Source organism: Flavobacterium sp. DW-iso2, from assembly GCF_058725285.1.
The window spans coordinates 1-57,671 of the sequence record NZ_JBZXDY010000021.1 but is presented as its reverse complement, the minus strand read 5'-3'; the positions used below and the strand labels follow the sequence as shown (position 1 = coordinate 57,671).

Below are 57,671 nucleotides of genomic sequence, written 5' to 3'. Positions count from 1 at the left end.
GAAAACGCGCTGTATATCGCCATTTTATTACATGATATTGGACACGGGCCCTTTTCTCATGCAATGGAAAGAAGCATTGTAGAAGATGTACATCATGAGGAAATCTCACTATTATTTATGCATCAATTAAACGCAGCATTTGATGGACAATTAGATTTGGCCATTCAGGTCTTTAAAGGCGAATACCATCGCTTGTTTATGCTACAGCTGATTTCCAGTCAACTCGATATGGATCGTATGGATTATCTAAAACGCGATAGCTTTTATTCGGGTGTTGCAGAAGGAAATGTAAACTCAGAGCGATTGATTCAAATGATGAATGTCGTAGATGATGTTTTGGTTATCGAAGAAAAAGGAATTTACTCTGTTGAGAAATTTTTGATGTCCAGACGACTAATGTATTGGCAAGCATATTTGCATAAAACCAGTTTAGTGGCCGAATTAATTTTGACCCGAATCCTGAAACGTGCTAAAGAATTAACATTGAAAGGAGTGGTTTTACCTTGTAGTGAACCTTTGCAGTATTTTCTACAACATAAAGTTACTATGGATACATTTGATGCAGAGACCTTAGATTTATTTGCTCAACTTGATGATTTTGATATTATCAGTGCTTTAAAAGGATGGCAACGTCATGACGATTTTATTTTGTCTTCTTTGAGTAAAATGATTATTAATAGAGATTTATTGAAAATAAAATTAACCAGTGAAAAAGTGCCCTCGGAAGACTTACAGCCTTTAAAAGAGCGATTTGCTTTGGAAAACAATATCAGTTTACTGGAAACTAATTATTTTATTTTTAAAGGAAAAATAAAAAACCAAGCATATAGCAAGGAGGCGGAACCGATTCGAATATTGAAAAAAGATAAGACTGTCGAGGATGTTATTGAATCATCTGATCAGCTGAATTTAAAATCATTATCTAAATCTGTGACCAAATATTATATCTGTTTCCCAAAACAACTTGTGGAAATGAACATTTAAAATCTATTTTTTTATATTTTTGTGCCAATGAAATTTACAGCAGAACAAATAGCGGGAATATTAGATGGAGAAGTTGTTGGGAACCCCAATGCTGAAGTACATGAGTTATCCAAGATTGAAGAAGGAAAGGAAGGTTCACTTACTTTTTTATCAAATCCCAAATACAATAACTATATTTACAATACTGAGGCTACAATCACGATTGTAAATAGAAGCTTTACTCCTGAGTCAGAATTGAAGACCACAATGATAAAAGTAGACGATGCTTATTTAGCTTTTTCTAAATTATTAGAGTTTTATGATCAAGCAAAAGGAAGCAAGAGTGGAATAGAACAGCCCTCCGTCATAGCAGAAAACAGCAAATATGGGACTAACTTATATTTAGGTAGTTTCAGTTATGTAGGATCAAATGTCGTTTTAGGTGATAATGTCAAAATTTATCCCAATTGTTTTATTGGTGATAATGTTGTCATTGGAAATAATGTCACTATTTTTGCCGGCACTCAAATTTATGAGCAAACGGTAATTGGAAATAATTGTGCCATACATTCTGGCTCAGTAATAGGAGCGGACGGTTTTGGCTTTGCGCCAAATCCTGATGGGACTTTTAAAAAGATTCCGCAGATAGGTAATGTTGTTATAGAGGACAACGTAGATATCGGTGCTTGTACCACGATTGACAGGGCTACAATGGGTTCTACAATTATACGAAAAGGAGTAAAACTGGATAATCAAATTCAGATTGCTCATAATGTAGAAATAGGGGAGAACACTGTAATTGCAGCTCAAACTGGTGTTGCTGGTTCGACTAAAATTGGTAAAAACGCAATGATTGGCGGTCAGGTCGGTATATCAGGACATTTGATTATAGGGAATAATGTTCGGATACAAGCACAATCTGGTGTAGCAAGAAACATCAAGAATGATGAAATTTTGCAGGGAAGTCCAACATTTGGGTACAATGATTATAGTAAATCGTATGTACACTTTAAGAATTTACCCAGAATTGTCGCAGAATTAGAAGAATTAAAAAAACAAATATTAAACCAAAAAAACGGGAATAATGGTTAAACAGAAGACTATAAAGACAGAAATCTCGCTAACAGGAGTTGGATTGCACACAGGTAAAGAAGTTACAATGACTTTCAAACCTGCTCCGATAAATAATGGTTTCACTTTTGTCAGAGTAGATTTAGAAGGACACCCTGTTGTTGAGGCTGATGCAAATTATGTCGTTAATACACAGCGAGGAACAAATTTAGAAAAACTAGGAGTAAAAATACAAACCCCAGAACATGTGTTAGCGGCTCTAGTGGGTTGTGATTTAGACAATGTTATTGTAGAATTAAATGCTTCAGAGCTACCTATAATGGATGGTTCGTCTAAATATTTTGTTGAAGCACTTGAAAAAGCAGGAGTTGAAGAACAAAATACAAAACGTAATGTTTATGTGGTAAAGGAAGTTATTTCATTTATCGATGAGGAAAGTGGAAGCGAAATTTTAATCATGCCAAGTGATCATTATTGTGTTACTACCATGGTAGATTTTGGAACTAAAATTTTAGGTACTCAAAATGCGACTATGAAAGATGTTTCTGAATTTAAAAAAGAGATATCAGAATCGAGAACATTTAGTTTTTTGCATGAATTGGAATCGTTATTAGAAAATGGTTTGATTAAAGGCGGCGATTTAAATAACGCTATTGTCTATGTAGATAAAGAAATATCTGCGGCCACAATGGAAAATTTGAAAACTGCTTTTGGAAAAGAGACAATCAATGTGAAATCAAACGGGATATTAGATAATCTTACATTGCATTATCCTAATGAAGCGGCAAGACATAAACTACTTGACGTAGTGGGTGATTTAGCTCTAATTGGAACAAAAATACAAGGTAAAGTTATCGCCAACAAGCCAGGACATTTTGTAAATACTCAATTTGCTAAAAAAATGGCTAAAATCATAAAAATCGAACAGAGAAATTACGTTCCTGTTTATGATTTAAACCTAGAGCCACTGATGGATATTCATAAAATTATGGCTGTTCTTCCTCACAGACCTCCATTTTTATTGATTGACAGAATCATAGAAATGTCTGAAAGTCACGTAGTAGGAATGAAAAATGTTACGATGAATGAAAATTTCTTTGTTGGACATTTCCCAGAAGCCCCAGTAATGCCAGGAGTATTAATTGTGGAAGCAATGGCTCAAACCGGAGGGATTTTAGTGCTAAGTACGGTTCCAGATCCTGAAAATTATTTGACTTATTTCATGAAAATTGATAATGTTAAGTTTAAACAAAAGGTTTTACCTGGTGATACCCTTATTTTTAAGTGTGATTTGATTACACCAATACGTAGAGGAATTTGTCATATGCAAGCGAATGCTTATGCTAATGGGAAGTTAGTTGCAGAAGCTGAGTTAATGGCTCAAATCTCTAAAAAACAGTAAATTAGAAATAGAATAAAACCCTGAAATATACTATTTCAAGGTTTTTGTTTTATATATATAAATTATAAAAAAAAATAGATGAATCAACCCTTAGCATATGTTCATCCTGGCGCGAAAATCGCCAAAAATGTTGTCATCGAGCCTTTTACAACCATCCACAATAATGTAGTTATTGGAGATGGTACTTGGATAGGATCTAATGTCACCATTATGGAAGGCGCAAGAATTGGAAAGAATTGTAATATCTTTCCAGGAGCGGTTATTTCTGCCGTACCACAAGATTTAAAATTTGGAGGCGAAGATTCTTTAGCCATAATTGGCGACAATTGTACAATTAGAGAATGTGTAACTATCAATAGAGGTACCATTGCGTCTGGTCAGACTACTTTAGGTAATAACTGTTTGATAATGGCTACGGCACATATTGCGCACGATTGTCATATTGGTGATAATGCTATAATAGTGAACGGTGTTGCATTAGCAGGGCATGTTACTGTTGGGAAATTTGCCGTAATCGGAGGTTTGGCTGCAATCCATCAATTCATTCATATTGGCGATCATGCAATGATATCAGGCGGTTCATTAGTTCGTAAAGATGTCCCTCCTTTTACAAAAGCAGCAAAAGAACCTTTGTCTTACGTAGGAATCAATTCAGTTGGTCTTAGAAGAAGAGGTTTTACAACGGAGAAAATCAAAGAAATTCAAGATATTTATAGAATTTTATATCAAAAAAACTATAATACAACACAAGCTATAGGAATTATTGAAGCAGAAATGGAAGCAACTCCAGAACGTGACGAAATACTGGATTTTATCAGAAACTCATCGCGTGGAGTCATGAAAGGATATACAGGGAATTACTAAAAAAAAGACATCTTGTCTCTTGGCATTAAGGCTTTAGCCTAAAAATAAATAATTTAATATAAATTGCTAATAGCCAAAAGCTAATAGCCAAAAGCAAAAAAAATGGCATCTACATCAGACATCAAAAACGGATTATGCATTAAGTACAATAATGACATATACAAAATCATAGAATTTCTTCACGTTAAACCAGGAAAAGGACCTGCTTTTGTTAGAACAAAACTTAGAAGTTTAAGTAATGGTAAAGTATTAGACAATACGTTTTCTGCGGGTCATAAAATTGAAGAAGTACGAGTAGAAAACCATAAATTTCAATATTTATATCCAGAAGGAGATGATTTTCATTTTATGAATACAGAGACTTTCGAACAAATATCTTTGAACAAAAACATTTTAGATTCACCAGATTTATTAAAAGAAGGTGAAAGTGTAATGGTAAGTATCAATACCGAAACTGACTTACCTCTTTCTGTAGATATGCCATCATCTGTAATTCTGGAAGTTACTTATGCAGAGCCAGGAATTAAAGGAAATACGGCTACGAACGCTACTAAATCAGCAACAGTTGAAACGGGGGCGACCATAAATGTACCTTTATTTATAAATGAAGGAGATAAAATTAAAATCGATACAGCATCAGGTTCTTATATGGAACGCGTAAAAGAGTAAATAATTTGATAATTAGACAATGTGATAAATATTTATCACATTGTCTAATTAATACATTTTCTAATTAAATTTATGAAATTTCCAAAAGTTTACGCTCTACAAGAAATTGCCACTATTATCAACTGTGAATATGTTGGGGATGCTAATTTCCCAATATCTGGAATGAATGAAATTCATGTTGTAGAAAATGGTGATATCGTTTTTGTAGATCATCCAAAATATTATGATAAAGCTTTAAATTCAGCGGCAACTATTGTCTTGATTAATAAAAAAGTAGATTGTCCAGAAGGAAAAGCATTATTGATATCAGAAGATCCCTTTAATGATTTCAATAAGTTAACAAAATACTTTAAGCCTTTTGAGTCTTCAAGTGCTTCTATTTCTGCTTCAGCCAAGATCGGACAAGGAACTTTAATTCAACCGAATGTTTTTATAGGTAATCATGTTGTGATAGGAGAGAATTGTTTGATTCATGCTAATGTTGCCATTTATGATAATACCGTAATTGGAAATAATGTAATCATCCATGCAGGAACAGTTCTTGGCGCCGACGCCTTTTATTACAAAAAACGAGAAGACGGATTTGACCAATTGCTTTCGGGCGGTAGGGTTGTAATAAAGGACCATGTGGGTATTGGAGCGCTTTGTACAATAGACAAAGGAGTTACAGGAGATACCATCATTGGTGAAGGAACAAAAATTGACAATCAGGTTCATGTAGGTCATGATACTGTAATTGGAAAAAAGTGTTTAATTGCCTCCCAAACTGGGATAGCAGGTTGTGTTATTATTGAAGATGAAGTTACTATTTGGGGACAAGTAGGAACTACTAGTGGAATCACAATAGGCACGAAAGCAGTGATTCTAGGCCAGACAGGAGTAACGAAATCTGTTGAAGGCGGGAAATCCTATTTTGGAACACCAATAGAAGAGTCTAGAGAAAAATTAAAACAACTGGCTAATATTAAAAAAATACCAGAAATTTTAAATAAATTAAAATAATATGACAGCAAAAGAACTCGTTCAAGATTTTTACAAATCAGATGCTCTGCTTGACAGCGCTACTATGAAAGAATATTTGCACTCTGAAGCTTTGGTCGATTGGAATAGTAGTAAGGGTCTTGTGCAATTAGACTACGATGCTTTACTAAATATTTCTGAAGAATTAGGCAAAGCCTACGTTCGCTCAAAGATCAGGATCAGTCACATCATTGCCGAAAATGATCTAATTAGTGTACGCTATTCTCATTTTGTAAAAACAATTGAAAACCCTAGAGAGGAGATGTTATTGGCACATTTTATAGTAATTTGGGAAATAAAAGATAATAAATTATATAGAGGTTATCAAATGAGTCAATTATCATAATATATTTTGATAAGAAATGGCCTCAAAATAATTTCAAAACCTTACTTTTGCAAGACAATTTTTAAAAATCACATAAAATATATATCATGAGTGTTTTAGTTAATAAAGATTCCAAAATAATTGTTCAAGGATTTACAGGAAGTGAAGGAACTTTCCATGCTTCTCAAATGATTGAGTACGGAACAAACGTTGTAGGTGGTGTAACTCCAGGAAAAGGTGGCACAACTCATTTAGATCGTCCCGTTTTTAATACTGTAAAAGATGCGGTTGAACAAGCAGGTGCTGATACTACAATCATTTTTGTACCACCCGCTTTTGCTGCTGATGCAATTATGGAAGCTGCTGATGCAGGAATAAAAGTGATTATCGCCATTACAGAAGGAATTCCTGTAGCTGATATGATCAAAGCAAATGCTTATGTTAAAGAAAGAAACGCAAGGTTAATAGGACCTAACTGTCCAGGAGTAATTACTCCAGGTGAAGCTAAAGTTGGTATTATGCCAGGTTTTGTTTTCAAAAAAGGAACTGTAGGTATCGTTTCTAAATCAGGAACATTAACGTATGAAGCAGCTGACCAAGTTGTAAAACAAGGATTAGGAATCACTACTGCAATTGGTATTGGAGGAGATCCTATCATTGGAACAACTACAAAAGAAGCAGTTGAGTTGTTGATGAATGACCCAGAAACAGAATGTATCGTTATGATAGGTGAAATAGGTGGACAACTAGAAGCAGATGCTGCTCACTGGATAAAAGCTGATGGTAACCGTAAACCAGTAGTAGGATTTATTGCAGGAGTTACCGCTCCAGCAGGTCGTACAATGGGGCATGCAGGTGCTATTGTAGGTGGAACTGATGATACAGCAGAAGCTAAAAAACAAATCATGAGAGAATGTGGAATTCACGTAGTGGATTCTCCAGCTGAAATTGGTAAAAAGGTAAAAGAAGTTTTAGGATAGTTCGCTATTTTAAACTAAAATAGAATAAGCCTCACATTTGTGGGGCTTTTTTATTATAAAATAGAATTAAAGAAATATCTTTGCACTTTATTAAAAGAGGTCATTCCTTGTCCTTTAATTTAATAAAAAAAACATATGGTTGTAGTAATCCTCACTTATTGTGGGGTGTTTTTTTGTGAAAGCCAAATAAAATAAATAATAAAATATGTATAAGGAATTAAAAAAATTTAAAGTTAGCGACAAATTTTCATTTGCTGCAGATGACAGTTTAGAACAAGTTTGTAATGCTTCAGAAGGTAGCGGCGTGTTTTTAGTGTATGCAGTAGCAGAAGAAAAAGAGTTGATCATGGTAGGTTCTACTGGAACGGTACAAAATGATGGAACTTTGAAAATAAAAAATGGTGGTTTAAAAGAAAAGATTGTTGAAGGACATCAATTCGCAAAAACAGGAAGAAAATATTCTTGGCCAGCACAAATGAAAAAAGAAGATATCAGTTTGTTAGAAATAGTTTGGTACGAAACATTCAATGATGAGACTAAAGGAATTCCAACTGCTGTAGAAGGACAAGTTTTACAAAATTTCTTAGATGAAAATGGTAGATTACCAAGATGGAATGTCGCTTTCTAGGACATTTCAATCCATATATTTATAAATGAGCTTTACTTCGGTAAGGCTTTTTTTATGCTAAAAAATAAAATATCTATCGTTTTTACTAAAAGATGTAGTACTTTTGCAGCCGTTATCACGAATCTCATTATGAGATAGCAACCTGCAAAACGAGCAAGGTGCTAAAACGATAAGCCAAATCCTTTGGAAAAAATGTTGTTTCATTCCCATTTTTTAGCTTTTGTTTTTCGTCATATTTAATTCATTTTTAAATTAATTTTATGACTATTTTTTCAAAAAAAACAGGAAATCCGTACGCTTTGATTCCGCTTTTTGTTTTTATTTTTACTTTTTTGGGTGCCGGAATTGTATTGCATGATTTTTATGCATTCCCATCTCCAGTTGCTGTTATGGTGGGTATTATAGCCGCCTTTTTATTATTCAAGTCTTCCACAGAGGAAAAAGTAGCAACCTTAATCGCAGGTTGTGGAGAAAGTAAAATCATGACCATGTGTTTGATTTATCTGCTTGCAGGTGCATTTGCAGTGGTAAGTAAAGCAATGGGGGGAGTTGATGCTGTTGTTAATTTAGGAATCAGTACTATTGACGTGGCTTACTTCCCGTTAGGGATCTTTTTGATTGCAGGTTTTTTATCAACTGCGACTGGAACTTCTGTGGGGGCAATTGTTGCCTTAGGACCTATAGCAGTGACATTAGCAGATAAAAGCGGAGCCTCTTTGCCACTTATTTCTGGAGCCTTATTGGGTGGGTCTATGTATGGGGACAACCTTTCGATGATTTCAGACACTACTATTGCAGCAACGCAATCCTTGGGTTGCGAATTAAAAGACAAGTTCAAAATCAATTTGTTCATTGCATTTCCTGCCGCAGTGATTACTATTATTTTATTCTTTTACCTCGGTTTAAATTCAGATATTGTTACTGTTGCGCTTCCAAAAGCTAGTTTTGAATGGATTCCTATCGTACCTTATATATTAGTAATTATTTTAGCTTTGATTGGCGTAAATGTTTTTTCTACCTTAATTATCGGTACGCTTATAGCGGGAGTCATTGGTTATATTGGCGGTTCTTTTACCTTTATGGAGTTTATCCAAAAGATATATGAAGGTTTTACCGGTATGACTGACATCTTTTTATTATCGATGCTTACAGGTGGTTTAGCGGCTATGGTAGAAAAAGCGGGCGGAATTAATTATTTACTGTACCAAATTAAAAGACGCATTAAAAGTAAAAAATCAGCGCAAGCAGGAATAGGAGCATTAGTTGGTTTTGCTAATTTGGCTATAGCCAATAATACGGTGTCTATTGTAATTACGGGTCCTATTGCAAAGGAGATTAATGACGAATATGATTTGAATCCTAAAAAGACAGCTGCTATTTTAGATATCTTTTCTTGTATTGTACAAGGAATTTTACCTTACGGAGCGCAGGTTTTGTTGATATTGAGTTTTGCTAATGGTAAATTGGACTTTTTTGATCTAATTAGTAATGCCTGGTATCATTTGTTTTTATTAGGCTTTACTTTATTGGCCATTTATAGTTCACATTGGGATAAATGGGTGAATAAATATTTTAAAATTTAAAGTTTTGTTTTACTAGTCGTTTATTAGAATTGAAATTTTTTTTAAGAAAGGAATTATTATATATTTGACAAGTCGTTTTTAGCCCTGATAGCAACGAAAATCCTTTTATGTTTTTTCTTAAAAACATAAAAGATTGCAGTGGATAGCAGGAATAGCTTCAAATAAATATTAAACTAATTTTAGAACATGAAATTACTAGAAGGAAAAGTAGCCATTATAACAGGCGCAAGTCGCGGAATAGGAAAAGGAATTGCAGAAGTTTTTGCAAAACACGGAGCAAATGTTGCGTTTACGTACAGTTCATCTGTTGAATCCGCTTTAGCACTAGAAAATGAATTGAATGCACTTGGTATTAAAGCCAAAGGTTACCAATCTAATGCTGCCGATTTTAATGAAGCACAAACTATGGTTGATGCTGTATTAGCTGATTTTGGAACTGTTGATATTTTGATCAATAATGCTGGAATTACTAAGGACAACCTTTTGATGCGTATGTCTGAAGAAGATTTTGATAAAGTTATTGATGTTAATTTGAAATCTGTTTTCAATATGACTAAAGCTGTTCAAAGAACTTTCTTGAAGAAACGCGCTGGATCGATTATCAATATTAGTAGTGTAGTGGGAGTGAAGGGTAATGCTGGTCAAACGAATTATGCCGCTTCAAAAGCAGGTGTTATTGGATTTACAAAATCGGTTGCACTTGAATTAGGTTCTCGTAATATTCGTTGTAATGCAATTGCACCAGGATTTATTGAAACGGAAATGACTGCAAAACTGAATGACGATGTGGTTCAAGGATGGAGAGACGGAATTCCTTTGAAAAGAGGGGGAACTACTGAAGATGTTGCTAATGCATGTCTTTTCTTGGCTTCGGATATGAGTGCTTACATTTCAGGACAAGTTCTAAATGTATGCGGAGGAATGCTTACTTAAAAAAGTATTCAGTGTTCAGTTTTTTAGTATTCGGCTAATACTAAAATTGACTACTAATACAACTGACCACTTATTACTAAATAAATATGACTACAAACACCATTCTATTATTATTGCTAGCTTTAGTAGTAGCAGGTGGTTTGTCATTTTACCAATATTTTTATAAAGCCAAAAGCAAATCAAAATTGAATTTGTTTTTGGCTTTATTGCGTTTTCTAGCTTTGTTTGGGATTTTGATATTGTTGATTAATCCCATAATAACCAGAAATACACTCGAGATTATCAAACCGCCTTTGGCAGTTGTTGTAGACAATTCAAGTTCGATAATGGCATTAGACGCCAACAAAAAAGCGTTAGAAATATATGCTGCTATAACAGCTAACACAGCCTTAAAAGAGAAATTTGATCTACAGTCGTATCGCTTTGATGCGGAATTTGAACCGGCTGAGCAATTTGATTTTAAAGGCACACAGACAAATCTGGGCGGAATTTCAAAAGAGTTAAGAAGTGCAAACAGAAACAGTACGTTCGCTACAATTCTTTTAACAGACGGAAACCAGACTTCAGGCAACGATTATGTTTATAGTTTTGATGCTAGTAATAAAGTTTTTCCAATAGTTTTAGGTGATACCACCAAGGTTGTTGACTTAAAAATTAGCCAGATCAACGTCAATAAATATGCTTTTTACAAGAATAAATTTCCTGTAGAAGTTTTTCTGAACTATTCAGGAGACAAGAATGTATCTGCTGATTTTACTATAACACAAGGCAATTCAGTACTAACGAAACAAAGTGTTTCTTTCTCTTCTGCTAGAAGAACAGTAATATTAAGTGTTCTTTTACCGGCCAATAAAATAGGCTCACAGATTTTTAAAGCTACGATTTCTGCTGCTGAAAAAGAGAAAAACAGTTATAATAACACAAAGAATTTTGCTGTAGAAGTAATTGATCAAAAAACAAATATTGCACTGGTAACAGCGATAAATCATCCCGATGTAGGTGCTTTAAAACGTAGTATCGAATCTAATGCACAGCGTAAAGTAACTATTGTTAAGCCAAATGTTATCAGTTCATTAAAAGATTATAATGTTTTGATTCTTTATCAGCCTACTGCTGCATTTCAATCTGTTTTTGAAGAGAACAAAACGGCTGGAATTAGTACTTTTATCATTACCGGAACCACTACTGACTTCTCGTTTTTAAATCAGCAACAAAGTAGTTTAGGGTTTAAAATGAGTAATCAAAAAGAGAATTATTTGGCGAGTTTTAATCCGCAATTTAATTTGTTCGCCATCGATAATATTGGTTTCGAAACTTTTCCTCCACTGGAAAATTCCTTCGGAAATATAACTGTTAAGGGTAACGCCTCTGTTTTACTTTCTTCTAAGATTAGAAGTATGGAAACTAATTCTCCCTTATTAGTCTATGCCGAGAATCAAGGAAGTCGTAGCGCATTTCTACTTGGTGAAAATGTCTGGAAATGGCGTTTGCAAAGTCATCTAGATACGCAGTCGTTTGCTAAATTTGACGTTTTTATGGATAAAACTATTCAGTATTTAGCATCCAGTAGCTCTAAAAAAGCATTGGTTGTCAATCATGAAAGTTTTTATAATTCAGGAGATGCGATCGAAATAACAGCCCAATATTTCAATAAAAACTATGAATTTGATGATAACGCACGTTTGACGATTATTGTAACAAATACTGCGACAAAGCAAACCAAAAACTACGATTTATTAAAAGGAAATGCATTTTACAAAGTGAATTTAGATGGACTTGCAGCAGGAACTTATAATTTTTCTGTAAAAGAACTGAATTCAAACAGCAGTTATTCGAGTCATTTTGAGATTTTAGATTTCGACAGAGAAAAACAATTTGTCAATCCAGACTTAGAAAAACTAAAACAGTTGGCCACACAAACGGAAGGAGCTGTTTATTATCCAGACCAAGTGGATACACTAATCAAGTCGCTATTAGCTGATGATAATTATAAAGCAATAGAAAAAAATACGGCAACTCGCTCTCCTTTGATTGATTGGACTTTGCTATTAATTTTAATTGTCTCACTGCTTGCAACCGAATGGTTTGTGAGGAAATACAACGGATTGTTGTAATTTTCGATTTGGTTTCACCAATACAATACAATTATGGATTTCAGATTAAAAGTGTTTTTCACTGTCGCTACCAGATTGAGTTTCACTAAAGCTGCAACAGAATTGTTTATTACACAACCTGCCGTATCGAAACACATACAAGAACTGGAAGAAGAATATAAAGTCAAACTCTTTGACCGAACGGGCTCTAAAATTTCCTTGACGCAGGCTGGCGAACAATTAGTAAAACAGGCTAAGAGTATTTTTGAAATTTACCGTGAAATTGATTTTGAAATGAGTGCGCTTATAAAAAAGCAGTATGGCGTGCTGCGCCTGGGAGCCAGCACTACTATCTCACAATATATAATTCCGCCATTACTAGCCCGTTTTCATCAGGAAATGCAAGAAGTCAAAATCATTTTGCGCAATGGAAACACAGAACAGATTGAAAATGCCTTATTGAATAAAGAAATCGAAACCGGAATCGTAGAAGGACAGTCGAAAAATAAAGCGATTAAATATACTCCGTTTTTAAAAGATGAATTAGTCTTGGTTTGCAATAGTTCGAACCCATTGGTAAACAAAGGAGAAATCACCAAAGAAGATCTCTTGGAATTGCGGTTTTTAATGCGGGAGCCAGGATCAGGAACATTAGAAGTAATCGAGCATGCTTTAAAACCATTAAAAATTAAGATGTCTGACCTGATTGTAGAAATGCAATTAGGAAGTACTGAAAGTATAAAATCTTATCTGATGAACTCAAATTGTGTTGCTTTTGTTTCGATTCACGCTATAGAAAAGGAATTAAAAAACAAGGAGTTAATGATTATTGATGTCGATAACCTAATCATTGAACGTTATTTTTATATCATTAGTTTACAAGGAAAAACAAACGCTCTTTCAGATTTGTTTATTAAAAATATTTCAAAATACTATAATTTAAAGTTATAGTAGATTGTTTCTTATGATTGGTGAATATCGATTTATCCTCGCATCTTTGTTGGGTAGTAATTCAACAATTTTACCTTGGACAATCATCCTGAAATCATCGCTAAAAAAACCTTTACTTTCTTTAATACTAATATTAAAGTACAGCAACTCATTTTTGTACTATTACTATTGGTTTGCGTTTCGGGGTTAATTTCGCCGCCAGTTGCTTTAGTTCTTGGCTTAATTGCTGCCAACATAACAGGTAATCCTTTTTTACGTTTTAATGCTAAAGCTATCAATATTTTACTTCAACTCTCCGTCATCGGTTTGGGTTTTGGAATGAATGTAAACGCTGCTATATCTGCTGGGAAAACGGGTTTTTTCTTTACTGTTGCTTCTATCTTTAGCACCTTAGTTTTGGGATTTTTTTTAGGTAAATGGCTGAAGATTGATCGTAAAACATCTCATTTAATTTCATGCGGTACTGCGATTTGTGGCGGTAGCGCTATTGCGGCCATTGCACCAGTCATTAAATCTGATGAAAAAGAGACTTCGGTTGCCTTGGGTGTAATTTTTATCCTGAACTCGATTGCTTTATTTTTATTTCCGGTTATCGGGCATTGGTTGCATTTAAGCCAGCAGGAGTTTGGCCTGTGGTGTGCTATTGCAATTCACGATACTAGTTCAGTAGTGGGAGCTGCTAATAAATATGGGCCTGAAGCGCTGCAGATTGCCACAACTGTAAAATTGGCACGAGCTTTATGGATCATTCCTGTTGCATTGATTACCGCAATGGTTTTTAAAAATAAATCGAGTAAAATTAGAATCCCTTATTTTATCGCAGTTTTTATTCTAGCTATGATACTAAATACTCACGTCCCACAAACAGCACTTGTAGCTCCGTATTTAGTTTCTTTAGCAAAAATAGGACTTACCGTTACGCTGTTTTTAATTGGTGCTGGATTAAGTCATAGTGTGTTGCAGTCAGTGGGTGTTAAACCGTTAGTTCAAGGAATTTTACTTTGGGTATGTATTGCGATAACAGCTTTGTTTTCCATACTTTATTTTATTTAGCAACGCGAGTAAATTTTTTCCTTTTTATAACAAAGAATTGCAGACGGACATAATCATACATAAGCGCAATTAAAAGGAAAAAAGCAGCTACAAAAAGAGTTTTCATTTCTAGAAAAGTATACAGGAAGCCTCCAGAGATACAACCGATAAAAAAGAAGACAATGATCGATAACCTTAAATAAATACTGGTATTCAATCTTTTTCTCTCATTCACTTTTTTATAGAAAAATAATTGTGATAATTCGATTCCTAAATCGGTAAATAGCCCTGTTAAATGAGTAGTTCTTACAATAGAGTTTGATATTTGTGTTACCATAGAATTTTGCACTCCCATAGAAAATAACATTGAAAAGGCAATCCATTTCCCTGAAAATGTTGACAAATCACCTTGTACACCAAAAAGTCCAACTAAAAGTAAAATCGCTATTTCTAGTGAAATTGGAATTACATGTGATAGATCAGGGCGCTTTATTGCAACTGATTCGGCTAAAAAATTCGATATAAATGCGCCAGCTAAGAAGAAAATCGTAAAAACAAAAAATGTAATTGCCGCGCTATAGTTCTGTTTAATGACTTCTTCGGCAAAGAAGGCAAAATGCCCAGTAACATTAGTCGTCAAAGTCTTTACTGCCAATACACCCGTAATATTTACAATTCCTGCTACGAATGAAAGTAAAGTGGCTAAACGTAAATTATGAATGAAAGTTCTGTTTTTTCCTTGGTGTCGAAACATAATTATGGATAAGTTATTTCCTAATTTACATAATCTTAAACTAGATATTTTTAAATTGTCTGAAAAACAAATACATTTGTACTTCAAAAAAATAAAAGTAATGATAAATATCAAATTTAAGCCTACAATCATGTTGCTAACTGCAATATTCATTGGATTTCTAACATTATCATGGGGAATAGTTGGACATGAAAGAATTAATAAAGCAGCTGTCATGGCTTTGCCAAAACCGCTACAAGTTTTCTTTTACAACCATATTGATTTCATAACGCAAGAATCTACCGTTCCAGATTTAAGGAAATACATTTTACAAGACAAGGCCGAAGGACCGAGACATTATTTTGATATGGAGAATTTTGGGAGTGTCGATAGCTTTCCACAGACTATGGCTGAGGCCAAAAAGAAGTATGATGATAAGTTTTTGTCTAAAAATGGAACACTGCCTTGGTATATCCAAGATATGATGGGAAAATTAACGCAAGCATTCAAAGACAAACGAAAATCAGAAATCTTATTTATTGCAGCTGAATTGGGACATTATATCGCTGATGCGCACATGCCATTACACACATCTGACAATCATGACGGACAATTGAGTGACCAAAAAGGGATTCACTCTTTGTGGGAGAGCAGGTTACCCGAATTATTTGTTAAAGACTATAAATTTACTGTTGCGCCCGCACATTATTATGAGGACGTAAACAAGGCAACCTGGGATATGATTATGGATACCCACAGCTTAGTAGAACCGTTATTAGCAGCAGATAAAGGTTTGAGAACAGCATTAACTGTAAATCAAATATTTGTAACTGATGCGGAAGGAAATGTGGTAAAAAACAAATACAATAGCGCAAAATATTCTAATGAATATGCAGGGAAATTCCATACTGCACTAAACGGGATGGTAGAAAGCCAAATGAAAAAGGCGGTTACTGCAACAGCAAGCTTCTGGTATACGGCATGGGTAAATGCAGGAAAACCGGATTTAAGCAAGCTAGATGCTGAAGTGCTTACAAAACGCAACGGCAAAGCACTAAAGAAGGATACCAAGTTATTTAAAAAAGGAGATCTTTTTGGTATGGAAAGTGATAAAGATGCGGAATAGAAGTATTCTAATCAGATAATGAAAAAGCCTGTGAAACTAAATTCACAGGCTTTTTTATTATTCTCAAATGATAGTTAAAATTAAGTGCTTTATTGTATCTCTCTTTACTTTAACTATTTACTGACACGAATATCACAAATTAGTTAATGATCATTTGTGATATTCGTGTCTAAATTTAAAATTACATTATGCAAGTATAATCAATTGATTTTTAGTTATTCAAGGACTATTATGTCTTAATTTTTTTGGTATTTCTTTTTCTTCAAAATATCCGAAGCAGTTTGATAGAAAGAGATGGTTTCATTCACTAAATCGATTCGTTCTTTTTTCAAAGGCTTTTGATCGTAATAAATTTGGAAATCATCTTCAACTCCAGCTTTCGGCAATAAAGTCATTTTAAATTGTTTAACTTCTTGTTTTGGTGAGATGATAGTCAAAACATTATCTTTTATCATTCCTAAATCCTGATAAGTCGCAATCAAAGCTCTCGGCTTATAATCCGCTTGCAGTACATCTTGACCATAGAATTTACTTTCGTAACTAAAATTCAATAATCCAAAAACAGTTGGCATGATGTCGATTTGCGACATTAGGTTGGTATAATGCTGTGGTTGAATAAATCCTGGGCTATAAATCATGGCAGGAATTCTGTATTTATCTACCGGAAGTTCTGTTTTACCAGCGCTTGAAGCACAATGATCAGCTAATATCACAAAGACCGTATTGGAAAACCAAGGTTGTTTTTCTGCCATTTCGAAGAATTTCTTCATCGCAAAATCAGTATATTTCACACCACCTTCACGTGATTTAGCATCACCTCGGATATCTATTTTATCATTTGGAAACGTAAATGGCCTGTGATTACTTACCGTCATGATGTGATTAAAGAAAGGTTTGTTTTCCTTAGCTTCTTTATTCATTACTTTAATGGCCTTGTTGTACATATCTTCATCACAAACACCCCAAATATTATCGAAAGTAATTTCGTTGGGTTCGAATGTTTTTTTGTCAACGACATCATATCCATTTCCTGAAAAGAAATCTTCCATATTGTCAAAGAAAGCATCACCTCCGTAAAGGTATTTTACACTATATCCTTTCTCTTTAAATACACTTCCTGTTGAGAATTTGTCTTTATTATCTTTTCTTTTTACGACACTTTCTCCAGCTGTAGGAGGGAAGCACAAGGTTACGGCTTCTAAGCCACGTACTGTTCTGTTACCAGAAGCATAGAAATTAGTAAAAAGTAAACTCTGCGTCGCTAAGCTATCTAAGAATGGTGTAATATTTTGGTCATTACCATAGGCCTTCATAAAGTCGGCACTATAACTTTCGATAGTAATTAAAACTACATTTTTATGGTTTTCGGCAGCGGCACTTTTAATTTGTCTTAAAGTAGATTCTCCAGTCACACCAGGAATTTGTTGTCCTAGTATAGAATAAACTTGCTTTTCTGGTAGTGTTTTATAAAATTTAAAATAATCCAATTCACTATTCATAAAAGCCAAATAGAATTTATAAACACCATTGGATTGTAATTCATTTGAAAAAATATTCTGTGAATTTTCTTTAGTGGCCAAAAACGGAATCGCCAATAATGACAGTCCGAATAAGACAAAGTAAATCCCTGATATTTTAATTTTTTCAACAAATGTAGGGATGCTGTCAATGTAGCTTCGGGATCCTTTTAAAATAAAATAAGTAACGGTACCCGCTATTATAAATAATCCTGAAAATAAAGGAACTACTGGGTAAGACTCCATTATATTTCCAATAACTTCATTGGTGTAAACCAAATAATTAACCGCTATAAAGTTGTATTTAACTCCAAATTCATTCCAAAAGAAGTATTCACTGATGGCATTTTGTAAAATCAAAACAACAAATAAAAACATTACAAAGGCAAAAAGCCAATATCTAATTTTGTCTCTGTGCTTTGGTAGAAAAAGTAAAAGCCCAAATAATAATGTTTTGATTCCGACGAAAATCATCCCAATCCTAGGTAATGCACCACCGTATTCATTCAGGATTGATTTTCCAGAATAGATGTATAGCAGAAGCGCAACTAATAAACCGAAAATGATATATCCATAGGGCTTCAGGTATTTTGCATTAGATATAAAAATCAAATACAGCCATAAGAAACCGGTGGCGAGTATAAAAACAAAAACATCAGAAACGAAACCAAAAGTAAAAATCTTGATAGCATCTGTCCAAATAAATGTAGTGTCTGTAATGGGGTGGAACAGTAGTACAATTCTTAGAATTAAACTAACTGCGACATAGAAAAAAATAAGGTTATAAAAAGGGGATAATTTTTTATAGAACGACATAGGTACTTTTTTTTTACACAAATTACGGTATTTAGATTGATAAATGGCTTATGTTAAGATGCTAATCATTCTTAATTTTCACTTAAGATGAGAAGCAATCAACAATATTGATTTCAATTTAGAGTTACATTTGATGACGATTATGTAGTGTTGAGAAAAGACCGCATACAAATTGGTTTTGAAGGAGTTAATAATAATCGATTTATAATTAAAATGATAGTGATAATGAAAAAAGTGATGGTAATAGTGTTCCTTTTTGTGATAAGTCTAGGGTATTCTCAAGATTGGAAAACAAATTTTGAACTCGTAAAAAAAGAAGCTGTTAGTCAAAATAAGCCAATTTTATTAGTGTTTTCAGGATCAGATTGGTGTGCACCCTGCATAAAATTAGATAAAAGCATTTGGCAATCTGCAGAATTCAAGGAATATGCTGCAACTAATTTAGTATTAGAGCGTGCTGATTTTCCTAAGAAAAAACAAAATCAACTGGAAGCTGACATTAAAAAGCAAAATGAAGGTCTCGCTGAAATGTACAATAAAGACGGTATTTTTCCATTAGTTGTTATTTTGGATTCTAACGGAAAAGTATTGGGTAAAACAAGTTATAAAAACGTAACTCCAAAAGAATATATAGAACTACTTAACTCATTTATAAAAGGATAATGATACGCAAGCTATCTTTAATTTTGTTCCTCTTTTGTGGTGTTGCAGCTACTTCGCAAGTCACCCAAAAAAGAACGTTGTCCATGCTGGGGAGTCCGTTTGAAATGATTGTAGAAGCCAAAGACATTCCAGCGGCAGATGCATATATTGATATGGCTGTGGCCGAAGTATCCCGCATTGAAAATTTAATTTCAGACTGGATTTCGACGACGCCAATCTCTGACGTCAATAGAAATGCTGGAATTAAACCAGTTAAAGTGCCTCAAGAAGTATTTGATTTAGTACAACGCTCGATAAAAATATCTGAATTAACCTCAGGAGCTTTTGACATCAGTTATGCCTCGATGGATAAAATTTGGAAATTTGATGGCAGTATGACCGAAATGCCCACGCCGGAGGAAATTAAAAAATCAGTGGAGAAGGTAGGCTATAAAAATATAATTCTAGACGCTGAGAACAATACAATTTTCCTTAAAAATAAAGGAATGAAATTAGGATTGGGCGGAATTGGTCAGGGATTCATTGCTGATAAAATAAAAGCATTACTTATTTCTAAAGGTGTCGTTGCAGGAATAGTAAACATATCAGGGGATATCAACACCTGGGGAAAACAGCTCAATGGAGAAAAATGGAAAGTTGGAATTAAAAACCCATTAAACAAGGACAAAATTTTCGCCACTTTTCCTCTAGAAGATAGCGCTGTAGAGACCTCAGGAAGTTATGAAAAATACGTGACTTTTAACGGAATACGATATTCACATATCATTGATACCAGAACTGGTTATCCTGCTTCAGGAGTGATTAGCGTTTCGGTTTTTGCAAAATCAACAGAGTTTGCTGATGCTTTAGCAACTGGTATTTTTGTAATGGGAGTAGATGTGGGATTGGATTTAGTCAATCAATTACCGGGAATAGGATGCATATATGTCGATGACAAGGGAAAAATATTCGCTTCAAAAAATATAGATTTAAAAAAATTCAACAATGAATAAACTAGCTCTTTTTATAATCGTTTTAGTTACCCTGCAATCTTGTGTTGCAGTTAAGGAATATGATAAATTATACATTAACGATCCTGACATGAAGTTAGCGGCGAAACCGTCTGAGAAATACGAAACCACTTTTCAGGTGTATCGTGAGGCTGCAGCAGGCGCCAATGGTGGAAAAACAGGTGGTGGATGTGGTTGTAATTAGAACATTAAGATGAAAAAAATAATATTTGCGCTGGCTTTGTTAATAAACATGGCTGTTGTTGCCCAAGTTAAAGATTCAACGACTACTTTTAAAAAGAGAGTTTTAGAAAATACCGAAGTAGATTTGCTATTGAGTTACTACAATCAGGATGGTACGCATTCTGCCGTTAGCGGTGGAATAGGTTCAGAGAAACTATCTGACATAGCTTCAAATATCGTAGTGGCCGTTCCGCTAAATGAGGATGATGTCTTGACTTTTGATGTGGGGATTTCGGCCTACACTTCTGCCTCTTCAAGCAATATTAATCCGTTTAATGCGACTGGTGCTTCTGGAGCGGGAGGCTATGATGATAAAAAGGCAATTCAGAAAGGTACGGCTGCAAGCAGTCCTTATGGCACTCCTTGGCAAGCTTCATCGGGAGCTTCAAAGAGTGACCAGCTGGCTTCTGTTAGTGCAAATTACAGTCATAATTCGGATAATAGAAATAACATTTGGACTGCTGATGTTTCTTTTTCGAATGAGTATGATTATACTTCAATTGGCTTTGGGGGTGGGTTTACCAAGTTGTTTAATGAGAAAAATACAGAAATAAGCATAAAAGCTAATGCTTATTTAGACCAGTGGAGACCCATTTATCCTACTGAATTACATGAATATGCAAAGTATGGAGCTAATTTTAAAAATAACGGATTCTTTTCTGGCGTTTCTATAGTAGATCAAAACGGTGCTACATCAAATGGATATTTGCCATCGGCATTTAAACCTTATGACAAGTCAAACAGAAATTCGTACTCGGCCTCTATTTCATTTTCTCAAATACTGACAAAAAAGATTCAAATGTCTGTTTTTATGGATGTTTTGCAACAAGAAGGCTTATTGGGAACTCCTTATCAGAGAGTCTATTTTGCTGATAAAGCAAATTATTATATTGGACAATCTCAATATATTCCAGTATATACCACTTCCGAAAATAAAGGAGTCTATCAATTAGCTGATGACAAAGAGCGACTACCGAGTACCCATTTTAAAATTCCGATAGGAGCAAGACTCAATTTTTATATCAATGAATACGTAGTCGCCAGAACCTACTACAGATATTATCAAGACAATTGGGGTATTCAAGCACATACAGCATCAATTGAGTTACCTATTAAAATTAGCTCCAGTTTTACTGCTTATCCTATCTTCCGTTATTATACGCAAACAGCTTCAGATTATTTTGCTCCTTATGAGAAACATCTTTCAACGGAGAAATATTATACTTCGGATTATGACTTATCAAAATTTGACAGTAGTCAATATGGCTTAGGTTTCACGTATACTGATATTTTTACTCGTGCTAAAATCTTTGTTTTAGGATTAAAATCAATAGATTTACGATTGAATCATTATACAAGAAGTGATGGCTTGTCAGCAAATATTGGTTCTTTAGGTTTTAAATTTTTATTGGAATAAAAAACAGGGATATGCATATTTTAATAGTGGAAGATGAAGCAGGTATTGTACAATTTCTCCAGCAAGGTTTAGAGGAGGAAGGCTATCAAATCACCAGTGCTGCTGATGGTTTGCAAGGATTTGAACTTATTCAGCAACAGCATTTTGATTTGATTCTTTTGGATTGGATGTTACCCAAAATGAGTGGATTGGATTTGTGTAAAGCTATTCGAAGAAAAGATAGTAACACACCTATACTATTTTTGACAGCCAAAGATACGGTGCAAGAAACAATCGAGGGTATTAAAGCAGGAGCTAATGATTATATTAAAAAACCGTTTAGTTTTGAAGAATTAGTGGAACGTATCAAAATTCATTTTCGGAATCAGAATGAACAAGATATTTTAACTCTTGGAACAATACAGATAGATATCGCAAAACATACTGTTTTATCTCATCAAACAGAAATACAGTTAACAAATAGGGAGTTTAATCTCTTGTGTTATTTAGTCAAAAATAAAGGAAAAGTTTGTACTAGAAATCAAATTATAGAAGATGTCTGGGACATACATTTTGATTATGACACTGGTGTCATTGATGTTTTTATCAATGCTATCCGTAAAAAGTTAAATTTAAAAATCGAAGAAGACTATATAAAAACAGTACGCGGTGTAGGTTACATCGCAAATGACTAATTACTAATGCAACAATTTTCATTTAAAAATAGAATCGCCTTCAATTATATTATCACCACAGCTTTATTGATTTTTGTGGTGTTTTTTACTATCTATTCTATTGTAAAGTTGAGTGTTTACAACCACCTTAATAATGATATTGGTAAGGAGGTAAAGAATCATATGAATGAAATTGAAATAAGAAACAGCTCTATTTTTCTTATTCACATGGAGGAATGGAAAGAAAGAGAGCATAACACCGTTGATGTAAACCCCGTTTTTATACAATTTTTAGATAATAATGGTAATTTAATTGAAAAATCGCCCAATTTAAAAAAACAAACCTTATCGCTTCATACCCATATTGAAGATAAGGAGTTATTTGATACCAAATTATTAGATAACAAAATTCGGCAAATACAGATCCCAATATACAACAGAACAAAAAAAATAGGCTATTTATTGATTGCCATGTCTCTTGAAGATGCTTCGATGGTACTTCAAAACTTATCCGAGGTATTGATTATCGCTTATCCGTTAATTCTAATCGTACTTTTTCTGATTGCAAGGTTTATTGCCGGAAGAAGCATAAAACCCATTAGTTCTATTATCGAAACTTCTAATATCATTACCAAAGATAATTTAACGTCCAGAATTCCACTACCTTTAAATCGGGATGAACTCTATATTTTATCAAAAACAATAAATAATTTATTGGACAGAATTGAAAACACGATTGAAAGAGAAAAAGAATTCACTTCTGACGCCTCGCATGAATTAAGAACTCCGTTGACCGTCATAAAAGGAACCTTAGAGGTTTTAATAAGAAAGCCGAGAAACCCTGCAGAATACGAAGAAAAAATTAGCTATTGTATCTCTGAAGTGGATCGCTTAAACAATCTGGTAGATCAATTGCTGTTGCTAGCGAGATTTGAAAATCAAAAACAAAGCTTAAAAAGGGAGAAACTTTGTTTAAATGCAGTTATTCTAGATTCAATTTCAAGATATTCGAATACAATACAAACCAAAAATATTCAGGTTGCGACAGAATTTAAAAAGGACTATTATATTGAAACGGATATTTATTTATTCTCAATAATAATTAATAATTTGATTTCCAATGCGTTAAAATATTCAGATATAAATGCTAAATTAGCTATTACTATAACAGAAAATAATAATACAATCGAATGCAGTATAATCGATTCAGGTATTGGGATAGCTTCTAAGGATGTTGAAAAAGTTTTTAATCAATTTTTCAGATCTAATTCAACAGAGCATCCTGAAATTAAAGGAACGGGATTGGGACTATCAATCGTGAAAAAGTTATGTCTATTACTTAGTATTGACATTCGAATTTCAAGTCAGGAAAATTTAGGAACGGCAGTAATGTTAAGCTTCCATAAAGAAGACCTTAAGTAGTTCTTAAGTCGTTCTTAAGACAATCCTTACCAATTTACTGTATTTTTGAAAAATAAAATAAAGTGAAAAATGCTTGAAAAAATTATTGCTTTTAGTCTTAAAAACAAACTTATTGTTTTACTATTTACCTTAGGAATATTTGGATTCGGAATCTATTCTATTTTTCAAATTTCGATAGGAGCCGTCCCAGATGTTACCAACAATCAGGTACAGGTTATTACTACTTCGCGAAATCTTTCTACTCAAGATATCGAACAATACATTACGTATCCAGTAGAAATTGAAATGGCAAACTTGCCTGGCGTGAAAGAAATTCGTTCAATTTCAAAATTTGGCTTATCTGTGGTCACCATTGTTTTTGACGATGATTTAGGAACCTATTTACCCAGACAGTTAATTGCCGAAAAAATCAAATCGGCATCAGAGAAAATCCCAGCAGGTTTTGGAACTCCAGAAATGGGACCTATCACCACAGGACTTGGAGAGATTTACCAATACACCCTGGAAGTCAAACCTGAATTTAAAAACCAATATTCAGTAACTGATTTAAGAACCATTCAAGACTGGGTTGTAAAACGCCAATTATCAGGAATAAAAGGGGTGGTTGAAATAAATACTTGGGGTGGTTATTTAAAGCAATATGAAATTGCAATAACCCCTTCTAAATTAAAAGCAATGAACATCAGTACTACAGATGTTTTTACGGCGCTTGAGAACAATAATAGTATTGCCGGTGGTGCTTATATCGAAAAAGTAAATCAGAGTTATTTCATTCGAGCCGAAGGAAAAGTAAAATCGCTAGCCGATATTGAAAATATAGTGGTGAAGAATATAAACGGAATGCCTGTTTATGTGAAAAATGTGGCAGATGTGCGTTTTGGTTCTGCTAATCGTTTTGGTGCTATTACTGGTAATGGAGAAGGGGAGAAGGTACTTGGACAGGTGATGATGCTAAAGGGTGCCAACTCTAAACAAGTAATAAACGATGTAAAGGCAAGAATTGCCGAAATCCAAAAATCATTGCCACAAGGAGTTTATGTAAATGGATTCTTGGAGCGTAGCGAGTTAGTTGGAAAAACTACTTTTACAGTTGCTGAGAACCTTATTTTAGGTTGCTTAATCGTAATTTTTGTAGTGGTTTTATTGTTAGGAAACTGGCGTTCTGGATTGGTAGTGGCTTCTGTGATTCCGCTATGTTTATTATTTGCGATATCATTGATGAATATTTTTGGAATAGATGCAAACTTGATGAGTTTAGGCGCTATCGATTTTGGAATTATTATTGACGGAGCGGTTATTATCGTTGAGTTTATAGCCTTTCAAATAGCCAGTAAAGCGGCGCAATTAGGTCCTATGTCTGATGTAGACCGCCAACTGGAAATTGACCAGATTACCTATAAAAGTGCTTCAAAAATGATGAATTCGGCTATTTTTGGGCAATTGATCATCTTGATTGTTTTTATTCCAATTCTTTCTCTTTCAGGCATAGAAGGTAAAATGTTCAAACCTATGGCAATGACATTTAGCTTTGCCTTAGTGGGAGCGATGATCTTTTGCTTTACCTATGTTCCCGTTGTTTCGTCGTTATTTTTGAAACCTAAAGAAGAGAACCCTAAGTCATTTTCTAGTAAATTAATTCGAAAATTAAATTCGTGGTATCTCCCTGTCATAACATGGGCTTTAAGCAATACTAAAAAAGTATTATATGGCGCTTTGGGATTATTAGTGATGGCAGTAGTTTTATTTACGACTATGGGAGGGGAATTTATACCCACATTAGACGAAGGAGATTTTGTGATTCAGCCCGTATTGAAAACAGGAACTTCTTTGACAAAGACGATTGCTACCACTACTAAAATAGAACAAATTATTCTAAAAAACTTTCCAGAAGTAGAGCAAGTAGTGAGCAGAATAGGTGCTGCCGAAGTTCCTACTGACCCTATGAGTATGGAGGAAAGTGATGTTATAGTTAAGCTAAAGCCAAAATCAGAATGGGTATCAGCAGAAAGTAAAGATGAACTGGCAGATAAAATTAAAGTAGCGATTGAAAAGCAAATTCCAAATATGGAAATTGAATTTACCCAACCCATCGAAATGCGTTTTAACGAATTAATCTCGGGAACTCGATCTGATGTAGCGGTAAAAGTATTTGGTGAAGATTTGAATGTATTGGCTCAAAAAGCACATGAAATCAAAAAAGCTATTGAAAAAGTTGAAGGAGCCTCAGATGTTATTATCGAAAAAACGGAAGGTTTACCGCAAATGACCGTGCGCTATGATCGTTCTAAAATTGCTAGATATGGTTTGAATATTACAGAGTTGAATGATATGATTGCGCTGGGATTCGCAGGAAAAACAGTGGGTAATGTATTTGAAGGTGAGAAACGATTTGATATGGTAATTCGTTTGGATCAAACCAATAGACATGATATTAATGATTTGAAAAATTTATATGTTTCGGCTCCTAATGGAGAACAGATTCCGTTACAAGAATTAGCCAACATTGAATACACGGAAGGTCCTGCCAAAATATCAAGAGATAACACGAATAGAAGAATAGTAGTAGGAATTAATGTTCGAAACAGGGATTTACAAAGTGTGGTTACTGACATTCAGCACATTGTGAATACAAAAGTTAAACTGCCTGCAGGCTATTACGTTCAGTATGGAGGACAGTTTGAAAATCTTCAAAGTGCCAAAGCCAGATTAATGGTTGCCGTACCTATTGCATTAATCTTGATTTTTATCTTATTGTATTTTGCTTTCGGTTCGATCAAAGAAGCCTTAATGGTGTATTCAGCAATTCCGCTTTCGGCAGTGGGAGGAGTGTTATTTTTATGGATGAGAGGATTGCCTTTTAGTATATCAGCGGGTGTTGGTTTTATTGCGCTCTTTGGTATTGCAGTTTTAAACGGAATTGTATTAATTGAACATTTTAAAGAATTAAAACATCAAGGAATGAAAAACATTGATGAACTCATATTGAAAGGAACGACCGATAGATTGCGCCCTGTTTTATTAACGGCAGCCGCTGCAGCCTTAGGTTTTTTACCAATGGCGATATCTTCTTCTGCAGGAGCAGAAGTGCAAAGACCTTTGGCAACAGTCGTAATTGGAGGATTATTTACAGCAACAATTTTAACGATGGTAGTACTACCTATTTTATTCAAGGTTTTCGATGGAAAAGAGTTTAAAAAGGCAAAATTTAAAAAACATCATAGTAACACCTATCTAATTCTATTGTTGTTAAGCACTTCGTTTGCCTTTGCACAAAATTCAAATCCCGAATTAGATAGTTTAATAGTTAACGGTATTACAAATAACAAAGGCATAAAAGCCATTCAATTGCAGGTAGATAAATACCAGGCTAATATAAAAACTGCCTACACCTTTGAAAAAACTACTATTTATTACAATTATGACCAAAATAATTTGGCTTCTAATAATGAACCTTTGAAGATCTTTGGAGCACAACAACGGTTTTCTTTCCCAACGGTTTATGGAGCTCAGAAAAAAGTTTATGAAAAGGAATATGAAAAGGAAAAAGCCAGCTTTGAAATTCAAAAAAACAAACTTTCGTTAGAAATTTCTAAAGTATATTATCACATTGTCTATTTACAAAACCAAGAAAAACTATATTTCTATTTGGATAGTTTGTATCAAAATTTTTCAAAAGCAAGTGATAGACGTTTTCAATTAGGTGAAACCAATTATTTAGAAAAAATCACGGCACAAGCGAAATTTAGACAAATAAAAACAAGTCTTTCTCAAATTGAAAACAATAAAAAAGCACAATATGATTTGCTGTATTCCTTGATTCAAACCGATGAAAAAATTGCAATAAAAAACAATTCAATCACTCCGCTATTTAATTCAACAGCAGATTTAAGTACAGCCGTTCATAATAAATATTTAGAGAGTGTTACGAATAGTTACAAAAGCCAAATTAAACTTGAAAAACAACATTGGTTGCCAGATTTACATTTGGAGTATTTTAGAGGGTCCAATAAGGGATTGTCGCAATCATTGAATGGTTTTCAAATTGGAATTGGGGTTCCCATTTTATTCTCTGGCAACATTTCAAAATCAAAAGTGGCTCAACTGGAATTACAAAGTTGGGAACAACAGAAGCAAAATGAAGAACAAAAAAGAACGCAATTTGTGAATCAAAAAAAGAACGAATTAGCGAAATATCAAGAAGCAATAAATTATTACAACCAATATGGAAAAAAGTTATCGGATGAGATTCTTAAGGTGGCGAATTTAAGCTATAAACATGGAGAAATTGATTTCTTCCAGTACATTCAAAGTTTAGAGAATGCAACCGCTATTCAAGTTGAATACCTAGACAACGTACTTCAATTCAATGCAACCCAACTCGATTCACAATATCTTAATTTCTAATACATAAAAAATGAAAAATACACTATATATACTCGCCTTGTCAATCGTTCTATTTTCGTGCAAAGAAACTAAAACAGAAGAACCTATCGTTAAGGATGATACAATGGTTACGGTCACCGTACCGCAATTTAAATCTTCGGCAATGGAAATAGGAAGTCCCGTGGAACAAGATTTTGAAGTAACTGTAAAAACAACTGGAAAGATTGATGTACCGCCACAAAACAGAGCGAAAGTAACTACGTTTGTTGGAGGAAACATCAAAGCAACTACGTTATTAGTAGGTGATAAAGTGAGAAAAGGACAAGCATTATTGACTTTAGAAAACACAGAATTTCTTGATATTCAAAAAGAATATTTGGAAGTAGCGGAACAAATTAAATATTTAAAATCAGAATACGAACGTCAAAAAACATTATTTGATGAAAAAATTACTTCTCAAAAAAACTATCTAAAAGCGGAAAGTGAGTATCGAAGAGCAAAAGCAATGTATCAAAGTTTAAAAGCAAAATTGCAGCTGTTAGGCATTAATCCTGTAAACGTCGAAAATGGTAAATTGACTTCGGTGATCACTATTTATGCTCCTATATCGGGAGACATCGTGGTAATGAATGCCAATGTTGGTATGTATGTAGCACCTTCAGATGTGATGCTTGAAATTATTGAAACGGATCATTTGCATTTAGAATTGAATGTGTTCGAAAAAGACATATTAAAAGTAAAAGTGGATCAGGATATTAATTTTACCGTGCCAGAAGCTACAAAAGAAGTATTCCATGCAAAAGTACATTTAGTAGGAAAATCTATTGAAGGAAATGACAGAACGATCAATGTTCACGGGCATTTAGACGACAATATCAAGCAAAAATTAATTACTGGAATGTTTGTAGAAGCGGCTATTGTGGTAAATTCTAAAAAAGGCCTAGCAATCCCTACAGGAGCTTTAATTACTGAGAACGACAAAAATTTCGTACTTTTATTGAAGCAAGAAAAAAACGACAGTTATTTCTTTAAAAAGATAGCAGTAAAAATAGGAGAGAAATCAGAGAAATATGTTGAAATTATTCCTGATAATCAAATTAATTCTTCTTCTAAAATTTTAACAAAAGGCGTTTTTGACGTGGTTAATTAATTATAAACTATTTTTTTAATAAATAACTAGGTTGAAATATTAAAGTAGTAAAGAAAACGATACATTAAGTGCAATTTTATGACAAACGACAACAGTAAGCCAACACTAACAATTGATAATTATTTAGACAATCATTATATTCATCGTAGCAATTGGCTTAGAGCGGCAGTACTTGGAGCAAATGACGGTATCATTTCTATTTCGAGTTTGGCAATTGGTATAGCTGCAGCTAGTACTACCAGAGAGCCAATTATTTTGGCAACCGTCGCTGGACTGGTTGCAGGTGCTTTATCCATGGCCGCTGGTGAGTATGTGTCTGTCAGTTCACAGACCGATACTGAAAAGGCAGACATTGAGCGAGAAAAAGTAGAACTTAGAGAAATGCCGGAAGAAGAATTGCATATATTAGCTCAAATTTATGAAAAACGAGGGCTTAAAAAAGAAACGGCAATGCAAGTAGCTATTGAGTTGACAAAAAATGATGCATTAGCTGCACATATAAGAGATGAATTAGGAATCAATGAAATTAGTCAGGCAAATCCAATACAGGCGGCATTGGCATCTGGAGCTTCCTTTAGTATTGGTGGTGTTTTACCTCTATTGGTAGTGCTTTTTACACCAGTTAAAGGCATGGAATATTGGCTGTATGGATCAACAATTTTGTTTCTTATCATATTAGGAGCAATGTCGGCAAAAACAGGTGGTTCAAGCATCTCGAAAGCAATTATAAGAATTACAATTTGGGGTACAATTGCAATGGGACTGTCTGCATGGGTCGGTTACCTGTTTGGTGTGAAAATTTAAATAAACGATTTTAATAATAGTAATTATGAACGACGCTCATTTACACTTAGTAGTAAACCATTTCCCTATTATCGGAACAATCTTTGGTTTGGGAATTTTAATTGCTGGATTGGTTTTAAAAAACAATTCAGTCAAAAATACGGCTTACGTATTATTGGTTTTTGCCGCTATTTTTGCATTTATAAGCATGTCTACTGGAGAAGGAGCGGAAGAAATGGTCGAAGATATGCCAAATATTGGCAAACAAATCATTCATGAACATGAAGAATTAGCTGAAAAGTTAGCCTTGTTATTATATGCTACGGGAATTTTTAGTTTAGCATCACTATATACGAGTATAAAGAACCATAAATTTTCTAAATTCACATCCTATATTACGCTTGTTTTAGCAGTAGGTGCTGCGGTTTTAGGTTCTAGCGTGGGAACTTCAGGAGGAGAAATACGTCATACTGAAATTCGTGATAATACTGTGAATTCAGCTGTTGAAAATGGTAATTCCCAATTAGAAAGTACTAAGGATAAAAACGAAGAATAGTTTTATTTAACAAATTAGTCATATTTAGTTAAACTAAAAATTGCTTTTTAATCAAAAAAGCTCTTATATTTGCGGTATAAAGAAATAAAAAAATTATGTTCACAATACAATTACATCATCATCATTTCCATTATTGCTCTCAAGCGATGTGTTAATGATATGGTTGTAAATCATCATATTTTAAAACCCGTTTGAGTACATCAAACGGGTTTTTTATTTAATATCCTGTGTACTCAAACATAATATTACAAACAAACTAAAAAACATTACAATGAGTACATTAAAAATTGCAATTCAAAAATCAGGACGTTTAAACGAAGACAGCATTCAGATCTTGAAAGATTGTGGGATTTCTATTAACAACGGAATTGATCAATTAAAAGCCGAAGCATCAAATTTCCCATTAGAAGTTTTATATTTAAGAAATTCAGATATTCCTCAATACTTAATTGATGGTGTGGTAGACATCGCCATTGTTGGAGATAATTTATTAGTCGAAAAAGGAAAAGGAATTCAAGTGGTTCAAAAATTAGGTTTTTCAAAATGCAAAGTATCTGTTGCTGTTCCTAAAACATTCGAATACAATTCGATTCAAGACTTAAACGGACTGCGTATTGCAACTTCTTATCCAAATACAGTGATTGAATATTTCAATTCTTTTGGAGTAAATGTTGATATTCACCAAATTTCAGGTTCTGTAGAGATTGCTCCAAATATTGGTCTTGCTGACGCTATCGTTGATATTGTATCTAGTGGAAGTACTTTATTCAAAAATAATCTGAAAGAAGTTGAAATCATTTATAAGAGTGAAGCAGTATTAGCTGTTTCTCCTAAAGTGACTCCAGAGGTTCAAAAACTAATTGACACATTACAATTCAGAATTGAATCTGTTTTGAGAGCCAGAAAATCAAAATACATTTTGATGAACGTGCCTAATGATAAAATAGATGCAGTTGGAAAAATTCTTCCAGTTTTACGTAGTTTAACCGTATTGCCTTTAGCACAAGAAGGATGGAGTAGTGTACACTCGGTAATAGATAAAGACACTTTTTGGGATGTAATTGACCAGTTGAAAGACGCTGGTGCCGAAGGGATCTTGATTTGTCCAATTGAAAAAATGGTACTATAAAAAAATAAAAATCCAATTTTGAAATTCCATATTCCACAACTTCTAAGCGTTGGGATCTAAATTTAAACAAAGATGAACAAAATATACAACCCTAAACCGGAAACTTGGTCTGCGATACTAGAAAGACCTACTAAAACGGTAGACGATATCGAACTAACGGTAAAAGAAATTTTTAAGGAAGTTCAAAAAAAAGGAGATGAGGCTGTAGCCAAATATACTTCTCTATTTGACGGTGTTGCCATCGATAAATTAGAAGTCACCAAAGCTGAAATTGAAACCGCGGTCGCTGCTGTTTCGACAGAATTGAAAGAAGCCATTCAGTTAGCTAAAAATAATATCGAAAAGTTTCATGCTGCTCAAAAAACAGCAAGAGTAGCCGTTGAAACAGTTGAAGGGGTAGAATGCTGGCAAGAAAAAAGACCTATTCAAAAGATTGGTTTATACATTCCTGGTGGAACGGCACCTTTATTTTCAACCGTTTTAATGTTGGCTGTTCCTGCAAATATTGCAGGTTGCAAAGAAATCGTTCTTTGTTCTCCTCCTGATAAAAAAGGAAATATAAATCCAGCTATTTTATATGCTGCCAATTTATGTGGAGTTACTAAAATTCTAAAAGTAGGAGGGATACAAGCTATCGCTGCAATGACTTTTGGAACGGAAACAATTCCTAGAGCATATAAAATTTTCGGACCAGGAAATCAATTTGTAACCGTAGCGAAACAATTAGCAACGCAGTTTGGTGTAGCAATAGACATGCCTGCTGGACCATCTGAATTATTGGTTGTTGCTGATGACAGCGCAGTACCTGCTTTTGTAGCTTCAGATTTGTTGTCGCAAGCAGAACACGGTACGGATAGTCAAGTGATTTTGGTTTCAACCTCAAAAAAATTAATCGATGCTGTTGAAGAAGAGATTCAAATTCAATTAGAAGCGCTACCTCGAAAAGAAATTGCCGAAAAAGCAATAGCTAATTCAAAGTTGATTTTTGTCGAAAATGACCAAATCGCTTTGGATTTAATCAATGAATACGGCCCAGAACACTTTATAGTTTGCACATCATCGGATGATTTTTATATTGACGGAATCGAAAATGCAGGTTCTATTTTTATAGGAAACTACACGCCTGAAAGTGCTGGAGATTATGCTTCGGGAACTAATCATACTTTACCAACAAATGGTTATGCTAAAAACTATAGCGGTGTAAACTTGGATAGTTTTACAAAATCAATGACTTTTCAGAAGATTTCTGAAGTAGGAATTCAGAATATTGGAAAAGCAATTGAAGTGATGGCCGAAGCGGAAGGCTTGCAAGCACACAAAAATGCAGTTACATTACGATTAAAAGCGATTAAAGATGGAAAATAGTTTCGACATAAATAATTTAGTTCGTGAGAACGTTAAAACAATGAAGCCGTATTCATCGGCGCGTGATGAATTCAAAGATTTTGATGTTGCTCAAATGATATTTTTGGATGCCAATGAAAATCCATATCAAAATGGAGTGAATCGTTATCCTGATCCGCAACAAAGCAGCGTAAAAGCAGTTTTGGCCAAGCAAAGAAACCTGAAAGTGGACCAAGTTTTATTAGGTAATGGAAGCGACGAAGTATTGGATTTATTGTTCAGGGCTTTTTGCGAACCTAAAACAGATAACGTAATTACTTTGCCACCAACATACGGAATGTATAGCGTATTGGCTAATATTAACGCAGTTGAAAACAGAGAAATTTTATTGTCTACAGATTTCCAACCAGAGATCGATTCCATTCTAGAAGCGGTTGATACAAATACAAAAATGATCTTTTTGTGTTCGCCGAATAACCCTACAGGAAATTCATTTTCGGATGAAAGTGTAGTTACTTTACTTCAAAATTTTAAGGGATTAGTAGTAATTGACGAAGCGTATATTGATTTCTCAAAAAAGCAAAGTTGGCTGAATGAATTGGACGAATACCCTAATTTAATTATTACGCAAACCTTATCAAAAGCCTATGGTTTAGCTGGAATTCGCTTGGGGATTTGCTATGCATCTGCTGCCATTATTTCAGTTATAAACAAAATAAAACCACCTTATAATGTGAATGAGTTAACACAACAAAGAGCCTTAGAAAGATTAGCTGATAAAGAAAAAATACAATTAGAAATAGACTCAATTGTAATACAAAGAGATGATTTACTTAAAGTATTAAATGAGGTAAAATTTGTATCTAAAATTTATCCGACAGAAGCAAATTTTGTTTTAATAAAAGTAGATGACGCCAATAAAAGATACAATGAATTAATTGCCAAAGGAATTGTGATTAGAAATAGAACTACGCAACCTTTATGTGAAAATACCTTGCGTTTGACTATTGGAACAGCAGAAGAAAATAAGAAGTTAATGGAGGCATTGACGACAATTTAAACACAAATTTTAGAAGTGTTATTTTGAAAGTGTAGTTATTAAAAATAAAATAGTTTTAGAAAAAAAATAAGAAAATAGAACTCAAAATAAATAGAATTTAAGCGATTGCTAATTCGTGAAAATCTGTGAAATTTGTGTTTCTTTTAAATTATAACAAATGAAAAAAGTACTTTTTATAGATCGTGACGGAACTATGGTTTTAGAACCAGAAGGATACCAATTAGATAGTTTAGATAAATTAGAATTTTATCCAAAAGCATTCCAATATTTAGCAAAAATTGCTAAGGAATTAGAATACGAATTGGTCATGGTGACCAACCAAGACGGTTTAGGAACAGACAGTTTTCCAGAAGATACGTTTTGGCCTACTCAAAATTTTATTTTAAGAGCTTTCGAAAATGAAGGCGTTCTTTTTGATGATATTTTTGTTGATCGGTCGTTTCCAGAGGATAATGCGCCAACGCGCAAACCAAGGACTGGAATGTTACTAAAATACATCGATAACCCAGCTTACGATTTGGCTAACTCATTTGTATTAGGAGATCGTTTAACAGATGTGGAATTGGCTAAAAACCTCGGTGCCAAAGCTATTTTTATGAACATCAGCGAAGGTGCTGGAACTAGTGAAATTGCTTCAAAACGTGAGGAGTTAGATGAAGTTATTACATTACAATCGACTGACTGGAAAGAAATATATGAGTTCTTGAAATTAGAAGCGCGATCCGCTACAATTTCGAGGAAAACAAATGAAACGGATATTTACATCAATTTAAATCTAGATGGAACTGGGAAAAGCAAAATCGAAACTGGAATTGCTTTTTTTGATCATATGCTAGACCAAATTGCGCGTCACGGTCAAATGGACTTAGAAATTCTGGTAAAAGGAGATCTAGAAGTAGACGAGCACCACACGATTGAAGACACAGCAATTGCCTTAGGAGAAGTTTTTGCGAAAGCATTAGGAAACAAGCTAGGGATTGAAAGATACGGTTTTTGTTTACCAATGGATGACTGCTTAGCGCAAGTAGCAATTGATTTTGGAGGTAGAAACTGGTTGGTTTGGGAAACCGAATTCAAACGCGAAATGGTAGGAAAAATGCCAACAGAGATGTTTTTGCATTTCTTTAAATCTTTCTCTGATGGTGCCAAAGCGAACATCAATATAAAAGCCGAGGGACAAAATGAACATCACAAAATTGAGGCTATTTTTAAGGCTTTCGCCAAAGCAATAAAAGTGGCCGTAAAACGTGATACCGAGAAAATGATTTTGCCATCAACGAAAGGGATGCTTTAAAAAAGTTGTTTAAAGTTTCAGGTTTAAAGTTAGCACGATAACTTTAAACCTGAAACTTTAAACTTGAAACAAAAATAGATGAAAATAGTAATTATAAATTACGGAGCAGGGAATATTCAGAGCATTATGTTTGCTATTGAAAGATTGGGATTCAAAGCGGTTTTGAGTAACAACCCCGAGGAAATTAAAGCAGCGGATAAAGTGATTTTTCCAGGGGTTGGTGAAGCAAGTTCAGCGATAAAAATGCTTTTAGCAAGCGGATTGGACAGTTTAATTCCAACATTAACGCAACCTGTTTTAGGAATTTGTTTAGGAATGCAGCTTATGTGCAATGCTTCGGAGGAAGGAGATACCAAAGGTTTGGGAATTTTTGATGTGGATGTGATTAAATTCACGCCAAAAGTAAAAGTGCCACAAATGGGTTGGAATCAAATATACAATTTGAAGTCGGCTTTATTCGAAGGAATCGCTGAAAATGAATACATGTATTTAGTACATAGTTTTTATGCGCCAGATTGTGAAGAATCTATTGCCACAACAAATTATGAAGTGGAATATGCATCGGCTTTACAAAAGGATAATTTTTATGGAACCCAATTTCACCCCGAGAAAAGTGGTGATGTGGGAGAGAAAATTCTAGAGAATTTTTTAAAATTATAACTATTTTAATGGCAGTGGCAAAAATCAATTTCAATTGCAATCTGAAATCAAAAATCGTTAATCTACAATCGAAAATCAAATGAGAATAATACCAGCAATAGATATCATCGACGGAAAATGTGTTCGCTTGTCAAAAGGGGATTACAACACCAAAATAATTTACAACGAAAATCCGCTTGAGGTTGCCAAAGAATTTGAAGCGCACGGAATTGAATATTTACATTTAGTGGATCTTGACGGTGCAAAGTCAAGTCAGATTGTCAACTACAAAATATTAGAGCAAATTGCTTCTAAAACAAAATTAAAAATTGATTTTGGCGGTGGATTGAAGTCGGATGCCGACTTGAAAATTGCTTTTGAAAGTGGTGCTAACCAAATCACCGGTGGAAGTATTGCAGTCAAAAACAGAGCCTTATTCGAAAAATGGATTCAAGAATACGGTGCTGATAAAATCATACTTGGAGCAGATGCAAATAATGAAAAAGTAGCTGTATCAGGTTGGTTAGAAGAATCTGATGAAGACTTAATTCCATTTATACAAGGATATCAAGCTAAAGGAATTCAACACGTTATTTGTACAGATATAGCCAAAGATGGAATGCTTGAAGGACCAAGTTTTGATTTGTATAAAAAAATTATTGATGAATGCAACGTCACTTCGAGCGCAGTCGAGAAGTTGGCGAAAGCCAAAGCAATAAAATTAATCGCTTCAGGTGGAATTTCTACCTTTGATGAATTGCCTAAATTAGCCGAATTAGGTTGCGAAGGCACTATAATAGGAAAAGCGATTTACGAAGGACGAATTAGTTTGAAACAATTAGAAAACTACATATTAAATAAATAAGTATTTCGCAAAGAGACACAAAGGAAAAACGAAGATTAGCTGAGATTTTTGTGTGTCTGTGTGAAAACTTCGAGAATCTATGTGGAATAAACAATTAAATGAATGTATAATGCCATAGAGTATTCGGCAAAGTAACACAAAGAGAACACAGAGCTTCACAAAAGTTTTGCGTATCTCTGTGGAAGCTCTGCGAACCTCTGTGTAACAAAAAATGACATGCTTACAAAAAGAATAATCCCCTGTCTAGATATAAAAAACGGACGAACCGTTAAAGGTGTAAATTTCGTAGATTTGCGTGATGCTGGTGATCCTGTGGAATTAGCCAAAATCTATTCCGATGAAGGAGCTGATGAATTGGTTTTCTTGGATATTTCTGCAACAGAAGAAAGAAGAAAAACTTTGGTTGATTTAGTACGAAAAGTGGCTTCTACAATTAATATCCCGTTTACGGTAGGTGGTGGAATTTCATCCGTGGAGGATGTTGAAATTTTGCTTCAGAATGGAGCGGATAAGGTTTCAATCAATTCCTCGGCTGTAAAAAATCCCCAATTGATTAATGACTTGGCTCAAAAATTTGGAAGTCAATGTGTAGTTGTTGCAATCGATGCCAAACAGATTGACGGTCGCTGGATTGTACATTTGGTAGGGGGAAAAGTGCCAACGGAATTGAACTTGTTTGATTGGGCAAAAGAAGTAGAACAAAGAGGCGCGGGGGAAATCCTTTTTACATCAATGGATAATGATGGAACCAAAAACGGATTTGCAAATGAAGCTTTAGCCAAACTTTCAAGTTTAGTCAATATTCCAATAATTGCCTCGGGTGGTGCTGGGAACATACAACATTTTGTAGATACTTTTATTGATGGAAAGGCAGATGCAGCATTGGCAGCAAGCGTATTTCACTTTAAAGAAATTGAAATCAAAACACTAAAAAAAGAACTTAAAAATAATAATATTGAGGTTAGAATATAGTTTTATCTTTAAGACATTCGACTTTATAACTTTAGACTAAAAATAATGAATATAGATTTTTCAAAAAATACAGACGGATTAATTCCTGTCATAATTCAGGATAGTGAAACCAATACTGTTTTAATGTTAGGTTATATGAATGCGGAAGCCTATCAAAAAACTGTGGATACTAAAAAAGTGACATTTTACAGCAGATCGAAACAGAGACTTTGGACAAAAGGAGAGGAAAGTGGTAATTTTTTGAATCTAATAGACATCAAAAATGACTGTGACAATGACACCTTGCTAATTCAAGTAAAACCGGAAGGCCCTACATGTCACAAAGGAACTGATACCTGCTGGGCAACAGAAAACAAAACGAATTACGGTTTCATTTCTGCTCTTGAAGACACCATTCAAGCACGAAGAGAAAATGCAGATTCTGAAAAGAGTTATGTGGCTTCTTTATTTAAATTAGGAATCAATAAGATTGCACAGAAAGTCGGTGAAGAAGCAGTCGAAGTGGTTATCGAGGCAAAAGATGAAAACGATGACTTGTTTTTAAGTGAAAGTGCCGATTTACTTTTCCATTACCTAATTCTACTACAGGCAAAAGGGTTCAAAATCAACGATGTAGTTGACGTATTAAAAAGTCGCCAAAAATAGATATATTTTTTCTTTTTAATTAAACGATATAAAACCCAACAGTAATTTCATTTGCTGGTGGGTTTTCTTTTTTCTTTTATTTCAAGTTGCAATCCCCTATATTTACTATTATTTATAAAATACCACATTACACGTTATGAATTTTGACAATACAAGCAACACTTTAGATCTTAAAGGTACAATCATAAAAACAGGACTGCACATAATATTGACTACCGATGCAGATGATTTACGTCCAGTATATCTTTCGGGTAATTTTAACGATTGGGATACGCAAGATAAAGAGTTCGTAATGGAAAAAATTGGAAGTGGTTTATATCATTTTAAATTCACCCATGATTTTGACTATCCTGAAACTTTATTGTATAAATTTACAAAAGGGGATTGGAGCGAAGTGGAAATTGACAGGAACGGCAATCGTACTGAAAACAGGTCAACAAAGAAGCATACGGGAATACAAAACGAACATGTAAGTAGGTGGAGAAAAAACTGGCTGCCATTCAAACCAAGCTATTTGCCACAAGTCCTACTCATTTCGGATGAATTTGAAATTCCTCAACTGAATCGAACTAGGAAAATATGGGCGTTGCTTCCTCACGATTATGATACTTCACACGAAAGCTATCCCGTGATGTATTTACAGGATGCCCAGAATTTATTCAATGAGAATACAGAATATGGTAATTGGGAGATTGACAAAAAATTGGCTGTAATGTCAGAGTATAAAATTGGAAAGATTATTATAATTGCCATTGAACATGCGGAAGAAGACAGACTAAAAGAATATAATGTAGGTAAAACAATATTAGGAAAAGGACAGGGAAAAAAATACATCCGTTTTGTAACCAAAACGTTGAAACCGTTTGTAGATACTAATTTCCGTACTAAAACAGATCGCGCTAATACCGGAATAGGTGGTAGTTCAATGGGTGCTTTAATCAGTATTTTTAGTGGACTGAGATATCCAAAAGTGTTTGGTAAATTGATGATTTTTTCTCCTTCGCTTTGGGTTAAGCCTGATATGAAAATAAAAGTGGACGAAGACGTTACAGAAGACACCAAAATATATTTATATGCCGGTGGTGATGAAAGTGAAACTATGATAGAACATGTAAAAAACTTTAAGGATAGGGCTATTGCAAGCGAATTTGTAAAAGATAAAATGAAAATTAATTTGAGCATCAATAAGGAAGGAAAACACAATGAGACCTATTGGAGTGATGAATTCCCTAAAGCGATTGAGTGGCTTTTTTTTAACACAAAAGACAATTAGATGAAAACTAAGCAAATAGATAAGTTAGAGAATTTTTCGGGAACCGTTTTAATTCCCGTTTTTGAAACCACTGCCAAAAGTATTGTTCCAATTAAGTTTGAAGGTTTAGAAATTTCGTCCAAAGTTTTCTACGGCAAGAAGGACACTTATTATTTAGCCGAAAATAATGACAATACCTACCTTTTTATTGGCTTGGGAAAAACAATTGATTATAAGACATTAAAAACAATAGCGAGGAGAATTGCTGCTAAGGAAAAAGCAACTTTTGGAAAAAGTGTAGCCTTATTTGTTCCGGAAGAATTCAGTGCTGACCAAGTAGAATCCATCGTTTCCGGTTTATTGTTAGGTACATATAATTTAGGTCATTTCAAAAAAATGGACGAACATCCTTTTTTAAATCCTGATTTTGAACTAGAAATTTTATCTTCCAAAGATTATACTGCAACAATAAATAAAGCGATAAAAATTGCCCGCGCCCAACTTCAAACTTTAGCGTTGGTTGATTTACCACCAAACAAGGTGACTCCGAAGTATCTGGCGAAATGGGCTTTGGATAAAGGCAAAAAATACGGATTTGAAGTAAAGGTTCTTGGTCTCGAAGCATGTCAAATTGAGGGACTCGGTGCTTTTTTAGCGGTTGGAAAAGGAAGTCAAAATGAGCCACAATTTGTTATCATGACTTATACCCCAAAAGAAGATGTTCCTAATTTAAAGCATGTTGGTCTGGTGGGAAAAGGAATCACTTTTGACACAGGTGGTTTAAACATAAAAACGGCTGGAATGGTTCATATGAAGTGTGATATGGCGGGTGGTGCTGCGGTGTTTGGCGCCATGCAATTGATCGCTGATTTGCAATTGCCCATAAAAGTGACTGCTATTGTTCCTTGTGCAGAAAATGCTGTCGACGCAAAATCATTTTTACCAAGTGATGTGATTCATAGTTACGACGGAACCTCAATCGAAATTATTGATACAGATGCTGAAGGCCGATTGGTCCTAGCAGATGGTATTTCTTATCTTATAAAAAATTACGAGCCAGAATATATTGTGGATATCGCTACACTTACTGGAAGCAGTGTTGGGACATTAGGCTACGAATGTGGTGCTTTGTTTACCAATAACGAAACTATTTCTAAAAAACTGCAGGATGCGGGAGATTCAGTAGGGGAACGCTTGTGGCAACTACCGCTTTGGGATGTTTACAAACAAGACATCGAAAGCGACATTGCAGATGTAAAAAATTATAGCGGAAAACCTGTGGCCGGTGCTATTAGCGCGGCTAAATTTTTAGAATATTTTACAAACGAGCATGCTGCTTGGGCACATTTGGATGTCGCTGGTGTAGCATTTGGCGATGATGAATTTGCAAAAAGCAAACATGCTACGGCATACGGAGTACATTTATTAACCAAGTTCATTGAAAATTTATAAGCTTATGCAAAATCCTAAAACCTTCATTTGTATTTCGAATTACTTCAAGGGAGCCGATTTTTTAATTCATTTAAAAAGCCTTGGCAACAAAGTCTACCTCATCACCAGTGAAAAACTGAGAGATAAACCATGGCCACATGATTCCATAGACGAAACCTTTTATATGCAAGGTCAGGATATTGAGTGGAACTTAGAGCATTTATTATTGGGTGTTGGGAACTTAATGAAGTCGAATCAAATCGATGCTATTGTAGCATTGGATGATTATGATGTAGAAAAAGCTACTTACCTCAGAGAAAATCTGCGAATTGATGGTATGGGACAAACTACGGGACGTTATTTTAGAGATAAACTGGCGATGCGCATGAGAGCAAAGAGTTGTGGCATTTCTATTCCGGCTTTTTGTTCTTTATTTAACGATCATGACATTAATACGTTTGCCGATACTGTGTCTCCTCCATGGGTTTTAAAACCACGGTCAGAAGCCTCGGCGAACGGTATTATAAAAGTATACGATAAAGAAACCTTATGGATTCATATTAATGAAATGGGAAACAACCGTTTCAAATATTTACTGGAACAATTCAAACCAGGTGCAGTATATCATTGTGATAGTTTGATTTCAGATCGCAAAGTCATTTTTAGCTTGACTTCAAAATACTTGGTCACTCCGATGGAAATATCACAAGGTGGTGGTGTTTTTCGTAGCTCCAATATTCTGTATAATTCTGAAGAAGACAAGGCTATAAAAAAGGTAAATGAGCAGGTCCTGAAAGATTTTGGATTGAAACATGGCGCCGCACATACCGAATTTATAAAAAGCGATGAAGATGGAAAAATTTACTTTCTGGAAACGTCATCGCGCGTAGGCGGAGCGCATCTAGCAGAAATGGTGGAAGCTGCTTCCAACATTAATCTTTGGAAAGAATGGGCCGCCATTGAAGATACATTGGTAAGAGATAAAAAATATAAATTACCAAAAATAAAAAAAGGATATGCAGGAATTGTATTGACTTTATCTAAACATCAAAACCCTGATTTATCTTCTTTTTCTGATCCTGAGGTTTGCTTTAAGGTTCCTCTAGATTACCATGCCGGATTAGTGGTTCAGTCTGATAAAAGCGAAAGAGTTTTAGAGCTACTAACTGAATATGTAGATCGCTTAGTCGCTGATTTTACTGTGGTGGTACCTCAAGAAACCGTCTCAAAACTACATTAATAGAATAGTTCCGATTTAAAAATAGAATTGTATTAAAAGATTCCGCATTTATGAAAAAAATTTTTGTTATTATTTGTGCCGTAGTATTTATTTCGAATAGTAGTTTTGCCCAAGGGCTTTTGGGTAAATCTGAAGTAGTATTTACCAAGCAGGATAGCCTAAGAGGAAGTATTACTAAAGAAAGAGCGTGGTGGGATGTGAAGTATTATCACTTGGATATTAAAGTAAATCCCAAAGACAGTACTATAATAGGTTCCAATACCATTAAATATCAAGTAGTACAAGAATACAACCGCATGCAAATTGATCTGCAAAATCCTTTAGAGATATATAAAGTAATTCAAGATGGCGTTGAATTAAAATATAAACGAGAAGGAAATGCTTTTTTTATTGAATTGGTTGCCCTTCAAAAACTGGGTACTGTAAAAGAACTTACCGTTTTCTACGGCGGAAAACCAAAAGTTGCCGTGAATCCGCCATGGGACGGCGGTATTACTTGGAAAAAGGACAGCAATGGCAATCCATTTATAGCCTCTTCCTGTCAGGGCTTGGGCGCCAGCGTCTGGTGGCCTAATAAGGATCATATGTATGACGAAGTGGAAAGTATGCTTATCAGTGTAAATGTTCCCGGAAATCTTACCGATGTCTCTAATGGACGATTGCTTAGCGTTAAAAAACTAAAAGACGGAACCAAAACGTTTAACTGGTATGTTTCTAATCCCATCAATAATTACGGTGTAAATATAAATATTGGGGATTATGTTTCTTTCTCTGAAAAATACAAAGGAGAAAAAGGCGATTTAGATTGTAGCTATTATGTTTTGAGAGATAATTTGGCAAAAGCCAAAGAACAATTTAAAGATGTTCCTCGCATGCTTAAAGCTTTTGAACATTGGTTTGGACCTTATCCGTTTTATGAAGACAGTTACAAACTGGTAGAAGCTCCTTATTTAGGAATGGAACATCAGAGTTCAGTTACTTATGGGAATGGCTTCAAAAATGGATATAGAGGTAGAGATTTGAGCGGAACAGGCTGGGGACTTAAATTCGATTTCATTATTATCCATGAATCTGGGCATGAATGGTTTGCGAATAACATCACAGATAAAGATATCGCAGATATGTGGATTCACGAGAGTTTTACCAACTATTCAGAGAGTCTTTTTGTGGAGTATTATTACGGAAAAGAGGCCGGTTATGAGTACGTGAGAGGAATTCGGAAAAATATCGAAAACGACAAGCCAATCATTGGACACTATGACGTAAACAGTGAAGGTTCGAGCGATATGTACTATAAAGGGGCTAATATGCTGCATACGATTCGCCAAATTGTAAATGACGATGAAAAATGGAGAACTATTTTAAGAGGTTTAAACAGTACTTTCTATCATCAAACAGTAACTACGAAGCAAATAGAAGATTATTTATCGACTTCGGTTGGAATTGATTTATCATCCGTTTTTAATCAGTATTTAAGAGACACTAGAATACCAACCTTAGAATATTTTTTTAAAGATAATACCCTTGGGTTCCGTTGGGCTAACTGTGTCACAGGTTTCAATATGCCACTAAAAGTAACCCTGAGCGGCGAAGAAAAATGGATTAAACCAACTACCGATTGGGGAACTAATGCCGTTACTGTAGAAAATCCTCAACTTAAAATTGATGCTAATTTTTATGTAGCCGAATTTGATATTACAGAATAAATTTAGCTAATTTTACGGAGGTATTAAAAAACACATTGTAAAATTCCTTTTGTTTTATGAAAAATTCAATTGTATTATTTTCTTTATTCTTCAGTATAGCTGTTTTTGCGCAAAATAATGCGCAAACTCAAGAAGAGCCATTGGAAAGTATTGAAAATATAGAACTTACACCTCGAATTAATCTCGATTCAATTTCACTTCCAAAATCAAGTGAAATGTTAGAGGAAGAGGCTTATTGGGCATTAATTGAAAATTCATTAAAGGAAACTACAAACCAAGAAGATCAAGAGCTTTTTTTAGTTTCCGAAATTGAGAAATTGACTCCCCAAGAAATGATAGGCTTTCGTTTGCGAACAGACCAACTCCTTTACGACAGCTATAATCCAGAATTGTGGTGTGCCGCATATATTGTAAGTGGTGGATGCTCTGATGGTGGATTTGAGTATTTTAGATGTTGGTTAATTTCTCAGGGAAAAGAGGTGTTTTACAGAGTTAAATCCAATCCTGACGCTTTAGTTAATGAAGTGGTTGAAGGCAGGGAATCTTATGAATTTGAAGGTTTTTGGTATGTAGCAATGAATGCGTTTAAGAATAGCACGGGTGAAGATTTATATTCTTATATTGACTATGATGCCTTCGTAACCAATGACGAAAATTATCCATTACTAAAATTTAATTGGAATCCAGATGAACCTGCAACTATGGAGAAAGTTTGTCCCGTTCTATTTCAAAAACTGTGGAAATAAATAAATTATCTTTCAAACAAACCGATAGTTCCACCCACCCAGTCTTTGTCTTTATTGAATTTAACCCCAATCATTTCACCGCGGCTCAATCGCACTAGATTACACAATAGAGTAGGAGCAGCATCCTCTTTTTTCCAAACACAAAGTACCCGGACTTCTGCTTTTACCTTGCCATCCGGAGATTGTACTATGGGAATGTAGTTTACCTTTTTTTGCAGAATGTATAGTTCCTTTTCCACGACAGCGTCAATGTCTTCTTTTTTGACATGAAAAATAACTCCAGTTCCTGAAAAAGAAAATAGAGGTTTTAAAACATAATTTTCTAAATCGTCGGGAATTTCAATTAACTCGCTCAACAGTGTCGTCTCGATGAAATATTTCCCTTTTAAGAAAGGCAAGATGAATTTACTAATTCTGAAAAACCAATTGGGATGTCCTGCCCATTCGAGCTCCAAATCATCAGAGAAACTAAAATCTAATTTTAAATCTGTACGCAAGTCCAATTCGTCAAAGATGACTCTGTTGTAAATACGCTTTACAAGTACCTCTTCATCATTTTCATTTTTATAGAATAGCTGCCTGCCTTTTTTAATTAGTTCTGTTACACAAACAATCGGAATTCCGATATCTCTTTTACAGTAGTAAAAATCAATTTTTGTATTTTGTTTTTCTGGCTCTATTTCGAGTAAAATAACATTTTCCTTGGGATGATGATTGCAGATAACTTCTTTTATAATCTTCAAGTATTCTTGTGAATTGATACCATTAAAGAACGGAGTCAACTTGTTAAGAAATGGATACTGATTTATAAACTTATCATATAAATTAGTCTGATAATTATACAAAGAAGGAAATCCTTGCACTTCTATCAACTTCGGAATTACAGCACCATCCTCCTCGCAAATTCCAAAATCGATGGCCAAAAAAGAAGTGTGCCCATCTTCGTTAGGAACTTTATTGTTTAGTTCTAATGCTTTTTCTGTTAACGACTTAAAGTTATCGTCTTCAATTAAAGCTACAACTTCGTTACAACCTTCTATTAATTGCTCTTTTAGCTCGTTAGATATAAAAAAAGGAGTTTCCCCAATTCGAAAAGTCGGTTCGTAATCAAAGTCAGAAGCGATATCATCTTTTAATTGCTGATATTTATTTTCTGTGAATTGCTCATTGAATAGTTTTCGATATTTTGAAATCATACAAGTTAAAGGAATTAATTAGACATCATCTTTTTTGTTTTCATCAAGTCATTTATAGCAGTGCGTAGAAAATTCGGAATCAAAGTTTCATTTGTTCTGTAGATCTTATCATCATCCAATAAATCTTCCAGCATATTTCTAAACTTTCTTTTCCCTTTCATCTCTTTTATTTTTTCTTTGGCCTCCTTATTTCTCAGATGAGAAACAAAGCTTATTGGATCTGCTTCAGGATGAAATTGTGTACCCACAAAATAATCCGTAAATCGGACGGCCATAATCGCGCGTTCGTATTGCACATGGTCTCTAATTTTTTCCAAGGAAATGATTTTAGCACCCTTTTTCTTAAAAACACTTAAATTAGGCTGTACCACCTGATAATCTCTGGAATCAATAGCATAGAAAGGATCGCTTAAGCCTTCAAAAAGCGGATCAGTTTGACCTTCTTTCGTTTTATGGATTGTCATAACACCGAACGAAGTATCATTCCTTTTGGTGATTTCAGCAAGTCCAAAATGTTTACAAGCCATCTGAAAGGAATGACAAATGAACAAGACATGCTTTTTTACTGGATTTTCAAGGTTCCATTTTGTTAAGGCATCAATAAAAGTATAGTATTTTGTATCCCAGGCTCCGTCACCAATTAATGGATTTCCCGGGCCTCCTGTAGAAATATAAATATCGTACTGATCAATTTCGGGCAATTCGCATTTTCCTCTAACATCATAAATTTTAAAACTTACCAAAGGATTAAATCTATTTATTATGTCAATTATACAGCGCATTCCTTGATTGGGCACTCCGTCGTACATATCCAAGAGAGCAATTGTTATTTTTTTCTTATTCATGGGCTAATCTTTATTATAAGTAGGCTACAAAGATAATCTAATAATTTACAAGCCCTTAGTGAATTCATCAGTTATGAAATCAACCACCTTTGCTAGGTCATTCGTTTTCTCAAATACCGCTAATTGTTTGGCAGCTCCAGTTCCATTTTTCAAAATCTGATGTACATAATTAATCTGCTCACGGCTTCCTAACTCATCCACCACATCATCTACAAAATCTAGTAATTCAAGAATCAGCACTCTTGTTTCTACTTCTTTCTGAAGTCCGAAATCAATCATATGCCCCTCGATTCCGTACCGTGAAGCCCTGAATTTATTTTCTTTTATGAGTGCAATTCTATAAATATTGAAACTCATGTTTTGTTGGTTTAGCTTATACAACTTAGCCACAACCGCCTGTATGACCGCGACAATACACATGGTCTCCTCAACGGTTAAACTCATATCACAAATGCGAAATTCAATGGTATCGTAAAAGGGATGCAAACGCAAATCCCACCAAATTTTCTTTGGGTTATCAATGCAATTGGTGTTTACCAAAGTTTCTAGGAAATTATCATAAGATGCTACTGAATCAAAATATTCTGGTAATCCGGTCCTTGGGAATTTATCAAAAACTTTTGTTCGAAAGGATTTATAACCCGTTTGCCGGCCTTCCCAAAAAGGAGAATTGGTAGAAAGCGCAAATATGTGAGGCAAAAAATAGCAGGCTTGATTCATTAATTTCAAGCCTATTTCGCGGTTTTCGATTCCTACATGGCAATGCATCCCGAAAATTAAATTGGAACGTGCCGCATCCTGCAATTCATTCACAATGGTATGGTACCTTGGATCATCTGTGATAGGTTGATCTTGCCATTTCGAAAAAGGATGTGTTCCAGCTCCACCTACAATCAATCCCTGTTTATCTGCTAATTCAACAATTTTTGTTCGCAGGAATTTAATTTCTTTCTCGGCTTCTTTTACATTCGTACAAATATTGGTACCAACTTCCACGACAGACTGGTGCATTTCTGCTTTTACTTGTTCGTTCAATATAATCTTAGCTCCATCAACAATTTTAGACAAATGCGAGCGCAGATCTCTTGTTTCAGGATCTATAATTTGATATTCTTCTTCAACACCAAGGGTAAAAGCAGGTAGTTTTTTCATTTTCGAGTTTTTTTAAGAGCAATTTACTTCGTCAGTTCGCTTCGCTCGTGTCCAGCTATTCGATACAATCCGTCTCGTTAAAAAACGAGCTGGGATTTTGGCTGCTATCTGGGCTAGGACTTCCGGTTCCTGAGAAATTTATTTGCCCGCAACCGCGTCTTTCATAAATGTTCCCCAAGTCAGATTCATCTTTCCAGGCTTTTGTTTTTTTGCAGCAGCAATAGCCATTTTAGCCGACTCTTCTACTACCCATTCAAAATTATCTACACCTACTGAGGTTAACTCTGCATCAGGTGCTGGATTACCAAAATCGATAGCATAAGGAATACCGTCACGCACTGCAAACTCGACAGTATTAAAATCATACCCTAAACCTTTACAAAGTTTTAATGTGTAGTCTTTTACAGTTGCAAGTAATTTTTTATCCACCAGAGGCCCGTCAATTACATAACGGAGGTGAGGAGCATTTCTTGGTTCATATTGCATGATTCTAACCGCTTTACCGCCTAAGCAATACACTCTAAAATATTCAGTGAATACTATTTCTTCTTGAAGCATCATCACCAGTTGTTTGGTTTCCTGATGTTTCTCCCAGAATTCCTCTTTATTTTCAAGACGATAGACATTTTTCCAACCACCACCAGCGTAGGGTTTCATGTAAGCAGGAAACTTTATATAATCAAATATTCCTTCCCAGTCCATTGGGTATTGTAAGTTTCTGAACGATTTAGCTGTCGTGTCTGTTGGGTGTTCTGCAGAAGGTAACAAAACCGTATTGGGTAAGGGTACTCCAAGCGTATCGGCTAATGCGTTATTGAAAAACTTATCATCGGCACTCCACCAGAAAGGGTTGTTGATGACATTTGTACCGGTTAAAGCGGCATTTTTTAGATACGCACGATAGAAAGGAACATCTTGAGAAATACGGTCAATAATGACCGCATATTCTCCATCTTTATTTTGAACTACTTTGTCAATAGAAACTGCTTCTGCAACAATTCCTTTTTCGTTTTTTGAATTAACACGGTCTATAAAAGCTTGAGGATAGGTATCTTCCATTCCAAATAAAATTCCAATTTTTTTCATTTTTATCTATTTTACCTTATTAATATAATTGTGCTTTTTACATTTAATTTCTGTTTCTAAAAAAAATTGATTCGGGATAAGTAATGTGCAAACATTTCCTTCCATAAAGGCCAATCATGTTTTTTATCCTGACGAATATCAAGCCAGTGGTGTACATTTCTTTCGCTTAAAACTTTGCTTAATTTTAAATTAGAATCAAAACAAATATCCCAATTAGAGCTTCCCAGAACAATGTCCATTTTCCATAATTCAGGGTCGTCTAATCCATATAAATAATCCTCAGGACTGTTATAAAAAACATCGTCATTATGAAAACCATCTAGAAAACTTTTTATATCAAAAGCTCCACTCATCGAAAACATATGGCTAACATAACCGGGATGTCTAAAAGCAAAATTAGCGGCATGATATCCGCCAAAGCTGCAACCGGCTAAAGCAACCTTGCCTGACGGCGAATTGTTTTTAACTTTTTCCACAATTTCGTGACAGATCATTTTGTCGTAGCGAACATGGTTTTCGATGCGATGAATGGGGTGAATTTGTTTGTTATAGAAACTGTCTTTATCAATACTATCTGGACAAAATATTTGTATTAATCCTTGCTCGATATACCATTTAGCTGACTCAATCAAGCCCATGTCTTTATTTTCATGATAACTTCCCATTGAAGTGGGAAATAAGACCACTGGGTACCCGGAATGTCCAAAAACTAGCATCTCAATCTCTCTATTTAGGTGTGGAGAATACCACTTGAAATATTCTTCTTTCATATACTTTGCTTTTAACAATAATAACGAAAATATTTATGCAAATAGTAGAAATTACTTATAAAATTCCTTTTTTTACATATAAAATAGCGTGAATATATAAAGTATTCTACATTTTGATAATTATCAACTTAAAGCTTGATTTTTATGAGAATCTGAAAATAAAACAAACCAGAGCACTTCGTGAATTTAGATTAAAAAAAGCTAATTTCTATAAAATCAATGTTTTACAGACTCTATTTCTCTGTAGAATCGACTTCAAATAATTGAATCTGACTTTTTAATCTTTCGATAAGCATGCTCATCATTCTTTTGTTGAGATTTGATGAGTTCTTGATGTAAAACAAGTATTCCTCTACAGTGAATAGTCCTATTACCATACCTTTTAATGCATTTCGGTATTTAATATCTTTTTGAATTGCATTTTCGATTGTAGCCAGCTTTTTCTCGGTGGTTTGAGAATAAAAATCCCCCTTATATTTCGTTGAATAATTTCTGAAAGAAGCAATAAATAAATCATTTTGCAGCTTTAAGATTGGTCGTAGTACCTCATTTTGGAACATTTCCTCTGAAGAGGATTGCATACTAACACTTCCAATTGTTCCTCCACGGAATTCTTTTAAAAAAACATCTCTTGAGTCCATCTTTTTTTCTTTAAAATTATAAAAAAATCGACGGAGATAGGTTACTTTCGCATTATTAAATAAAAAATATGCGATTTCATACCAGAAAATGGATAAAACCAGAAGACCTCAATCCAAACGGAACTTTATTTGGGGGTCAATTGTTAGCTTGGATAGATGAAGAATTAGCTTTATATTCTATTATTCAATTAGAAAACCAAAGAGTGGTTACCAAACACATGTCGGAAATTAATTTTAGAAGCTCCGCAAAGCAGGGAGATATCATCGAAATTGGTATTGATGTGGTAAAGTTTGGAAACAGTTCCCTTACGCTAAAATGTGAGGTTCGGAACATGATGACCCGTGAAACGATTATTTCAATAGCCAGTACCACGATGGTCAACTTAGGAGCAGACGGAAAGCCTAAAGCACACGGAAAAACAGAGATTGAATTTATAAAAAATCGGCTGTAGTTTATTCGACGAAAACGCAAAAAATTAAGTAGTGGAGAGCCCAAAGTTATTCCTTAAATAGTAACTAGATTCATCCATTTTCAAAAATCATATTTTTAATCTGTGAATCTGTGGCAGTCCTAGGCTTTTTTTCGTTCGTCAGTTTCTAAGATGGCATACTCAAAATTATCAGACCAACCAGATTTCAATGGTAGTAGTTGTCTTCCCCGTCCTTCTCTTAGCATTCCAGCCTTTTCCAGCACTTTGATAGAACCCATGTTATCTAAGGCACAACCTGCCTGTATTCGATGCAAATTTAAATCATCAAAACCAAAATCGAGAACCCTATTTAACGCTTCTGTTCCAAATCCTTTTCCCCAATGATCTAAATGTAATTTGTACCAAACTTCTCCTCTTCGGTACTTTTTGGCTCCTAATTTAAGTCCAAATAAACCAATGAATTGATTCGTGTTACTTTCTTCAATTGCAAGGGTATAGCTTTGAATTTCTGCTTCTTTATTTGCTACTATCCAAGCCTCGATTGTACGGCTGGTTTCGCCAATATCTTCAGGAATTCCCAGCGCATTAAATTCATCGGTTTCCGCTAAAGAATGCAAAATATGAATCGCATTTAAATCGGCGCTGTCAATCAACCTTAGTTTTAATCGTGAGCTATAGAGTTCCATCATTTTTGCAAAAGGATTAATAATATTATCTATTGAAGAAAGTCACTGTTAGAAGGCAATTCATATAATTCCAAACCAAAATAAGGCACTGAGGCTATAATATGATCAAAGATATCAGACATAATATATTCATAGTTTTGCCACTGTTTGTCACTTGTAAAAGCATAGACCTCTAAAGGAACACCCTGTGCTGTCGATTGCAGTTGACGGCAGAGTAGAAGCAAGTCTTTGTTTATGGCTGGATGATTGCTAAGATATTGTGTAATATATTTTCTAAACAACCCTAAATTAGTGACATTCCGACCATTTATAGCGAGTGATTTATCGATAGAATTATCAAAATTATATTGATCAACCTCGGCCATACGGCTATCAATATAGTCACTAATGAGTGTGATTTTCTTTAGTTCTTTTAACTCATCATTCTTTAAAAAATGGATGCTACTGGTTTTAATCAGAATATGTCTTTTTATACGTCGCCCATCAGAATGAAGCATCCCACGCCAGTTTTGAAAAGAGTCAGAACTCAAACTATACGTTGGAATGGTAGTAGTAGTATTATCAAAATTTCGAACTTTTACCGTGGTTAGGTTGATTTCGATTACATCTCCGTCAGCACCAAATTTAGCCATGGTAATCCAGTCACCTATTCGAATCATATCGTTTATAGACACTTGGACACTAGCTACAAAACCCAAAATAATATCCCTAAAAATTAATATAATCAAAGCAGATACGGCTCCAAAAGTCGTTAAAAGCTCTGTATGACCAATTTCGAATACTCTAGATATAATAATAATAATCCCCACAATCCATAACAGAATCATGATTACCTGAATAAAACTATCGATGGGTTTATCGCTGTATCGGGGTTTTAGTTTTAGATAATCCCGTAAGGCATTAAAAATGGTACGAATAATCCAAAGTACTAAAATAACGATATAAATTCCCACTAATTTTCCAAAAACACCTTCCCAATATTCATAACGCTCCAAAATAACAGGAACTGACTTGTAGATGAACAACAACGGAATTAAATGCGCTATGTATTTAGCCGTTTTATTAGTGACCAATAAATCATCAAATTTTGTTCTGGTTTTGCGCGCTATAAAAATCATGATGGTCACCAACAAAAGTCGGAACACCACATAGATACTGTAGGCCACAATACAAAGCAAGGCTATATTAAGAAACAGACTTAGATAGGATGCAAAACTGTATCCCATGCCCCATTTACGGAGTATCGGATAAAAAAAAGTGAATGTTTTTTCGATGAATTTAAGCATTTACACAGTATTTCTTCTCTATATAAAAAGTACCAAATGGGACAAGAGAAGCTAATTGGATAATAGAAAAAGTTTTAAAATCCCAATTTTGAGGCTTTCTTAATAAAAAAGCCAAGATTACATAGCCTATAAACAATACACCATGACTCATTCCTATAGGATACAACAAACGATGATATAATTCAAAATTATTAGGTTTGATAAATAACATATTCGAAAATAAAACCAAATAAGAGATTCCTTCCAGAATCGCTACCACCTTAAAAAATTTGAGCATCTACTTTATTTTTAGTATTAAAGGGCAAAATTAAGTAATATGATTGATTTTATAGGTATTCCATCTTAAACTCTTTTACTTTTGTAATCTGAAACTTTTAAAATGAGCAAACGCGATTTAAAAAAATACTTGAACCAACTGACAAAAGAGCAGCTTGAAGAGCAGATTCTCGAATTATATGAGAAATTCAGCCCTGTAAAAGTGTATTATAATTTTGTGTTTAATCCAAAGGAAGAAACGCTGCTACAGGAATGCAAGCTTAAAATTTCCAATGAATATTTCCCAATTCAAACGACTGCTAAGAAACGCAAAAAGCCAAAAATGCGCCGTTCCGTTGCCCAGAAGTACATCAAGCACTTTATCACTTTGGGCGTAGACCCATTTATAATAGCAGATGTAATGCTGTATAATATAGAAATCGCACAAGCTTTCTCCTCTGAAAATACGATCAAACAAGAACTCTTTTTTAAAAGTATGTTCAATTCCTTTGAACAAGCAGTGGTTTTTATGATTGCAAATGGGATTCTTAACGAATTCAAAACCAGAATCAATACTATTCATCAAGAAACCATTACACAAAAATGGAAAAACGAACCAGAATTTGACGCAATCATCGAGAGATTCGAGTATTAATACTTCTCTCATAACAGAAATTTCCTCAATCCATTCCTATATTTTTAAATAAATATAACATAATAACTGTTTTTTAGGTGTATTTTTGCAAAAACCCAACAAAAAACAATGTTTGAAAATACTATAGAAATAGAAAAAGAAGACAGAAAAGAACTCTATGGATACCAAAAAGGGGATATTGATTCCATCTTTGAACGGATAGACAATGCACCAAAGCAACATCACCTGTTGTATCAACTGCCTACCGGTGGTGGTAAAACGGTTGTATTCTCTGAAATCGTTCGTCGCTATTTATCTAAAAGTGACAATAAAGTAGTTGTTTTAACACACAGAATTGAGTTGTGTAAACAAACTTCTAAGATGTTAAAAGGTTTTGGCGTAAAAAACAAAATCATCAATAGTAAGGTAAAAGATCTTCCAGACCAAAACGAATATTCTTGTTTTGTGGCCATGGTAGAAACGCTTAAAAACCGTATCAACGACGAGAAACTACATTTAGATAATGTAGGCTTGGTTATTATTGATGAGGCGCATTACAACTCATTTAGAAAATTATTGAGTTCGTTTACAAATGCCTTTATTCTAGGAGTTACAGCAACCCCTTTGAGTTCAAATATAAAACTGCCAATGCACGAAAGCTACGATGAATTAATCGTAGGAGACACCATCAATTCCTTAATAGAAAATGGTTTCCTGGCAAAAGCAACAACCTACAGTTATGATGTAGGTCTAACTTCTTTGAAAGTTGGTATTAACGGAGATTACACCGTGAAATCATCTGATGATTTGTATACTAATATGGCCATGCAAGAGAAATTATTGCATGCCTATACAGAGAAATCATTAGGTAAAAAAACGCTGATTTTCAATAATGGAATTAATACGTCCCTATACGTTTATGAAACGTTTAGAGAAGCAGGCTATCCTATTCGTCATCTTGACAATACCAGCAGCGCTGAAGAACGTAAAGATATTCTACAGTGGTTCAAGAAAACCCCAGATGCGATTTTGACTTCGGTTGGGATCCTGACCACTGGTTTTGATGAGCCTACCGTGGATACCATTATTTTAAACAGAGCAACAAAATCGTTGACTTTATACTATCAAATGATTGGTCGTGGTTCTAGAAAACTGCCTAACAAGGATATGTTTACGGTAATCGATTTAGGAAATAATGCAGCCCGTTTCGGTTTGTGGAGTGAGCCTGTAAACTGGCAACATATCTTTAAATCACCCGAGTTTTACTTAGAAAATTTACGTGATGATACCGAGATAGAATTGTATTTCAAGTATTCTATGCCACCAGAATTGCGCGCAAAGTTTAGTAAAACTGCCGAAGTAGGATTTGATGTCGATGAAGAGCACAAACTAATCATTGCCCAAAACCTGCGTTCAAAAGTAGTTTTAGACAAATCGCTAGAGCAACATTCTTCGATGTGTGTCGATAATACAGAAACATTGCAGGAAGCGAAATCATTGTCACGCGAACTGGACGACGATATTGAATGCCGTATCAAACGCTATTCTAAATGTCTAAGCCAGTGCAGTAAAAACTACCGCGAATGGCTAGTTGATGATTACAAATTAAAAATGACATTAATGATCGGGAAGAAGTATCGTGAGAAAATCATGAACGAACCTGATGAAGATTAATATAAGGAGCTAATCCTGCTATTCGTTTCAATCTCTTGTGCCGAACACCGGCACAAGAGGATTTTTACTTCTATCAGGGCTAGAAATCCAGCATACAAAATAACTATTTTTTATAAAATAATAAATCCAAAAAAATGCCAAAACAATTCTCTGATTTAGGGATTTCAGCACCAATTCTAAAAGCAATTTCCGAATTGAATATTGTTGAACCCACAGAAATTCAGCTTAAAGCAATTCCGCTACTTTTAGCAAACACCACTGATCTAGTTGGACTTGCTAAAACAGGTACCGGAAAAACAGCCGCTTTTGGATTGCCTCTTTTACAATTAATAGATACCTCTTTGCCTACGGTACAGGCACTAATTCTGGTTCCTACAAGGGAATTAGGGCATCAGATTTTTAGAAACTTAGAAGATTTTGCAAAATACCTTCCAGAAGTTTCTATTGCAGCGACTTGCGGTGGAATCCCAATAAAACCGCAAATCGAACGTCTAGCTGCACCCACACATATTGTGGTAGCCACACCAGGTCGTTTAATTGACTTAATACAGCGCAAAGCAATAAATCTTAAAGAAACTAAATTTCTTGTCTTAGATGAAGCCGATGAAATGGTGACCATCTTGAAAGAAAGCCTGGATGAAATTATTGCCGAATTACCAAAGGAACACAAAACATTATTGTTCTCAGCTACTATGCCGGGAACTATAAAACAGCTCATCCAAAACTACTTGAATAAAAACGTAGTTCAGGTGAGTGCTAATATGGAAACAGTAGGAAATCAAGGGATTGATCACGAGTATATCGTAGTAGATCCTATTGAAAAACTAGATGTTTTAATGCATTTCCTGAATTCAAAAGAAGGAGAACGTGGCATCATATTTTGCAAGACTAAAGCAGCGGTGAATAAACTAGCTAAAAACTTAGCAATCAACCGTTTTTCATCAGGAGCCTTGCACGGTAGTTTGTCACAAGGAATTAGAGACCGTATCATGGAGCAATTTCGTGAAGGACACATCAATATATTAGTAGCGACAGATTTAGCTGCTAGAGGAATTGACGTAAAGGAAATTTCGTATGTGGTTAATTACCATTTGCCTGATGTTTACGAAGCTTATGTACACCGTAGCGGAAGAACAGCCAGAGCAGGAGCAAAGGGACTTTCATTAACAGTGCTACAAGAAGAAGAGGTAAAAGAAATAGCCGACTTCGAAAAAGAACTGGGAATCAAATTCACTGAATTTAAAAAACCAAGCGCGCTAAGTATCGAAGAGAACAACACTCTTTTATGGGCAAAACAAATATTCAAAACCAAACCCAACCATGAAGTGGATGCGGAATTGAAAACAAAAATAAAAACTGTTTTTCATCATCTGACTAAGGACGAATTGATCGAGAAACTATTGGCTAATTATTTGTTGCAAAACAAAAACGAACCATTAGAAAAACCGGTTAAAAGACAAAAAATGAAATAGTACTTTTGCTGTTTTATAAAGGAAAAACCATTGCTATGCTTGAAGAAGTAGGGTAATGGTTTTTTTTCATGCAGTTCACCTAATCCTTCTTTTTAGATAATAGAGTAAAATGACAGAAAAATATTAATGTTTGTTATAAAAACAGTAAAAAGAGGTGTATATTTGATGTTATATACTAGTTGCAATACATATTGTTGCCAAATTTTGCGCTGAAAAATTTACTCTGATATCGTTAAGCAGAAAGTAATTTACTTC

General features: G+C 34.5%; 53 protein-coding genes and 1 riboswitch (1 of these 54 running past the window's edge). Of the genes, 42 read left to right on the top strand and 11 right to left on the bottom strand.

Annotated elements, in window-relative coordinates:
• The 14 genes from AC4PRO_RS13665 to AC4PRO_RS13600 form a co-directional block, all read left to right on the top strand.
• Window positions 1-984: the 3' portion of an HD domain-containing protein gene (locus AC4PRO_RS13665; protein WP_492117719.1), read on the top strand. It extends 258 nt beyond the left edge of the window; 984 of the gene's 1,242 nt are visible here — the last part of the coding sequence; its start codon lies beyond the left edge, outside the window; its stop codon occupies window positions 982-984.
• Between the two features lie 27 nt (window positions 985-1,011).
• Window positions 1,012-2,055 (top strand): UDP-3-O-(3-hydroxymyristoyl)glucosamine N-acyltransferase, encoded by a 1,044-nt coding sequence (gene lpxD / locus AC4PRO_RS13660; RefSeq protein WP_074723240.1) that lies wholly within the window; start codon window positions 1,012-1,014, stop codon window positions 2,053-2,055.
• On the top strand, window positions 2,048-3,436 hold the full coding sequence (locus tag AC4PRO_RS13655) for a bifunctional UDP-3-O-[3-hydroxymyristoyl] N-acetylglucosamine deacetylase/3-hydroxyacyl-ACP dehydratase (RefSeq protein ID WP_492117718.1): 1,389 nt from the start codon (window positions 2,048-2,050) through the stop codon (window positions 3,434-3,436). The genes lpxD and AC4PRO_RS13655 overlap by 8 nt, the downstream gene beginning before the upstream one ends.
• A 78-nt stretch (window positions 3,437-3,514) precedes the next feature.
• Window positions 3,515-4,300: an acyl-ACP--UDP-N-acetylglucosamine O-acyltransferase gene (gene lpxA, locus AC4PRO_RS13650; protein WP_492117717.1), complete on the top strand. Its 786-nt coding sequence runs from the start codon at window positions 3,515-3,517 to the stop codon at window positions 4,298-4,300.
• A gap of 102 nt (window positions 4,301-4,402) precedes the next feature.
• Window positions 4,403-4,969, top strand: a complete 567-nt coding sequence (gene efp / locus AC4PRO_RS13645) for an elongation factor P (RefSeq protein ID WP_492117716.1) — start codon at window positions 4,403-4,405, stop codon at window positions 4,967-4,969.
• A 72-nt stretch (window positions 4,970-5,041) separates the two neighbouring features.
• Entirely contained in the window at window positions 5,042-5,971 is a 930-nt protein-coding gene (locus tag AC4PRO_RS13640; RefSeq protein ID WP_492117715.1) for a UDP-3-O-(3-hydroxymyristoyl)glucosamine N-acyltransferase, read from the top strand.
• Between the two features lies 1 nt (window position 5,972).
• On the top strand, window positions 5,973-6,335 hold the full coding sequence (locus AC4PRO_RS13635; RefSeq protein WP_074723245.1) for a nuclear transport factor 2 family protein: 363 nt from the start codon (window positions 5,973-5,975) through the stop codon (window positions 6,333-6,335).
• Between the two features lie 86 nt (window positions 6,336-6,421).
• Window positions 6,422-7,294, top strand: a complete 873-nt coding sequence (gene sucD / locus AC4PRO_RS13630; protein WP_074723246.1) for a succinate--CoA ligase subunit alpha — start codon at window positions 6,422-6,424, stop codon at window positions 7,292-7,294.
• 205 nt (window positions 7,295-7,499) lie between these two features.
• Window positions 7,500-7,922, top strand: a complete 423-nt coding sequence (locus tag AC4PRO_RS13625; RefSeq protein ID WP_074723247.1) for a hypothetical protein — start codon at window positions 7,500-7,502, stop codon at window positions 7,920-7,922.
• Window positions 7,923-8,029: 107 nt separating this feature from the next.
• Window positions 8,030-8,125: riboswitch (SAM-I-IV-variant riboswitch) on the top strand.
• Between the two features lie 57 nt (window positions 8,126-8,182).
• Window positions 8,183-9,505 carry a Na+/H+ antiporter NhaC family protein gene (locus AC4PRO_RS13620; protein ID WP_492117714.1) on the top strand — a complete coding sequence of 441 codons (1,323 nt, stop codon included), beginning with the start codon at window positions 8,183-8,185 and terminating at the stop codon, window positions 9,503-9,505.
• A gap of 186 nt (window positions 9,506-9,691) precedes the next feature.
• Window positions 9,692-10,438 (top strand): 3-oxoacyl-[acyl-carrier-protein] reductase, encoded by a 747-nt coding sequence (gene fabG, locus AC4PRO_RS13615; RefSeq protein WP_492117713.1) that lies wholly within the window; start codon window positions 9,692-9,694, stop codon window positions 10,436-10,438.
• 86 nt (window positions 10,439-10,524) lie between these two features.
• Window positions 10,525-12,552, top strand: a complete 2,028-nt coding sequence (locus tag AC4PRO_RS13610) for a hypothetical protein (RefSeq protein WP_492117712.1) — start codon at window positions 10,525-10,527, stop codon at window positions 12,550-12,552.
• Window positions 12,553-12,585: 33 nt separating this feature from the next.
• On the top strand, window positions 12,586-13,482 hold the full coding sequence (locus tag AC4PRO_RS13605) for a LysR family transcriptional regulator (protein ID WP_492117711.1): 897 nt from the start codon (window positions 12,586-12,588) through the stop codon (window positions 13,480-13,482).
• A gap of 75 nt (window positions 13,483-13,557) precedes the next feature.
• Entirely contained in the window at window positions 13,558-14,535 is a 978-nt protein-coding gene (locus AC4PRO_RS13600) for a YeiH family protein (protein WP_492117710.1), read from the top strand.
• Here the strand turns inward: AC4PRO_RS13600 and AC4PRO_RS13595 are convergent.
• On the bottom strand, window positions 14,528-15,268 hold the full coding sequence (locus AC4PRO_RS13595; protein WP_492117709.1) for a YoaK family protein: 741 nt from the start codon (window positions 15,266-15,268) through the stop codon (window positions 14,528-14,530). The genes AC4PRO_RS13600 and AC4PRO_RS13595 overlap by 8 nt on opposite strands.
• A 100-nt stretch (window positions 15,269-15,368) precedes the next feature.
• Here AC4PRO_RS13595 and AC4PRO_RS13590 point away from each other — a divergent pair, with 100 nt between their 5' ends.
• Window positions 15,369-16,373 carry a zinc dependent phospholipase C family protein gene (locus AC4PRO_RS13590; protein ID WP_492117708.1) on the top strand — a complete coding sequence of 335 codons (1,005 nt, stop codon included), beginning with the start codon at window positions 15,369-15,371 and terminating at the stop codon, window positions 16,371-16,373.
• Window positions 16,374-16,609: 236 nt separating this feature from the next.
• Here the strand turns inward: AC4PRO_RS13590 and AC4PRO_RS13585 are convergent, their stop codons facing one another.
• Window positions 16,610-18,706, bottom strand: coding sequence for an LTA synthase family protein (locus AC4PRO_RS13585; RefSeq protein WP_492117707.1), 2,097 nt, complete (start codon window positions 18,704-18,706; stop codon window positions 16,610-16,612).
• 225 nt (window positions 18,707-18,931) lie between these two features.
• Here AC4PRO_RS13585 and AC4PRO_RS13580 point away from each other — a divergent pair, with 225 nt between their 5' ends.
• The 23 genes from AC4PRO_RS13580 (at window position 18,932) to AC4PRO_RS13470 (ending at window position 45,288) form a co-directional block, all read left to right on the top strand.
• On the top strand, window positions 18,932-19,369 hold the full coding sequence (locus AC4PRO_RS13580) for a thioredoxin family protein (RefSeq protein ID WP_074723391.1): 438 nt from the start codon (window positions 18,932-18,934) through the stop codon (window positions 19,367-19,369).
• On the top strand, window positions 19,369-20,361 hold the full coding sequence (locus tag AC4PRO_RS13575) for an FAD:protein FMN transferase (protein WP_074723253.1): 993 nt from the start codon (window positions 19,369-19,371) through the stop codon (window positions 20,359-20,361). Before AC4PRO_RS13580 ends, AC4PRO_RS13575 begins: the two co-directional genes overlap by 1 nt.
• Window positions 20,354-20,563 (top strand): DUF4266 domain-containing protein, encoded by a 210-nt coding sequence (locus AC4PRO_RS13570; protein ID WP_074723254.1) that lies wholly within the window; start codon window positions 20,354-20,356, stop codon window positions 20,561-20,563. Before AC4PRO_RS13575 ends, AC4PRO_RS13570 begins: the two co-directional genes overlap by 8 nt.
• 9 nt (window positions 20,564-20,572) lie before the next feature.
• Window positions 20,573-22,018 (top strand): DUF3570 domain-containing protein, encoded by a 1,446-nt coding sequence (locus tag AC4PRO_RS13565; RefSeq protein ID WP_492117706.1) that lies wholly within the window; start codon window positions 20,573-20,575, stop codon window positions 22,016-22,018.
• 11 nt (window positions 22,019-22,029) lie between these two features.
• A complete protein-coding gene (locus AC4PRO_RS13560) occupies window positions 22,030-22,692 on the top strand; it encodes a response regulator transcription factor (protein ID WP_074723256.1) in 663 nt (220 codons plus the stop codon).
• A gap of 6 nt (window positions 22,693-22,698) precedes the next feature.
• The gene (locus AC4PRO_RS13555; RefSeq protein WP_492117705.1) at window positions 22,699-24,093 is read left to right on the top strand and encodes a sensor histidine kinase; all 1,395 of its coding nucleotides are present in this window, start codon (window positions 22,699-22,701) and stop codon (window positions 24,091-24,093) included.
• A gap of 69 nt (window positions 24,094-24,162) precedes the next feature.
• Window positions 24,163-28,497, top strand: coding sequence for a CusA/CzcA family heavy metal efflux RND transporter (locus AC4PRO_RS13550; protein WP_492117704.1), 4,335 nt, complete (start codon window positions 24,163-24,165; stop codon window positions 28,495-28,497).
• Window positions 28,498-28,507: 10 nt separating this feature from the next.
• Window positions 28,508-29,626, top strand: a complete 1,119-nt coding sequence (locus AC4PRO_RS13545) for an efflux RND transporter periplasmic adaptor subunit (RefSeq protein ID WP_492117703.1) — start codon at window positions 28,508-28,510, stop codon at window positions 29,624-29,626.
• A 78-nt stretch (window positions 29,627-29,704) separates the two neighbouring features.
• Window positions 29,705-30,430 carry a VIT1/CCC1 transporter family protein gene (locus AC4PRO_RS13540; protein WP_492117702.1) on the top strand — a complete coding sequence of 242 codons (726 nt, stop codon included), beginning with the start codon at window positions 29,705-29,707 and terminating at the stop codon, window positions 30,428-30,430.
• A gap of 25 nt (window positions 30,431-30,455) precedes the next feature.
• A complete protein-coding gene (locus tag AC4PRO_RS13535) occupies window positions 30,456-30,965 on the top strand; it encodes a hypothetical protein (protein ID WP_492117701.1) in 510 nt (169 codons plus the stop codon).
• A gap of 271 nt (window positions 30,966-31,236) precedes the next feature.
• Entirely contained in the window at window positions 31,237-32,094 is an 858-nt protein-coding gene (hisG, locus tag AC4PRO_RS13530; RefSeq protein WP_074723261.1) for an ATP phosphoribosyltransferase, read from the top strand.
• A 72-nt stretch (window positions 32,095-32,166) separates the two neighbouring features.
• Window positions 32,167-33,459, top strand: coding sequence for a histidinol dehydrogenase (gene hisD / locus AC4PRO_RS13525; protein ID WP_492117700.1), 1,293 nt, complete (start codon window positions 32,167-32,169; stop codon window positions 33,457-33,459).
• Window positions 33,449-34,498 carry a histidinol-phosphate transaminase gene (gene hisC, locus AC4PRO_RS13520; protein WP_492117699.1) on the top strand — a complete coding sequence of 350 codons (1,050 nt, stop codon included), beginning with the start codon at window positions 33,449-33,451 and terminating at the stop codon, window positions 34,496-34,498. Before hisD ends, hisC begins: the two co-directional genes overlap by 11 nt.
• A gap of 157 nt (window positions 34,499-34,655) precedes the next feature.
• Entirely contained in the window at window positions 34,656-35,792 is a 1,137-nt protein-coding gene (gene hisB, locus AC4PRO_RS13515; protein ID WP_492117698.1) for a bifunctional histidinol-phosphatase/imidazoleglycerol-phosphate dehydratase HisB, read from the top strand.
• 78 nt (window positions 35,793-35,870) lie between these two features.
• Window positions 35,871-36,452: an imidazole glycerol phosphate synthase subunit HisH gene (hisH, locus tag AC4PRO_RS13510; protein WP_492117697.1), complete on the top strand. Its 582-nt coding sequence runs from the start codon at window positions 35,871-35,873 to the stop codon at window positions 36,450-36,452.
• 79 nt (window positions 36,453-36,531) lie between these two features.
• Window positions 36,532-37,296: a 1-(5-phosphoribosyl)-5-[(5-phosphoribosylamino)methylideneamino]imidazole-4-carboxamide isomerase gene (gene hisA, locus AC4PRO_RS13505; RefSeq protein WP_492117696.1), complete on the top strand. Its 765-nt coding sequence runs from the start codon at window positions 36,532-36,534 to the stop codon at window positions 37,294-37,296.
• 216 nt (window positions 37,297-37,512) lie between these two features.
• On the top strand, window positions 37,513-38,268 hold the full coding sequence (hisF, locus tag AC4PRO_RS13500) for an imidazole glycerol phosphate synthase subunit HisF (protein WP_074723267.1): 756 nt from the start codon (window positions 37,513-37,515) through the stop codon (window positions 38,266-38,268).
• A 45-nt stretch (window positions 38,269-38,313) separates the two neighbouring features.
• Window positions 38,314-38,913, top strand: a complete 600-nt coding sequence (gene hisIE / locus AC4PRO_RS13495; protein WP_492117695.1) for a bifunctional phosphoribosyl-AMP cyclohydrolase/phosphoribosyl-ATP diphosphatase HisIE — start codon at window positions 38,314-38,316, stop codon at window positions 38,911-38,913.
• A gap of 136 nt (window positions 38,914-39,049) precedes the next feature.
• Complete coding sequence (locus AC4PRO_RS13490) at window positions 39,050-40,186, top strand: alpha/beta hydrolase (protein ID WP_492117694.1); 1,137 nt, start codon at window positions 39,050-39,052, stop codon at window positions 40,184-40,186.
• Window positions 40,187-41,617: a leucyl aminopeptidase family protein gene (locus AC4PRO_RS13485; RefSeq protein WP_492117693.1), complete on the top strand. Its 1,431-nt coding sequence runs from the start codon at window positions 40,187-40,189 to the stop codon at window positions 41,615-41,617.
• Window positions 41,618-41,621: 4 nt separating this feature from the next.
• Window positions 41,622-42,836 carry an ATP-grasp domain-containing protein gene (locus AC4PRO_RS13480; protein WP_492117692.1) on the top strand — a complete coding sequence of 405 codons (1,215 nt, stop codon included), beginning with the start codon at window positions 41,622-41,624 and terminating at the stop codon, window positions 42,834-42,836.
• A 50-nt stretch (window positions 42,837-42,886) separates the two neighbouring features.
• On the top strand, window positions 42,887-44,542 hold the full coding sequence (locus AC4PRO_RS13475; protein ID WP_492117691.1) for a M1 family metallopeptidase: 1,656 nt from the start codon (window positions 42,887-42,889) through the stop codon (window positions 44,540-44,542).
• Window positions 44,543-44,598: 56 nt separating this feature from the next.
• Window positions 44,599-45,288: a DUF4240 domain-containing protein gene (locus AC4PRO_RS13470; RefSeq protein WP_492117690.1), complete on the top strand. Its 690-nt coding sequence runs from the start codon at window positions 44,599-44,601 to the stop codon at window positions 45,286-45,288.
• A gap of 5 nt (window positions 45,289-45,293) precedes the next feature.
• Here AC4PRO_RS13470 and AC4PRO_RS13465 read toward each other — a convergent pair whose 3' ends face one another.
• The 6 genes from AC4PRO_RS13465 to AC4PRO_RS13440 form a co-directional block, all read right to left on the bottom strand.
• Window positions 45,294-46,484, bottom strand: coding sequence for a hypothetical protein (locus AC4PRO_RS13465; protein WP_492117689.1), 1,191 nt, complete (start codon window positions 46,482-46,484; stop codon window positions 45,294-45,296).
• 14 nt (window positions 46,485-46,498) lie between these two features.
• Window positions 46,499-47,329 carry a type 1 glutamine amidotransferase gene (locus AC4PRO_RS13460; protein ID WP_492117688.1) on the bottom strand — a complete coding sequence of 277 codons (831 nt, stop codon included), beginning with the start codon at window positions 47,327-47,329 and terminating at the stop codon, window positions 46,499-46,501.
• A 45-nt stretch (window positions 47,330-47,374) separates the two neighbouring features.
• Window positions 47,375-48,481 carry a carboxylate-amine ligase gene (locus AC4PRO_RS13455; RefSeq protein ID WP_492117687.1) on the bottom strand — a complete coding sequence of 369 codons (1,107 nt, stop codon included), beginning with the start codon at window positions 48,479-48,481 and terminating at the stop codon, window positions 47,375-47,377.
• 138 nt (window positions 48,482-48,619) lie between these two features.
• Complete coding sequence (locus tag AC4PRO_RS13450; protein WP_492117686.1) at window positions 48,620-49,567, bottom strand: ATP-grasp domain-containing protein; 948 nt, start codon at window positions 49,565-49,567, stop codon at window positions 48,620-48,622.
• 56 nt (window positions 49,568-49,623) lie between these two features.
• The gene (locus tag AC4PRO_RS13445; protein ID WP_492117685.1) at window positions 49,624-50,337 is read right to left on the bottom strand and encodes an esterase family protein; all 714 of its coding nucleotides are present in this window, start codon (window positions 50,335-50,337) and stop codon (window positions 49,624-49,626) included.
• A gap of 233 nt (window positions 50,338-50,570) precedes the next feature.
• Window positions 50,571-50,978 (bottom strand): glyoxalase, encoded by a 408-nt coding sequence (locus AC4PRO_RS13440; protein WP_492117684.1) that lies wholly within the window; start codon window positions 50,976-50,978, stop codon window positions 50,571-50,573.
• Window positions 50,979-51,046: 68 nt separating this feature from the next.
• Between AC4PRO_RS13440 and AC4PRO_RS13435 the strand changes: the two genes are divergently transcribed.
• Window positions 51,047-51,430: an acyl-CoA thioesterase gene (locus AC4PRO_RS13435; protein WP_074723278.1), complete on the top strand. Its 384-nt coding sequence runs from the start codon at window positions 51,047-51,049 to the stop codon at window positions 51,428-51,430.
• Window positions 51,431-51,549: 119 nt separating this feature from the next.
• Here the strand turns inward: AC4PRO_RS13435 and AC4PRO_RS13430 are convergent, their stop codons facing one another.
• From AC4PRO_RS13430 to AC4PRO_RS13420, 3 genes are read right to left on the bottom strand one after another with little or no spacing between them, the layout of a single operon-like run.
• Complete coding sequence (locus AC4PRO_RS13430) at window positions 51,550-52,098, bottom strand: GNAT family N-acetyltransferase (protein WP_492117683.1); 549 nt, start codon at window positions 52,096-52,098, stop codon at window positions 51,550-51,552.
• A 26-nt stretch (window positions 52,099-52,124) separates the two neighbouring features.
• Window positions 52,125-53,381 carry a mechanosensitive ion channel family protein gene (locus AC4PRO_RS13425; protein WP_074723280.1) on the bottom strand — a complete coding sequence of 419 codons (1,257 nt, stop codon included), beginning with the start codon at window positions 53,379-53,381 and terminating at the stop codon, window positions 52,125-52,127.
• Window positions 53,374-53,658: a DUF3817 domain-containing protein gene (locus AC4PRO_RS13420; RefSeq protein WP_074723281.1), complete on the bottom strand. Its 285-nt coding sequence runs from the start codon at window positions 53,656-53,658 to the stop codon at window positions 53,374-53,376. Before AC4PRO_RS13420 ends, AC4PRO_RS13425 begins: the two co-directional genes overlap by 8 nt.
• A 102-nt stretch (window positions 53,659-53,760) precedes the next feature.
• Here AC4PRO_RS13420 and AC4PRO_RS13415 point away from each other — a divergent pair, with 102 nt between their 5' ends.
• From AC4PRO_RS13415 to AC4PRO_RS13405, 3 genes are all read left to right on the top strand, one after another.
• Window positions 53,761-54,291, top strand: coding sequence for a DUF6155 family protein (locus AC4PRO_RS13415; protein ID WP_074723282.1), 531 nt, complete (start codon window positions 53,761-53,763; stop codon window positions 54,289-54,291).
• Window positions 54,292-54,399: 108 nt separating this feature from the next.
• Window positions 54,400-55,944, top strand: a complete 1,545-nt coding sequence (locus AC4PRO_RS13410; protein WP_074723283.1) for a DEAD/DEAH box helicase — start codon at window positions 54,400-54,402, stop codon at window positions 55,942-55,944.
• A gap of 134 nt (window positions 55,945-56,078) precedes the next feature.
• Window positions 56,079-57,416 (top strand): DEAD/DEAH box helicase, encoded by a 1,338-nt coding sequence (locus AC4PRO_RS13405; protein WP_492117682.1) that lies wholly within the window; start codon window positions 56,079-56,081, stop codon window positions 57,414-57,416.
• Window positions 57,417-57,671 lie beyond the last annotated feature (255 nt).

Coding starts and splice junctions, on each gene's coding strand:
- AC4PRO_RS13595 (WP_492117709.1), bottom strand. CDS start 15,268: ATGTTTCGACACCAAGGAAAAAACAGAACTTTCATTCATAATTTACGT.
- AC4PRO_RS13535 (WP_492117701.1), top strand. CDS start 30,456: ATGAACGACGCTCATTTACACTTAGTAGTAAACCATTTCCCTATTATC.
- AC4PRO_RS13655 (WP_492117718.1), top strand. CDS start 2,048: ATGGTTAAACAGAAGACTATAAAGACAGAAATCTCGCTAACAGGAGTT.
- AC4PRO_RS13585 (WP_492117707.1), bottom strand. CDS start 18,706: ATGTCGTTCTATAAAAAATTATCCCCTTTTTATAACCTTATTTTTTTC.
- AC4PRO_RS13560 (WP_074723256.1), top strand. CDS start 22,030: ATGCATATTTTAATAGTGGAAGATGAAGCAGGTATTGTACAATTTCTC.
- AC4PRO_RS13610 (WP_492117712.1), top strand. CDS start 10,525: ATGACTACAAACACCATTCTATTATTATTGCTAGCTTTAGTAGTAGCA.
- AC4PRO_RS13550 (WP_492117704.1), top strand. CDS start 24,163: ATGCTTGAAAAAATTATTGCTTTTAGTCTTAAAAACAAACTTATTGTT.
- AC4PRO_RS13445 (WP_492117685.1), bottom strand. CDS start 50,337: ATGAAAGAAGAATATTTCAAGTGGTATTCTCCACACCTAAATAGAGAG.
- AC4PRO_RS13575 (WP_074723253.1), top strand. CDS start 19,369: ATGATACGCAAGCTATCTTTAATTTTGTTCCTCTTTTGTGGTGTTGCA.
- AC4PRO_RS13410 (WP_074723283.1), top strand. CDS start 54,400: ATGTTTGAAAATACTATAGAAATAGAAAAAGAAGACAGAAAAGAACTC.
- fabG (WP_492117713.1), top strand. CDS start 9,692: ATGAAATTACTAGAAGGAAAAGTAGCCATTATAACAGGCGCAAGTCGC.
- lpxD (WP_074723240.1), top strand. CDS start 1,012: ATGAAATTTACAGCAGAACAAATAGCGGGAATATTAGATGGAGAAGTT.
- hisH (WP_492117697.1), top strand. CDS start 35,871: ATGAAAATAGTAATTATAAATTACGGAGCAGGGAATATTCAGAGCATT.
- AC4PRO_RS13460 (WP_492117688.1), bottom strand. CDS start 47,329: ATGAATAAGAAAAAAATAACAATTGCTCTCTTGGATATGTACGACGGA.
- AC4PRO_RS13570 (WP_074723254.1), top strand. CDS start 20,354: ATGAATAAACTAGCTCTTTTTATAATCGTTTTAGTTACCCTGCAATCT.
- AC4PRO_RS13450 (WP_492117686.1), bottom strand. CDS start 49,567: ATGAAAAAAATTGGAATTTTATTTGGAATGGAAGATACCTATCCTCAA.
- hisF (WP_074723267.1), top strand. CDS start 37,513: ATGCTTACAAAAAGAATAATCCCCTGTCTAGATATAAAAAACGGACGA.
- lpxA (WP_492117717.1), top strand. CDS start 3,515: ATGAATCAACCCTTAGCATATGTTCATCCTGGCGCGAAAATCGCCAAA.
- hisG (WP_074723261.1), top strand. CDS start 31,237: ATGAGTACATTAAAAATTGCAATTCAAAAATCAGGACGTTTAAACGAA.
- AC4PRO_RS13635 (WP_074723245.1), top strand. CDS start 5,973: ATGACAGCAAAAGAACTCGTTCAAGATTTTTACAAATCAGATGCTCTG.
- AC4PRO_RS13540 (WP_492117702.1), top strand. CDS start 29,705: ATGACAAACGACAACAGTAAGCCAACACTAACAATTGATAATTATTTA.
- AC4PRO_RS13625 (WP_074723247.1), top strand. CDS start 7,500: ATGTATAAGGAATTAAAAAAATTTAAAGTTAGCGACAAATTTTCATTT.
- AC4PRO_RS13425 (WP_074723280.1), bottom strand. CDS start 53,381: ATGCTTAAATTCATCGAAAAAACATTCACTTTTTTTTATCCGATACTC.
- AC4PRO_RS13485 (WP_492117693.1), top strand. CDS start 40,187: ATGAAAACTAAGCAAATAGATAAGTTAGAGAATTTTTCGGGAACCGTT.
- AC4PRO_RS13555 (WP_492117705.1), top strand. CDS start 22,699: ATGCAACAATTTTCATTTAAAAATAGAATCGCCTTCAATTATATTATC.
- AC4PRO_RS13620 (WP_492117714.1), top strand. CDS start 8,183: ATGACTATTTTTTCAAAAAAAACAGGAAATCCGTACGCTTTGATTCCG.
- AC4PRO_RS13405 (WP_492117682.1), top strand. CDS start 56,079: ATGCCAAAACAATTCTCTGATTTAGGGATTTCAGCACCAATTCTAAAA.
- hisD (WP_492117700.1), top strand. CDS start 32,167: ATGAACAAAATATACAACCCTAAACCGGAAACTTGGTCTGCGATACTA.
- hisA (WP_492117696.1), top strand. CDS start 36,532: ATGAGAATAATACCAGCAATAGATATCATCGACGGAAAATGTGTTCGC.
- AC4PRO_RS13420 (WP_074723281.1), bottom strand. CDS start 53,658: ATGCTCAAATTTTTTAAGGTGGTAGCGATTCTGGAAGGAATCTCTTAT.
- AC4PRO_RS13440 (WP_492117684.1), bottom strand. CDS start 50,978: ATGGACTCAAGAGATGTTTTTTTAAAAGAATTCCGTGGAGGAACAATT.
- AC4PRO_RS13470 (WP_492117690.1), top strand. CDS start 44,599: ATGAAAAATTCAATTGTATTATTTTCTTTATTCTTCAGTATAGCTGTT.
- AC4PRO_RS13580 (WP_074723391.1), top strand. CDS start 18,932: ATGAAAAAAGTGATGGTAATAGTGTTCCTTTTTGTGATAAGTCTAGGG.
- AC4PRO_RS13545 (WP_492117703.1), top strand. CDS start 28,508: ATGAAAAATACACTATATATACTCGCCTTGTCAATCGTTCTATTTTCG.
- hisB (WP_492117698.1), top strand. CDS start 34,656: ATGAAAAAAGTACTTTTTATAGATCGTGACGGAACTATGGTTTTAGAA.
- AC4PRO_RS13430 (WP_492117683.1), bottom strand. CDS start 52,098: ATGATGGAACTCTATAGCTCACGATTAAAACTAAGGTTGATTGACAGC.
- AC4PRO_RS13590 (WP_492117708.1), top strand. CDS start 15,369: ATGATAAATATCAAATTTAAGCCTACAATCATGTTGCTAACTGCAATA.
- sucD (WP_074723246.1), top strand. CDS start 6,422: ATGAGTGTTTTAGTTAATAAAGATTCCAAAATAATTGTTCAAGGATTT.
- AC4PRO_RS13455 (WP_492117687.1), bottom strand. CDS start 48,481: ATGAAAAAACTACCTGCTTTTACCCTTGGTGTTGAAGAAGAATATCAA.
- AC4PRO_RS13465 (WP_492117689.1), bottom strand. CDS start 46,484: ATGATTTCAAAATATCGAAAACTATTCAATGAGCAATTCACAGAAAAT.
- AC4PRO_RS13605 (WP_492117711.1), top strand. CDS start 12,586: ATGGATTTCAGATTAAAAGTGTTTTTCACTGTCGCTACCAGATTGAGT.
- AC4PRO_RS13640 (WP_492117715.1), top strand. CDS start 5,042: ATGAAATTTCCAAAAGTTTACGCTCTACAAGAAATTGCCACTATTATC.
- AC4PRO_RS13475 (WP_492117691.1), top strand. CDS start 42,887: ATGAAAAAAATTTTTGTTATTATTTGTGCCGTAGTATTTATTTCGAAT.
- AC4PRO_RS13490 (WP_492117694.1), top strand. CDS start 39,050: ATGAATTTTGACAATACAAGCAACACTTTAGATCTTAAAGGTACAATC.
- AC4PRO_RS13565 (WP_492117706.1), top strand. CDS start 20,573: ATGAAAAAAATAATATTTGCGCTGGCTTTGTTAATAAACATGGCTGTT.
- efp (WP_492117716.1), top strand. CDS start 4,403: ATGGCATCTACATCAGACATCAAAAACGGATTATGCATTAAGTACAAT.
- AC4PRO_RS13415 (WP_074723282.1), top strand. CDS start 53,761: ATGAGCAAACGCGATTTAAAAAAATACTTGAACCAACTGACAAAAGAG.
- hisC (WP_492117699.1), top strand. CDS start 33,449: ATGGAAAATAGTTTCGACATAAATAATTTAGTTCGTGAGAACGTTAAA.
- hisIE (WP_492117695.1), top strand. CDS start 38,314: ATGAATATAGATTTTTCAAAAAATACAGACGGATTAATTCCTGTCATA.
- AC4PRO_RS13480 (WP_492117692.1), top strand. CDS start 41,622: ATGCAAAATCCTAAAACCTTCATTTGTATTTCGAATTACTTCAAGGGA.
- AC4PRO_RS13435 (WP_074723278.1), top strand. CDS start 51,047: ATGCGATTTCATACCAGAAAATGGATAAAACCAGAAGACCTCAATCCA.